The 57,671-nt window shown below is 39.7% G+C and carries 53 protein-coding genes (2 of these 53 running past the window's edge); 31 read left to right on the top strand and 22 right to left on the bottom strand.

Annotation, left to right across the window (positions count from 1 at the left end; all coding sequences use genetic code 11):
• The 15 genes from ACYVM0_RS24460 to ACYVM0_RS24390 all read left to right on the top strand — a co-directional run.
• A protein-coding gene (locus ACYVM0_RS24460; protein WP_460561627.1) for a c-type cytochrome crosses the window boundary here: on the top strand, window positions 1-154 show its end. It extends 1,160 nt beyond the left edge of the window; the window shows 154 of its 1,314 coding nt (coding positions 1,161-1,314); its start codon lies off the left edge, out of view; it ends in the stop codon at window positions 152-154.
• 68 nt (window positions 155-222) lie between these two features.
• Window positions 223-3,402: a Fe-S-cluster-containing hydrogenase gene (locus tag ACYVM0_RS24455; protein ID WP_460561625.1), complete on the top strand. Its 3,180-nt coding sequence runs from the start codon at window positions 223-225 to the stop codon at window positions 3,400-3,402.
• A 149-nt stretch (window positions 3,403-3,551) separates the two neighbouring features.
• Window positions 3,552-5,003: an NrfD/PsrC family molybdoenzyme membrane anchor subunit gene (gene nrfD, locus ACYVM0_RS24450; RefSeq protein WP_430988260.1), complete on the top strand. Its 1,452-nt coding sequence runs from the start codon at window positions 3,552-3,554 to the stop codon at window positions 5,001-5,003.
• A gap of 93 nt (window positions 5,004-5,096) precedes the next feature.
• On the top strand, window positions 5,097-5,687 hold the full coding sequence (locus ACYVM0_RS24445) for a DUF3341 domain-containing protein (RefSeq protein ID WP_460561623.1): 591 nt from the start codon (window positions 5,097-5,099) through the stop codon (window positions 5,685-5,687).
• Window positions 5,688-5,731: 44 nt separating this feature from the next.
• Window positions 5,732-6,397: a c-type cytochrome gene (locus tag ACYVM0_RS24440; RefSeq protein WP_460561620.1), complete on the top strand. Its 666-nt coding sequence runs from the start codon at window positions 5,732-5,734 to the stop codon at window positions 6,395-6,397.
• A gap of 26 nt (window positions 6,398-6,423) precedes the next feature.
• Window positions 6,424-7,701 carry a quinol:cytochrome C oxidoreductase gene (locus ACYVM0_RS24435; protein ID WP_460561618.1) on the top strand — a complete coding sequence of 426 codons (1,278 nt, stop codon included), beginning with the start codon at window positions 6,424-6,426 and terminating at the stop codon, window positions 7,699-7,701.
• Between the two features lie 86 nt (window positions 7,702-7,787).
• On the top strand, window positions 7,788-8,834 hold the full coding sequence (locus ACYVM0_RS24430) for a cytochrome c oxidase subunit II (protein WP_460561616.1): 1,047 nt from the start codon (window positions 7,788-7,790) through the stop codon (window positions 8,832-8,834).
• A 31-nt stretch (window positions 8,835-8,865) separates the two neighbouring features.
• Window positions 8,866-10,668: a cytochrome c oxidase subunit I gene (locus ACYVM0_RS24425; RefSeq protein ID WP_460561614.1), complete on the top strand. Its 1,803-nt coding sequence runs from the start codon at window positions 8,866-8,868 to the stop codon at window positions 10,666-10,668.
• Window positions 10,669-10,798: 130 nt separating this feature from the next.
• Window positions 10,799-11,725: a protoheme IX farnesyltransferase gene (cyoE, locus tag ACYVM0_RS24420; protein WP_460561612.1), complete on the top strand. Its 927-nt coding sequence runs from the start codon at window positions 10,799-10,801 to the stop codon at window positions 11,723-11,725.
• A gap of 36 nt (window positions 11,726-11,761) precedes the next feature.
• Window positions 11,762-12,328 (top strand): cytochrome c oxidase subunit 3, encoded by a 567-nt coding sequence (locus ACYVM0_RS24415; RefSeq protein WP_460561610.1) that lies wholly within the window; start codon window positions 11,762-11,764, stop codon window positions 12,326-12,328.
• 61 nt (window positions 12,329-12,389) lie between these two features.
• Window positions 12,390-13,148, top strand: coding sequence for a cytochrome c oxidase subunit 3 family protein (locus ACYVM0_RS24410; RefSeq protein ID WP_460561608.1), 759 nt, complete (start codon window positions 12,390-12,392; stop codon window positions 13,146-13,148).
• A gap of 103 nt (window positions 13,149-13,251) precedes the next feature.
• The gene (locus ACYVM0_RS24405) at window positions 13,252-13,689 is read left to right on the top strand and encodes a cytochrome C oxidase subunit IV family protein (protein ID WP_460561606.1); all 438 of its coding nucleotides are present in this window, start codon (window positions 13,252-13,254) and stop codon (window positions 13,687-13,689) included.
• Between the two features lie 131 nt (window positions 13,690-13,820).
• A complete protein-coding gene (locus ACYVM0_RS24400; RefSeq protein WP_460561604.1) occupies window positions 13,821-14,606 on the top strand; it encodes an SCO family protein in 786 nt (261 codons plus the stop codon).
• Window position 14,607: 1 nt separating this feature from the next.
• Window positions 14,608-15,192 (top strand): DUF420 domain-containing protein, encoded by a 585-nt coding sequence (locus ACYVM0_RS24395; protein WP_460561602.1) that lies wholly within the window; start codon window positions 14,608-14,610, stop codon window positions 15,190-15,192.
• 4 nt (window positions 15,193-15,196) lie between these two features.
• Window positions 15,197-15,658: a hypothetical protein gene (locus tag ACYVM0_RS24390; protein ID WP_460561600.1), complete on the top strand. Its 462-nt coding sequence runs from the start codon at window positions 15,197-15,199 to the stop codon at window positions 15,656-15,658.
• Here the strand turns inward: ACYVM0_RS24390 and ACYVM0_RS24385 are convergent.
• The 5 genes from ACYVM0_RS24385 to ACYVM0_RS24365 are packed head-to-tail and all read right to left on the bottom strand — an operon-like array spanning window position 15,653 to window position 18,647.
• A complete protein-coding gene (locus ACYVM0_RS24385; protein WP_460561598.1) occupies window positions 15,653-16,390 on the bottom strand; it encodes a hypothetical protein in 738 nt (245 codons plus the stop codon). The two genes, ACYVM0_RS24390 and ACYVM0_RS24385, sit on opposite strands and share 6 nt — an antisense overlap.
• A gap of 2 nt (window positions 16,391-16,392) precedes the next feature.
• A complete protein-coding gene (locus tag ACYVM0_RS24380; RefSeq protein WP_460561596.1) occupies window positions 16,393-16,803 on the bottom strand; it encodes an MGMT family protein in 411 nt (136 codons plus the stop codon).
• Window positions 16,784-16,981 carry a DUF5522 domain-containing protein gene (locus ACYVM0_RS24375; RefSeq protein ID WP_460561594.1) on the bottom strand — a complete coding sequence of 66 codons (198 nt, stop codon included), beginning with the start codon at window positions 16,979-16,981 and terminating at the stop codon, window positions 16,784-16,786. The genes ACYVM0_RS24380 and ACYVM0_RS24375 overlap by 20 nt, the downstream gene beginning before the upstream one ends.
• Window positions 16,965-17,666 (bottom strand): tRNA (guanine(46)-N(7))-methyltransferase TrmB, encoded by a 702-nt coding sequence (trmB, locus tag ACYVM0_RS24370; protein ID WP_460561592.1) that lies wholly within the window; start codon window positions 17,664-17,666, stop codon window positions 16,965-16,967. The genes ACYVM0_RS24375 and trmB overlap by 17 nt, the downstream gene beginning before the upstream one ends.
• Window positions 17,667-17,717: 51 nt before the next feature.
• Entirely contained in the window at window positions 17,718-18,647 is a 930-nt protein-coding gene (locus ACYVM0_RS24365; RefSeq protein ID WP_460561590.1) for a DUF3078 domain-containing protein, read from the bottom strand.
• Window positions 18,648-18,853: 206 nt separating this feature from the next.
• Between ACYVM0_RS24365 and ACYVM0_RS24360 the strand changes: the two genes are divergently transcribed.
• The 3 genes from ACYVM0_RS24360 (at window position 18,854) to ACYVM0_RS24350 (ending at window position 21,493) form a co-directional block, all read left to right on the top strand.
• Window positions 18,854-19,390, top strand: a complete 537-nt coding sequence (locus ACYVM0_RS24360) for an ORF6N domain-containing protein (protein ID WP_460561588.1) — start codon at window positions 18,854-18,856, stop codon at window positions 19,388-19,390.
• Window positions 19,391-20,208: 818 nt separating this feature from the next.
• Window positions 20,209-20,682 (top strand): Lrp/AsnC ligand binding domain-containing protein, encoded by a 474-nt coding sequence (locus ACYVM0_RS24355; RefSeq protein ID WP_430988237.1) that lies wholly within the window; start codon window positions 20,209-20,211, stop codon window positions 20,680-20,682.
• A gap of 70 nt (window positions 20,683-20,752) precedes the next feature.
• Window positions 20,753-21,493, top strand: a complete 741-nt coding sequence (locus tag ACYVM0_RS24350) for a hypothetical protein (protein ID WP_460561586.1) — start codon at window positions 20,753-20,755, stop codon at window positions 21,491-21,493.
• Between the two features lie 37 nt (window positions 21,494-21,530).
• Here ACYVM0_RS24350 and ACYVM0_RS24345 read toward each other — a convergent pair whose 3' ends face one another.
• The 3 genes from ACYVM0_RS24345 to ACYVM0_RS24335 all read right to left on the bottom strand — a co-directional run bounded on the left by ACYVM0_RS24345 (window position 21,531) and on the right by ACYVM0_RS24335 (window position 25,442).
• Window positions 21,531-22,643, bottom strand: a complete 1,113-nt coding sequence (locus ACYVM0_RS24345) for an ABC transporter permease (RefSeq protein WP_460561583.1) — start codon at window positions 22,641-22,643, stop codon at window positions 21,531-21,533.
• A 90-nt stretch (window positions 22,644-22,733) separates the two neighbouring features.
• Entirely contained in the window at window positions 22,734-24,227 is a 1,494-nt protein-coding gene (mqo, locus tag ACYVM0_RS24340) for a malate:quinone oxidoreductase (RefSeq protein WP_460561581.1), read from the bottom strand.
• Between the two features lie 6 nt (window positions 24,228-24,233).
• Window positions 24,234-25,442 carry a glycosyltransferase family protein gene (locus ACYVM0_RS24335; RefSeq protein ID WP_460561579.1) on the bottom strand — a complete coding sequence of 403 codons (1,209 nt, stop codon included), beginning with the start codon at window positions 25,440-25,442 and terminating at the stop codon, window positions 24,234-24,236.
• Between the two features lie 161 nt (window positions 25,443-25,603).
• Between ACYVM0_RS24335 and ACYVM0_RS24330 the strand changes: the two genes are divergently transcribed.
• Entirely contained in the window at window positions 25,604-26,044 is a 441-nt protein-coding gene (locus tag ACYVM0_RS24330) for a MarR family winged helix-turn-helix transcriptional regulator (protein WP_460561577.1), read from the top strand.
• Between the two features lie 138 nt (window positions 26,045-26,182).
• Complete coding sequence (locus ACYVM0_RS24325; protein WP_460561575.1) at window positions 26,183-27,976, top strand: acyl-CoA dehydrogenase family protein; 1,794 nt, start codon at window positions 26,183-26,185, stop codon at window positions 27,974-27,976.
• A gap of 62 nt (window positions 27,977-28,038) precedes the next feature.
• On the opposite strand, the gene ACYVM0_RS24320 is transcribed toward ACYVM0_RS24325, so the two are convergent.
• Window positions 28,039-28,683 (bottom strand): hypothetical protein, encoded by a 645-nt coding sequence (locus ACYVM0_RS24320; protein WP_460561573.1) that lies wholly within the window; start codon window positions 28,681-28,683, stop codon window positions 28,039-28,041.
• Between the two features lie 151 nt (window positions 28,684-28,834).
• On the opposite strand from ACYVM0_RS24320, the gene ACYVM0_RS24315 reads away from it, so the two are divergent.
• Complete coding sequence (locus ACYVM0_RS24315) at window positions 28,835-30,565, top strand: N-acetylmuramoyl-L-alanine amidase (protein ID WP_460561571.1); 1,731 nt, start codon at window positions 28,835-28,837, stop codon at window positions 30,563-30,565.
• 104 nt (window positions 30,566-30,669) lie between these two features.
• Here the strand turns inward: ACYVM0_RS24315 and ACYVM0_RS24310 are convergent, their stop codons facing one another.
• A complete protein-coding gene (locus tag ACYVM0_RS24310) occupies window positions 30,670-33,642 on the bottom strand; it encodes a beta propeller repeat protein (protein WP_460561569.1) in 2,973 nt (990 codons plus the stop codon).
• Window positions 33,643-33,768: 126 nt separating this feature from the next.
• Between ACYVM0_RS24310 and ACYVM0_RS24305 the strand changes: the two genes are divergently transcribed.
• Window positions 33,769-34,119: a carboxymuconolactone decarboxylase family protein gene (locus tag ACYVM0_RS24305; protein WP_460561567.1), complete on the top strand. Its 351-nt coding sequence runs from the start codon at window positions 33,769-33,771 to the stop codon at window positions 34,117-34,119.
• A 187-nt stretch (window positions 34,120-34,306) separates the two neighbouring features.
• Window positions 34,307-35,347: a 2-oxoacid:ferredoxin oxidoreductase subunit beta gene (locus ACYVM0_RS24300; RefSeq protein WP_460561565.1), complete on the top strand. Its 1,041-nt coding sequence runs from the start codon at window positions 34,307-34,309 to the stop codon at window positions 35,345-35,347.
• Window positions 35,348-35,409: 62 nt separating this feature from the next.
• On the opposite strand, the gene ACYVM0_RS24295 is transcribed toward ACYVM0_RS24300, so the two are convergent.
• The gene (locus ACYVM0_RS24295; RefSeq protein WP_460561563.1) at window positions 35,410-36,402 is read right to left on the bottom strand and encodes an aspartate-semialdehyde dehydrogenase; all 993 of its coding nucleotides are present in this window, start codon (window positions 36,400-36,402) and stop codon (window positions 35,410-35,412) included.
• A gap of 321 nt (window positions 36,403-36,723) precedes the next feature.
• Between ACYVM0_RS24295 and ACYVM0_RS24290 the strand changes: the two genes are divergently transcribed.
• The 3 genes from ACYVM0_RS24290 to ACYVM0_RS24280 all read left to right on the top strand — a co-directional run bounded on the left by ACYVM0_RS24290 (window position 36,724) and on the right by ACYVM0_RS24280 (window position 41,422).
• A complete protein-coding gene (locus tag ACYVM0_RS24290) occupies window positions 36,724-38,442 on the top strand; it encodes a lamin tail domain-containing protein (RefSeq protein WP_460561561.1) in 1,719 nt (572 codons plus the stop codon).
• Between the two features lie 124 nt (window positions 38,443-38,566).
• Entirely contained in the window at window positions 38,567-38,989 is a 423-nt protein-coding gene (locus ACYVM0_RS24285; RefSeq protein ID WP_460562320.1) for a transposase, read from the top strand.
• Window positions 38,990-39,259: 270 nt separating this feature from the next.
• The gene (locus tag ACYVM0_RS24280; protein WP_460561559.1) at window positions 39,260-41,422 is read left to right on the top strand and encodes a S9 family peptidase; all 2,163 of its coding nucleotides are present in this window, start codon (window positions 39,260-39,262) and stop codon (window positions 41,420-41,422) included.
• A 77-nt stretch (window positions 41,423-41,499) separates the two neighbouring features.
• On the opposite strand, the gene ACYVM0_RS24275 is transcribed toward ACYVM0_RS24280, so the two are convergent.
• The 3 genes from ACYVM0_RS24275 to ACYVM0_RS24265 all read right to left on the bottom strand — a co-directional run bounded on the left by ACYVM0_RS24275 (window position 41,500) and on the right by ACYVM0_RS24265 (window position 45,309).
• Window positions 41,500-43,905 (bottom strand): hypothetical protein, encoded by a 2,406-nt coding sequence (locus ACYVM0_RS24275; protein ID WP_460561557.1) that lies wholly within the window; start codon window positions 43,903-43,905, stop codon window positions 41,500-41,502.
• Window positions 43,906-44,017: 112 nt separating this feature from the next.
• Window positions 44,018-44,335, bottom strand: coding sequence for a hypothetical protein (locus ACYVM0_RS24270; protein ID WP_460561555.1), 318 nt, complete (start codon window positions 44,333-44,335; stop codon window positions 44,018-44,020).
• A 50-nt stretch (window positions 44,336-44,385) separates the two neighbouring features.
• The gene (locus ACYVM0_RS24265) at window positions 44,386-45,309 is read right to left on the bottom strand and encodes a carbohydrate kinase family protein (RefSeq protein WP_460561553.1); all 924 of its coding nucleotides are present in this window, start codon (window positions 45,307-45,309) and stop codon (window positions 44,386-44,388) included.
• 259 nt (window positions 45,310-45,568) lie between these two features.
• Between ACYVM0_RS24265 and ACYVM0_RS24260 the strand changes: the two genes are divergently transcribed.
• A complete protein-coding gene (locus ACYVM0_RS24260; RefSeq protein ID WP_460561551.1) occupies window positions 45,569-46,174 on the top strand; it encodes an L-threonylcarbamoyladenylate synthase in 606 nt (201 codons plus the stop codon).
• A 64-nt stretch (window positions 46,175-46,238) separates the two neighbouring features.
• Here the strand turns inward: ACYVM0_RS24260 and ACYVM0_RS24255 are convergent, their stop codons facing one another.
• Entirely contained in the window at window positions 46,239-46,547 is a 309-nt protein-coding gene (locus ACYVM0_RS24255) for a hypothetical protein (RefSeq protein ID WP_460561549.1), read from the bottom strand.
• 165 nt (window positions 46,548-46,712) lie between these two features.
• Complete coding sequence (locus ACYVM0_RS24250; RefSeq protein ID WP_460561547.1) at window positions 46,713-47,309, bottom strand: ribonuclease HII; 597 nt, start codon at window positions 47,307-47,309, stop codon at window positions 46,713-46,715.
• An 86-nt stretch (window positions 47,310-47,395) separates the two neighbouring features.
• On the opposite strand from ACYVM0_RS24250, the gene ACYVM0_RS24245 reads away from it, so the two are divergent.
• Both ACYVM0_RS24245 and ACYVM0_RS24240 read left to right on the top strand, forming a co-directional pair.
• Window positions 47,396-48,442 (top strand): COX15/CtaA family protein, encoded by a 1,047-nt coding sequence (locus ACYVM0_RS24245; protein ID WP_460561545.1) that lies wholly within the window; start codon window positions 47,396-47,398, stop codon window positions 48,440-48,442.
• A gap of 107 nt (window positions 48,443-48,549) precedes the next feature.
• Window positions 48,550-50,772 (top strand): hypothetical protein, encoded by a 2,223-nt coding sequence (locus ACYVM0_RS24240; protein ID WP_460561543.1) that lies wholly within the window; start codon window positions 48,550-48,552, stop codon window positions 50,770-50,772.
• Between the two features lie 5 nt (window positions 50,773-50,777).
• Here ACYVM0_RS24240 and ACYVM0_RS24235 read toward each other — a convergent pair whose 3' ends face one another.
• Window positions 50,778-51,680, bottom strand: a complete 903-nt coding sequence (locus tag ACYVM0_RS24235) for a diacylglycerol/lipid kinase family protein (protein WP_460561541.1) — start codon at window positions 51,678-51,680, stop codon at window positions 50,778-50,780.
• Window positions 51,681-51,731: 51 nt separating this feature from the next.
• Here ACYVM0_RS24235 and ACYVM0_RS24230 point away from each other — a divergent pair, with 51 nt between their 5' ends.
• A complete protein-coding gene (locus ACYVM0_RS24230; protein ID WP_460561539.1) occupies window positions 51,732-53,027 on the top strand; it encodes a hypothetical protein in 1,296 nt (431 codons plus the stop codon).
• 28 nt (window positions 53,028-53,055) lie between these two features.
• Here the strand turns inward: ACYVM0_RS24230 and ACYVM0_RS24225 are convergent, their stop codons facing one another.
• The 4 genes from ACYVM0_RS24225 to obgE form a co-directional block, all read right to left on the bottom strand.
• A complete protein-coding gene (locus ACYVM0_RS24225) occupies window positions 53,056-54,105 on the bottom strand; it encodes a 3-oxoacyl-ACP synthase III family protein (protein ID WP_460561537.1) in 1,050 nt (349 codons plus the stop codon).
• Window positions 54,106-54,349: 244 nt separating this feature from the next.
• On the bottom strand, window positions 54,350-54,883 hold the full coding sequence (locus tag ACYVM0_RS24220; RefSeq protein WP_460561535.1) for a hypothetical protein: 534 nt from the start codon (window positions 54,881-54,883) through the stop codon (window positions 54,350-54,352).
• Between the two features lie 219 nt (window positions 54,884-55,102).
• Window positions 55,103-56,032: a CPBP family intramembrane glutamic endopeptidase gene (locus tag ACYVM0_RS24215; protein ID WP_460561533.1), complete on the bottom strand. Its 930-nt coding sequence runs from the start codon at window positions 56,030-56,032 to the stop codon at window positions 55,103-55,105.
• A gap of 112 nt (window positions 56,033-56,144) precedes the next feature.
• Window positions 56,145-57,143: an Obg family GTPase gene (obgE, locus tag ACYVM0_RS24210; protein ID WP_460561531.1), complete on the bottom strand. Its 999-nt coding sequence runs from the start codon at window positions 57,141-57,143 to the stop codon at window positions 56,145-56,147.
• A 105-nt stretch (window positions 57,144-57,248) separates the two neighbouring features.
• Here obgE and ACYVM0_RS24205 point away from each other — a divergent pair, with 105 nt between their 5' ends.
• Window positions 57,249-57,593, top strand: coding sequence for a DUF6970 domain-containing protein (locus tag ACYVM0_RS24205; RefSeq protein ID WP_460561529.1), 345 nt, complete (start codon window positions 57,249-57,251; stop codon window positions 57,591-57,593).
• Window positions 57,594-57,631: 38 nt separating this feature from the next.
• Here ACYVM0_RS24205 and ACYVM0_RS24200 read toward each other — a convergent pair whose 3' ends face one another.
• On the bottom strand, window positions 57,632-57,671 hold the end of the coding sequence (locus ACYVM0_RS24200) for an acyltransferase (protein ID WP_460561527.1). Its footprint extends 551 nt past the window's final position; the window shows 40 of its 591 coding nt (coding positions 552-591); the start codon falls outside the window, past its right edge — the gene reads right to left on this strand; the stop codon is at window positions 57,632-57,634.

Genomic DNA, 57,671 nt, shown 5'->3' with positions numbered 1-57,671 from the left:
ATTCTACAGCATTTACGAAAAATTCCATAACGACTTAAAGCCTGATACCATCAGGGACAAATACAACAACATCAAGGAAATTAAGAAACCTAAGATGGATAGTGTAACCGTAGAAAAAATTGGTGGAACGGAGTGTCAGAAATGTCACTATTAATTGCTGCACCTGTAAAAGACATCAGAGCAGAGGTTTAGAATTATTTATCATTAGCACATTAGCATATTATGAGTAATAAAAAGTACTGGCAAAGTTTTGGAGAACTCAATCAGACTGAAAATTTTCAGCAATCAACTGAAAAGGAATTCAAAGAAGAGTTGCTGCCATTGGCCGATTTAGATGATAAAGGCATTTTGGATGCTAAAACCCCCCGCAGGGACTTCTTAAAATATTTAGGTTTTAGCACTGCTGCCGCTACTATTGCTGCCAGTTGCGAAATGCCGGTACGTAAATCGGTTCCTTATTTACAAAGGCAGGATGATATCATTCCGGGTATAGCCAACTACTATGCTTCTACTTATGTAAATGGCGGAGATGCAATTTCTGTAGTGGTAAAACAAAGAGACGGACGTCCTATCAAAATAGAAGGTAACGAATTATCCGGCATTACCAAAGGGGCAACCAACGCACAATCGCAGGCTTCAGTATTAGATTTATATGATACAACCCGCCTTCGCTACCCGATGCAAAAAGATGGTAAAGACTTTAAAGAAGTAACCACTTTTGATGCTTTTGATAAAATGGTAGGCACTGCCATCACTGGCAAAACAGTGGTATTGTTAACCGCTACTGTAAACTCTCCTTCCACACAACAAATTATAACTGAATTCCTGGCAAAATATCCTGGTAGCCGCCACGTACAATACGATGCTGTAAGCTATTCAGGGATGATCCTTGCTAACGAAGCTACCTATGGCAAAAGGGAAATCCCTTCTTACCATTTTGAAAATGCTAAAGTGATTGTTAGCCTTGGTGCCGACTTTTTAGGTACCTGGTTAAGCCCTACTGAATTCAGCAAACAATACTCAACTAACAGGAAAATAACAGGCGAAAAGCCCGATATCAGCCGTCATATTCATTTTGAAAGTATGATGAGTTTAACGGGTAGTAATGCAGATGACCGCATTATGCACAAGCCTTCTGAAACCGGCGCCGTTGCAGTGGCGATTTTAAATGCTTTAAATGGTACTGCAGCTTCCTTTAAAGACGCTAAACTGAATGAAGGTGTAAAACTGGCTGCAGAAAAATTAAAAGCGGCTGCTGGTAATGCATTAGTAGTTAGCGGCAGCAATGATGTGAATGTACAGATCATTGTAAATGCCATTAACGAAGCTATTGGTGCCAATGGAAAAACGATCAACTGGGCCATCACTTCTAACTACCGCAAAGGTATAGATGCTGATATGGTGAAGCTGGTGGATGATATGAACAGCGGAGCAGTTGGAGCGGTATTAATCCAGGGTGTAAATCCTGCTTACTCTTATAGCGATAGCAAAAAATTTATTGACGGCCTTAATAAAGTAGTGGGTGTTTCTTTCAACGCTACTATGGACGAAACTACAGAGCACTGTAAATTTGTTCTCCCTTCTCACCACTGGTTAGAAAGCTGGGGCGATGCTGAACCTAAAACAGGTTATATCAGCGTTATTCAGCCAACTATCAATCCTTTATTTAAAACCAGGGCCTTCCAGACTTCTTTATTAAAATGGAGCGGCAGCACGGTGGCCGATTACGAAACATATTTTAAAGCTTATTGGTTAGCTAAATGGGCTACGCCTGATAATTACGATAAAGCCCTGCAGGATGGTGTTGTAGAACCAGCTGTGGCAGTAGCTGCTGCGGGTGCAACTTTTTCTGCTGCTAAAGTAGAAGAAGCTAAAACAAAAATTGCTGCAATAAAAGGCGACGAAACTGAAGTTGTTTTATACCAGAAAATATCAATAGGTAATGGTAGCCAGGCAAATAACCCATGGTTACAGGAATTACCTGATCCTATTACTAAAGTAACCTGGGATAACTATGTGATGATGGGCACTGAAATGTACAAAGCATTGTACAAAAAAGATGTGCTGGCAGATAAAGGGGCTTCTGATGCATATGAAGTGCATCCTGAAAAACCAGTAGTAAAAGTTACTGTTAACGGAAAATCTTTAGAACTGCCTGTATTATTAATACCAGGTGTTCAAAAAAATACTATCGCTATTGCGGTTGGATACGGCAGGCAAAGTGCTGATGCCACCAAAACAATGGAAAATATAGGCAGATCTGCCGCAGGTGCCGGCCAGAATGCTTACACTTTAGTAGGTTTTGATGGCAGCACCAATCAATACAGCGCTGTTGCAAAAGTAGAACTGACAGATAAAACGTATCCGTTGGCGCAAACACAGGTACATGGTTCAAATGAAAACCGTCCGGTTATTTATGAAACCAGCCTTGCCAGCTTTGTTGCTAACCCCGAAGCTGTTTTAGAAGAAATTACTAAAGAGCGTTTAACCATTACTGCTAACGACAGCAAGGATTTTGTAAGAGATGCCACCATGTACCCCGACTTTGTAAAGCCAGGTATTAAATGGGGTATGAGTATAGATTTAAGTACCTGTACAGGATGTAGCGCCTGCGTGGTAGCATGTACTGCTGAAAACAATGTGAGCGTGGTAGGTAAGATACAGGTACAAAGGGCACACGAAATGCACTGGTTACGTATCGACCGTTATTTTACCGGTGAGGATATGGAAAATCCGGATGTGGTATTCCAGCCGATGCTTTGCCAGCATTGTGATAACGCACCTTGCGAAAACGTTTGCCCGGTTGCCGCTACCAACCATAGCAGTGAAGGTTTAAACCAGATGACCTATAACCGTTGTATCGGTACAAGATATTGCGCCAACAACTGTCCTTATAAAGTACGTCGTTTTAACTGGTTGGATTATACCGGTGCAGATAGCTTCCCTGATAACCAGAATCCGTTGATTGGTGTGGATATGAATGAATCTGTTTTGCAGATGAATGATGATCTTACAAGAATGGTATTGAATCCGGATGTAACGGTGCGTTCAAGAGGTGTGATCGAGAAATGTTCTTTCTGTGTACAACGCTTGCAGGAAAATAAACTGAACGCTAAAAAAGCAGGTGATCCAACATTGGTTCGTAATGTAAAAGTAGCTTGTATGCAGGCTTGCCCTACAAACGCTATCAGCTTTGGTAATGTGAATGATAAAGAAAGTGATGTGTACAAGATCAGGCACGTAGAGCAAACCCACCGTAATTTTTATGTGATGGAACAACTGCACGTATTGCCTAACGTTAGTTACCTGGCTAAGATCAGGAATACAGACAGGGAAGTTAGTGCAGTGAAAGAAGAAGGGCACAAAGAAGAAGCAAAAAAAGAAGAAAAAGCACACGCTTAAAAAAACATACAATGGCGGATAGCGAATATTGAATCTGTGCTGATTAAAACCACATTCAACAATTCGATATTCATCAGTTCGACATAAAATCAAAATTAAAACTGTTACTTACCAAAACAGGTTACAGTTAAAAGCTTAGAAAAAAGGATATGTCATTATTAAAGTACGAATCGCAACTAAGGGAACCGCTGGTAGATGGTGATAAAGATTACCACCAGATAACGGAAGATATAGTACGCCCCATTGAGATGAAACCAAGCCGCCTCTGGTACATTGGTTTTTATATCAGCGTGGCTTTACTTTTATTTGGTGTGTACAGTATTTATCGTGAGGTTACTTACGGTATTGGTCAGTGGAACCTGAACAAAACCATCGGATGGGGTTGGGATATTACCAACTTCGTATGGTGGGTAGGTATTGGTCACGCCGGAACCCTCATCTCTGCGATCTTATTATTATTCCGCCAGGGATGGAGAACAGGGGTGAACCGTGCTGCAGAAGCGATGACGATTTTTGCGGTAATGTGTGCAGGCCAGTTCCCGATATGGCATATGGGTCGTGTATGGATGGCGTTTTTTGTAATGCCTTACCCTAACTCAAGAGGTCCGTTATGGGTTAACTTTAACTCACCGCTGTTGTGGGACGTATTTGCGATATCAACTTATTTTACCGTATCATTATTATTCTGGTATTCGGGTTTATTGCCCGATCTGGCTACTGTACGTGACAGGGCTAAAACCAAATTCCGCAAAATGTTTTATGGTGTGGCGTCATTTGGCTGGAGCGGTAGTACCAAACACTGGCAACGTCATGAATCTTTATCATTGGTATTGGCAGGTTTAAGCACACCACTGGTACTTTCTGTACACACTATAGTATCTTTTGACTTTGCTACTTCAATCGTTCCGGGATGGCATACCACCATCTTCCCTCCTTACTTTGTGGCGGGTGCGGTATTCAGCGGCTTTGCCATGGTGCAAACACTGATGATAGTGGTACGTAAAGTTTTAAACCTGCAGGATTATATCACATTGGGCCATATTGAGGCGATGAATAAAGTAATTGTACTTACAGGTAGTATTGTAGGTTGTGCTTACTTAACGGAGTTGTTTATTGCCTGGTACGGACAAAATCCATACGAGTGGTATGCGTTCAGCCAGAACAGGGCCAACCTGTTCAGCCCTTATGGATGGAGCTACTGGTTGATGATGTTCTGTAACGTGGTGTCGCCACAGCTATTCTGGAGCCGTAAATTAAGAAGAAATATTACCGTTACTTTCTTTATGAGTGTGATCGTAAACATTGGTATGTGGTTCGAGCGTTTTGTAATTATCGTTACTTCTGTGTACAGGGATTACCTGCCATCAAGCTGGAGTACATACTATAGCCCAAGTATTTATGAGATCGGATTTTACCTGGGTACATTCGGTTTATTCTTCACCTGCTTCTTCCTGTTTGCAAAATACTTCCCGGTTATTGCAATTGCAGAGATCAAGTCGGTATTAAAAACCAGTGGTGAAAATTATAAAGTGAAGATGACGGATATTGAAAAAGAGGATGCTGAGAAATTTTATATTGAAGAAGTGGCACATGCGCACTAATAATATTTGAATAGTAGAGTATAAAAAATTTATAAAACAGGTTTGGATTTATTAACATCATAAATCACAGATCTAAAATCATAAACCGATTTTATGGCTGGAGGAATTAAAAAATTTGTTGTGGGTTGTTTTGATGACGAGGCGGTATTATTCCCTGCGGTGAAAAATGTTCGCAAAGCAGGATATAAAATACACGACGTATTTACACCTTACCCGGTGCATGGCTTAGATCATGCAATGGGATTAAGGGAAACAAGCCTTCATACGGCAGGGTTTATTTATGCAATCACCGGAACCACTACGGCATTAAGCGGTATCAGTTATATACTCGTACACGACTGGCCTTTAAACATTGGTGGTAAACCTCACTTTGCCTTGCCGGCCTGGATACCTATTACTTTTGAGTTAACGGTTTTATTTGCGGCTGTTGGTATGGTGCTTACATTTTGCTATTTGTGTAACCTGGCACCTTTTGTAAAAAAACATCATTTTCATCCAAGAGCCACCGACGATCTTTTTGTAATGGCTATTGAATGTACCGATAAAACCAACGATGTAGAAGTGCAGGATTTTTTAAAAAATGCCGGGGCAAAAGAGGTGAATGTGCAGGTAGCCGAAACCGGTTGGTGGATAGGAAGGTATCACAAAGAACAAAAATTGTATAAAGACGAAAGGGGCTACTAAGCAATACAGCATCTAACAGCATTCAAAGATATTATAAGAACGAAATGAAAAAAATTGCAATTATATCAACACTTATTTTAACAACAGCGGTTGTTTTTATAAGCTGCGACAGTAAGCGTGAACCAGGTAAAGTGTATATGCCCGATATGGCTTACAGCAGGGCATACGAAACCTATGCAGTACGTGACTCTGCCAAATTTTCGATGGAGCAGGCAGATGCAGGCCATAAGATATATTATACCGGCCAGCCGGTAATGGGTACTGTAAAAAGAGGCGAGCTTTTCCCTTTTCCGGTTACGCCCAACAATACAAATGGTGTGATTGACAGCAATGCCCTGATTAACTTAAGCCAGACGGTTAAAAACCCGTTACCACCGTTAACTAAACCAGATAGTTTAGAAGCAGCAAGGTTGTTTAACATTAACTGTGCTGTTTGCCATGGTGCAAAAGCAGAAGCTAACGGACCGGTAGCAGCTAAAATTGGGGGTGTTAAAAGCATTATTGCTGCTTCACCAGGCTATAGCGATGGCAGAATATTTTATGTGATGACTTACGGACAAAACAACATGGGAAGCTATGCATCCCAGTTAGACAGGAAGCAACGTTGGATGATTGTGCAATACATCAGAACATTAGAACCTAAAGCTGCTGCAGCAACGCCGGCAGCTGAAGCGCCTAAAGCTGATACTACTGCAGCAAAGAAAAAATAAAAGTATTAACACAAAATAAAGTTTAGATGAACCATCAATTTGAATTACCGGGAAGTTATAAAAAGTGGACGTATGGTCTGATTGCAGCCGGTATCATAGCATTAGTGTATGGCTTAATAGCATTTCACCCTTTTGCACCTGTATCACATGGCGAAGGCCATGCTACTGCAGACGGCACACGTTTTTGGGCTGTATTACTGCAAAACAGTGTATTCTTTTTATTGGTGGTAAATGCGGCCATGTTCTTTATTTGTGTTACTACCATGGCAATGGCAGGTTGGGTAATTGCTTTCCGCAGGGTATCTGAAGCTGTATCAAGTGTGGTTCCTATACTGGGTATCATCACTTTCTGCATCTTGTTAGCTATTGTAATGGGTGGAAGAACAGATATTTATCACTGGTTAGATCCGAAATTATACGTTAAAGGCACTCCTGAATACGATGCTATTCTTGATGGAAAGAGCGGTTTCTTAAACCCTAAGTTCTTTTTGATATGGTCGGCCATAACCATTTTGTTATGGTGGCTTTTAGGAAAGAAAATGCGCAGCATGACGATCAAGAGTGATAAAGAAGGCGCAATGGATCATGAAACAGGAAAGAAATTTATATGGGACAGCACCGTGTATGCTTCACTTTTCTGTGTGGTGTTTGCTTTAACAGTGGCATCAACAATTCCTTGGATATGGTTAATGAGTATCGACTCTCACTGGTATAGTACCATGTACAGCTGGTATACATTTGCAAGCACATTTGTGTCGGGTATTTCATTGATCGCATTGTTTGTTATCTATTTAAAAAACCGTGGACAACTAACTTATGTTACAGAAGAGCATTTACATGACCTGGGTAAATTTATGTTTGCCTTCTCTATCTTCTGGACATACTTATGGTTCTCTCAGTATATGCTGATCTGGTACAGTAACCAGCCGGAAGAAACCAAATACTTTGTACAAAGAATAGGAACTGCTGAAAAATCCGGTCCGTATCACGTAATGTTCTTTTTTAACCTGATACTGAACTTCCTTTGTCCTTTATTGATATTGATGAGAAAAGGAACCAAGAGAAACTGGACCATGATCACTTTTATGGCAATACTGATCATCTTTGGTCACTGGGTAGATTTCTTTCAAATGGTAATGCCGGGTACAGTGCACGAAAACTGGCACCTGATGCCTTTTGAATTTGGTATTGCCTGCTTATTTATTGGCCTGATCATGTGGGGTGTGGGCAGGTATATCAGCAGTCACTCATTATTAATAAAAAATCATCCTTTCTTAAAAGAGAGTATGATACACCATACATAAGCGGTTTTGTTACGGCTAACTGTAATAAAAACGAAATGTTTTAAACAAGAAACAAGAATAATATTTACTGAAAATAACTTTGAATCATGAAGGAGTTTTTACTGGTTGCATTAGGTGCTTTGGTTTTCGTTGTCGTATTTCAGATTGCGAAGGCAAGTGAATATGTAAGCGTTTTAAAAGGCGAAGAAAAAACCCGGAGGCAAAACAACAGGATCAATGCGTTTTTGCTTTTAGGGATGCTGATATTTGGACTGATAGGAGCCTGGTACTGCAATGAATTGTATTATGGTAAAACCCTGTTTCCTCAAGGTTCATCTTCAGTAGAAGGTGAGGGCTGGGACTGGATGTTTATGCTTACAACAATTGTAACAGGTATTGTATTTGTAATTACACAGGTATTGTTATTCTGGTTCTCTTTTAAATACCAGGAAAAAGATAATACCAAGGCCTATTACTTTGCACACAGCACCAAACTGGAATTAATATGGACCACCATTCCTGCAATTGTACTTTGTGTACTGGTGGCTTTTGGTTTAAAATACTGGTTTAAATTAACAGGCGATGCACCAAAAGACGCTATCGTGGTAGAAGTTACAGGCCACCAGTTTGCCTGGGAATTCAGGTATCCCGGTAAGGACAAGGTGTTAGGCAAAAAGAATTTCAAATTATCCTCACGTACCAATAGCCTGGGCGTTGATTTTGAAGACCAGGCAAGTCTTGATGATATTCATGTTGCAGGAACAATGCATATACCAGTTGGTGTACCGGTGAAAATGGTGATCAATTCACAGGATGTGATACATGATGTTGGTTTACCGCATTTCAGGTTAAAAATGGATGCTGTTCCCGGTATTCCTACCACACAATGGTTTACGCCAAAGTACACCACTGAGCAAATGAAGGAACGCACACACAATCCTAATTTTACTTACGAAATCAGTTGCGACCAGATGTGCGGAAGAGGCCATTTCTCAATGAGAGGTATAATAATTGTAGAAACAATGTCGGAATACCTGCTTTGGCTGGCACAGCAAAAGCCTGAGTATTATACAGTACATCCTGAAAAAGCGCCTGTAGCAGATACTGCTGCAAAAGTGCCACCGGTTGTAACGGCTGTAATTGAAAAAAAATAATTTAAACAGACTCTAGAAAAAATACAAGAATATGAGTAGCGTAGCCACATTACACGGAGCAGATGTTCATGCAGGGCATGATGCACACCACGAACATCATCACCACGAAACGTTTATAAGCAAATACGTTTTTAGCCAGGATCATAAAATGATTGCCAAACAATTTTTGGTAACAGGTATCATCTGGGCTATTATCGGCGGCTTGTTCTCTGTAATATTCCGTTTACAATTGGGCTATCCGGAAAGCACTTTTCCTATCCTGGAAGATTTTTTAGGCCACTGGGCTAAAGGTGGAAGATTGCAACCGGAGTTTTACTATGCTTTGGTTACTATGCACGGTACCATCCTTGTATTCTTTGTATTAACTGCAGGCTTAAGCGGAACTTTTGCCAACTTTTTAATTCCATTGCAGATTGGTGCAAGGGATATGGCTTCTCCTATGCTGAACATGCTGAGCTACTGGTTCTTCTTTACTGCCTCTATCATCATGTTCTCTTCTTTGTTTGTACAAACAGGGCCTGCAAGTGGTGGCTGGACGATCTATCCACCGTTAAGTGCTTTAGGCGAAGCATCTGAAGGTAGTAAGATTGGTATGGATCTCTGGTTGGTGAGTATGGCAATGTTTATTGTAAGTTCATTATTAGGTGGTCTTAACTATATCAGTACCATTCTTAATCTTCGTACAAAAGGCATGAGCATGACCAGGTTGCCATTAACTATCTGGGCGTTGTTCTTTACCGCAGTATTAGGCGTATTGAGTTTCCCTGTTTTATTATCAGGTGCAATCCTGTTGTTATTTGACAGAAACTTAGGCACCAGCTTCTTCCTGAGTGATATTTATATCAATGGAAAAATATTACCTAACGAAGGTGGTAGTGCTATCCTGTTCCAGCACCTGTTCTGGTTTCTGGGTCACCCTGAAGTATATATTATCCTGTTGCCTGCAATGGGTATGAGTTCGGAAATCATAAGTGTGAACAGCCGTAAACCGATCTTCGGCTATATGGCCATGGTGGGTTCGTTATTTGCTATTGCAATCCTGGCCTTCCTGGTTTGGGCGCATCATATGTTTGTAACAGGGCTTAACCCGTTCCTGGGCTCGGTGTTTGTATTATTAACATTATTAATTGCGGTACCATCTGCTATTAAAGTGTTTAACTGGCTTACTACTTTGTGGAGAGGAAGCATCCGCTTTACGCCGGGTATGTTATTTGCCATTGGCTTTGTAAGTTTATTTATCAGTGGTGGTTTAACAGGTATCTTCTTAGGTAACTCTGCTTTAGATCTTCACTTACACGATACTTATTTTGTAATTGCTCACTTCCATATTGTAATGGGTGTGGCTTCATTCTTTGGAATGTTTGCCGGTATCTACCACTGGTTCCCTAAAATGTTCGGCCGTTATTTAAACAATACTATGGCTTATATCCATTTCTGGGTTACTATAGTAGGGGCTTATTTAATCTTCTGGCCTATGCACTACGAGGGCTTGGCAGGTATGCCACGCCGCTACTACGATTACTCCAGCTGGGAATCGTTTAAACAATTTGGTGGTCTTAATGAATTCATCAGCTTTGTGGCCATGATAGTATTTGCAGTACAGTTGTTATTTGTTTTCAACTTCTTCTACAGTATGTACAAGGGAAGAAAAGTTACCACGGCAAATCCATGGGGTTCAAATACATTAGAATGGACAACACCAATTAATCCTGGTCACGGTAACTGGCCTGGTGAAATACCTGAAGTTTATCGTGGCGCTTATGACTATGCAAAAGATGGTCATGAATTTATTCCACAAAATGTACCGGTAGGTGATGATGAAACACATCACTAAACAATGGATAATTTGAATAATGAATAATTAATAATGGGGAACAGGAAATTTGAAGTGCTTTAATTAATAAAAGGGGATTGGATTGCTGGTTACTGTTTTACTATGAACCATTAGCCATGAACCATCAGCCATGGAGGAAAATACAAACATCAACAAATCAGCATCACCTGGTTTGGCCGGTAAAGTGAAAGATTACTTTCAGTTGATCAAGTTCACTTTAAGTTTTATGGTGGTGTTTAGTACAGTCGTAAGTTTTTTAATTGCTCCGAATGAAGAGGTGTATGTTCGGAACAAAATAATATCAGTTCTTTTACTTTTTGTTGCAGGTATGTTGATCACAGGTTCGGCCAACGCTATTAACCAGGTATTGGAAAAAAATTCTGATGCACTGATGAAGCGAACAGCCAAAAGGCCTGTTGCCAGCGGAAGAATGAGCGAAAATGAAGCTACCGCATTTGCCGTAATTGCCGGTTTACTTGGTGTTGCGATGATGTGGTATTTCTTTAATTTTCAAAGTGCCATGGTGAGTTTGTTCAGCCTGTTTTTATATGGCTTTATTTACACACCACTAAAGAAGGTCAATTCAATTTCGGTTTTGGTAGGTGCCATACCGGGTGCTTTACCTTGCTTAATTGGATGGGTTGCTGCAACAGATAGTTTTAGTATGGGAGGATGGATCTTATTCGGCATCCAGTTTTTATGGCAGTTTCCACATTTCTGGGCAATTGCCTGGCTGGCACATAAAGACTACACCACAGCAGGTTTTAAATTATTACCGGCTGATAAAGGGCCCACCAGGTTTACCGCAGTGCAAAGTATTATTTACAGCACCCTGATGGTACCGGTAGGTTTTCTGCCCTATTATACCGGGATGACCGGCCTGGTAAGTATGTGGATATTGCTGGCTTGCAACCTTTGGATGGTGTATGTAAGTGTGTTATTGCTGATAAGAATGGATGCTAAAAGCGCAAGAAGGGTAATGTTCAGTTCTTATTTTTATTTAATGATTGTTTTACTGGCAATGTTTGCCAACAGGGCACATCATTTAATTGGATAGTAACTGGCAGGTTATAATATTGGAAAAATATTTTGAATGAGTACAGTGGCAATGGAACAACGAAAAAAAATACATCCGCATAAATTTACTTTGTGGATAGGTATTGGAAGTATTTTAATGATGTTTGCAGGGTTAACCAGTGCATACATTGTAAAACGCAACCAGGCAAATTGGGTAACATTCAATTTGCCGTTAGCGTTCTGGTACAGTACGGCAGCGATAGTGTTAAGCAGTATAACAATATTCCTTGCCGGAAGATCTTTTAAAGCGAGAGAAATGAAGCAGTATCGCAACCTGATGCTGACAACAATAATACTGGGTGTGGTTTTTATTATACTGCAGGTTGCAGGGTTTAGAGAATTGATTGGCCAGGGACTGGGATTGGGGAAGAAGGTATCGGTAGACTTTTTATGGATCATTGTGTTGCTGCATGCAGCGCATGTGATAGGAGGAATTATAGCGTTGATCGTTCGTTTTATAAAAGCGTTCAGCAGCACCACCAGAAATTATACAACAGTTCCGGTAGATGTTATCAGCACGTACTGGCATTTTGTAGATATACTCTGGTTGTACCTTTTGATTTTTTTAATAATGATAAGGTAAGCAACAGCAGTTTAAAGTACACAATTAAAAATAAAATTAGTAGAACATAAAAGTAATATAGATGTCAACAACAGCAATGCCAACAAATACCAAATGGTGGAACGGGGGAAGAAGCCCGTTCAATGCAAGCTATGGTAAAGTAATGATGTGGTACTTTTTAATGAGTGATGCCTTTACATTTGGTGCATTTTTGATCAGTTATGCCACGCTGCGTTTCAGCTTAAACGATTGGGTTGACCCTAACCATGTTTTTAATTCTTTTCCTTTAATGGGGCATGCAAACCTGCCATTGGCATTTGTAAGTTTAATGACCTTTATCCTCATCTTTAGTTCTGTAACCATGGTATTGGCGGTGCATGAAGGCCACCACATGAACAGGAAAGGCGTGGAGAAATATATGATACTTACCATTATTGGTGGTCTTGCGTTCTTAAGCTGCCAGGCATGGGAATGGACGCATTTATTAACCGGCGAACATGCCGTTTGGGTAAATAATCATGTAGAATACTGGAACACTACGGTATCACACAACCCGTTTGGTAAAGAAATACCTTATCCCGGAACTGATCCGCTTTTTATAGGTAAAGAAATTGCAACACCGGGTCCTATCTCATTTGGTAGTTATTTCTTTGAGATCACCGGCTTCCATGGTTTCCACGTATTTAGCGGAGTAATCATTAATATTGTAATGTACATCAAAACAAAAATGGGGCATTTTGATCAGCGTGGCCATTATGAAATGATTGAAAAAGCAGGTTTGTACTGGCACTTTGTGGACCTGGTTTGGGTATTTGTATTCCTTTGTTTCTATCTGATTTAGTTCAGGTGTTTAGAAGTTTAGTGTTTAGATAAAAAACAACACTGAACTAAACTTCCAAACCACTAAGCCTTAAAACTTTTTATAAAACGATTTAAAAATAATTATGTCAGCACATTCAGCATCACCGGAAATTACTTTTCATGCCGAGCATTCTGGTAGTACCAAAAAAATATGGAGAACCTTCTGGTTATTATCTATTATTACATTAATTGAACTGGGTATTGGTTTAGCTATTTATAATATTCATAAAGGCGACAACCCCAACGCCACTTTAGTATTAATGTTTAAAGGGGTGGTTTGTATTTTAACCCTGGCTAAAGCTTATTATATCGTTTCCATCTTCATGCATTTGGGCGATGAAATAAGGAATATGATCATGACCATTGTTGTGCCTTTATGTTTATTTATCTGGTTTATTATTGCCTTTTTATGGGATGGTACCAGCTGGAAAAATTTAAAGAATACTGATGCCGGCACCAGGGAATACAAGGTAGAAAAGGTTGAAAAACCTGCGGTGCCTGAAAAAGGAGCAAAAGATTAATACGATTCTGTAAGATATTTAAAAGCCATTGTAAAAAGCAATGGCTTTTTTATTTGCAGACAATACTATTACTTTTAAAATCCTTTTTTTGATTCTGCTTGATGTAAATTTGCACACTGATAAAACAGACTATGAATAAAAAAGCGATCCTTTCTTTAATGCTTGCCATACTGATGCCATTAGCCGGCTACTTTATGGTAAAGTATTACAGTAAAGATGCGGTACACATGCCGGGAAAATATTTTGAACCTGATAGTGTGGTTACAAGAGAAAGAAATGGAAAACTGGTTACCGATACCATTTGGCATAAAGTAAAAAATATCAGCTTTATCAACCAGCTGGGTAAAAAAGTAAACCTGTATGACCTGCATGGAAAAATAATTGTACTGGATTTCTTTTTTACCCGCTGCCCTTCTATTTGCCCGGGCCTTGCCAAAAATATGAAACGGCTGCAGGATTCATTTACACAAAACGACAGCATCGTGCAATTCATATCCATAAGCATTGATCCGGAGCATGATTCTGTACCGCAGCTGAGAAGATTTGCGGACCGGTTTAATATCAATCACGATACCTGGTGGATGGTAACCGGCGATAAAAAAGAGATCTATGATTTTGCATTACACGAAGTAAAGGCAAGTATAGCGGATACCAATGTTGATACTGCATTTATTCATACAGAGAATTTCTTTTTGTTAGACACCAACAAAATTGTTCGTGGCTATTACAATGGATTTGATTCGGTAAAGCTGGCAAAACTGGCAGGAGATATTCCCTTGCTGATGCTGGAACGGGACAAAACATCACCATCTGTATTAAGAGATTTTATTCCTATACTGCCAATGATATTTATTGCCATCGGCATTGTTATTCTCATCACCATTCTATTAAACAGAAACAAGAACAAACAGGCATAATATGTTACAACCTTCCCTGCAGAAAAACGATAAAAAAGCAAAGCTGTTAATCTATACCGTTTCAGTTGTGGTATTTGCAGCCGTGGTATTGCTAAGTAAATTTAAATTAACCCTGGACCTTGGTTTTAATGTACACGTATTTGCAATGGCCAATGCCATTATTAATTCTGCAGTTGCGGTGTTGCTGGTAGCGGGGCTGATAACCATCAAACAAAAAAAATATGCACTGCATAAAAAAATAATGCTTTCGGCAATGGTATTATCAGTGTTGTTTTTGGTTTCTTATATCTGCCATCATTTATTGGCCGGGGAAACAAAGTTCGGCGATATTAACCACGACGGTATTTTAAGTGACGAAGAAAAATTAGCTGCTGGAAGTTTAAGAACGGTGTATTATTTTATTTTAGCAACACACATTCCATTAGCGGCAATAATTTTACCTTTTATTTTATTTGCGGCGTACCGGGCTTTAACAGGCGAATACGAACAACATAAAAAACTAACCAGGATTACCTGGCCGGTATGGTTTTATGTAGCAGTTACAGGTGTAATTGTTTACCTGATGATAAGCCCATACTATAATTAATACAATGAACAAAGCAGGGGCTATAAAGGCTTTAACAATTATTCACAAAGCAATGCTTGTGGGGCAAATACTGTTTGCTGCTGTTTGTGTTTACATCGTATATGCAAAAATGGAGGCGTCTCCGTTAAAAGAGCTGGACAGGATATTACAGGTGATTGCAGTAGTATTGGCTGCAGGAGGTTTTTTTGCGGGCACATCATTATTTAAAAAGAAATTGTTGCAGGCAAGAGATCTTCAGGCTGATGCTAAAGAAAAATTTACATTATACCGCACAGCCTGCATTATACAATGGGCGTTAATAGAATTTCCCTGTCTCTTCTCCATTATCTGTTTTTTTCTTACAGGAAATTATGCGTTCATTGCACTGGCAGCAGTATTGATATTATTGTTTGGCATGTTAGCACCATCAAAAGTAAAAATTATCTTTCAGCTTGGAATAAGCGAAGATGAACTGAATGCATTATAGAACGCTCTCTACAATTATTTTTGCCGGGCTTAAATAAGTGATCAACACTTTAATGGTATCTCCCACTTTTATATCTTCTGTAATTGTTGTGGCATTTTTTGCAAGCGGAATTTTAGCCTGTACCTTATCTCCGATTATATTCAGGTAAATACCATGCGGCGATATTTTATAAACTTGCGCATCTACTGGCGTTTTGGTTTTGTGCAACTTTACTGCAGCATAAAATTCGGGGATATAATTATTGTTGAATAATTTTGCTGTAATTTTTTCTTTATTGTCCATATTTTCCAAAGAAAAAGTTACCGCTTCATTCAATTCTTTTTCTGTTGGCACAATTTGCCATGGCGAAGGGGTTACAGGAAAAAACAGGTAACTGTCAATTTCCTTTACATAAATTTTATCATCTGCCATTTTAAGGTAGCCGATAAAATTATTCTCCGTTTTTGCTTTATTGATCAATACATCTAAAGCCGGGTTGTATAAATACTGAATATTGCTGGCTACCATTTTATCTCCTCTTCCCGAAAGGCCTGCATTAAAATTGATTACATCCCCAATATGAAAAACATGTTTCTTCCTGATAACACCAGTCTTGATTAATTGTTCCTGTGTAGCATCATCCACAACACCATTAATGGTTTTCTTTTTACCATTCACCTCATACTCTATCATCACGTATTTTTTTTCGTGATTTACAAAAGAAACCTTGCCTTGTAAAATAGTATTGCTCATGATTATAAACTTAATTCAATTAACGGGTCCCAGAATCTTTTTTTAAAATCCACTACAGTATCATTTTTTACCGCTACGCCATCTTTCTTTAATAACTCTTCCATTAATGTGGGGGTGCCAAAATGGTGCTTGCCGCTAAGCATGCCATTTCTGTTAACCACACGCTGTGCCGGTACTTTTGGTGTAGCTGAACCTGCGCCGTTCATAGCCCAACCCACCATACGGGCCGATAGCCTGGTGCCCAGGTAGGCCGCAATAGCACCGTAAGAAGTAACCCTTCCTTTAGGTATTTGTCTTACCACTTCATATACATCCTGGAAAAAACTATATTCCTTAACAGTACTGCGGGGCTGTTCTGCTGCAGGCTTTTTTGCTGCTTTTTTTACCGGGGGCTTAATTATTTTCTTTGCCATCAGGCACTAAAGATAACAATTCGCTGCGTTTTGGCTCACTTACATTTTCGTACTGGTAAGGGCAGTGCCTGCAACCATTGCCGCAGCAAAATCCCTTTTGTAAGTGATATTTTTCGGTAAGAACAATATAACCTTGTTCGTTGTAGTAGTAATCTTCTCCTTCAGTCAGGTTGTTCATTTCTTAATTGTTCCTGTAGTTGGTCATCAATATTTTTTATAACGGCAGGTAAAATAAATTTAAGGTAATGTATCTTATTACTTTGAGCAATATCGAGGCTCTCGTAATGGGTTTTAATTTTTAACGCATCTTTTACTACCGGTTGTTTGTATACATCACTGCAATCTTCAACAGTGGTAACGCCATAAAGTTCAATTACCTTCTTTGTAAAAAGATACAGGTCAGGCGAATCTGTTTTTAGATGAATTACACCACCTGGTTTTAGTATTTGCTGGTACAATCTTAAAAACCTTGGATGCGTCAGTCTTTTTTTGGCTTTTGAAATGCGTAATTGCGGATCGGGAAAAGTGATCCATATTTCATCCACTTCGCCAGGGCCAAAAAATTCGGTAATTCTTTCAATCTGCGTTCTTAAAAAACCGGCGTTGGCCCTGTTTTCTTCCAGGCATTTTTTGGCACCAATATACATCCGGTTGCCTTTTACATCAACCCCGATAAAGTTTTGTTGCGGAAACAGCCTTGCAAGGCCGATAGTATATTCTCCCCTGCCACAGGCCAGCTCTAATATCACCGGGTTGTCATTCTTAAAAAAGTCATGCCATTTACCCTGCATATTTTCGGGGTATTCCAAAACATTTGCAAAGGTTTTGATATCGGCAAAGCGTTGTAATTTTTTTTGTGCCATCGGGCGCAAAGATAATTATGCAGGCAGGAATTGGATAAATTATTTAGGCCTTTATATCCTGAGTTGAAAACCTGCACCTACGATAGATTTCAGCTGTAAGGCCGGCGCATCTTTATTCTCGCCGAAAATACGGGTATCGTCATCATAAATAACATCAAAACTCCAGTTGAAAGAAAGCAACTTAAAGATCTTTACCGCCAGGATATTGGTCATGTAAATATCTACATTCAGGGGATTTTTTTTGTAGTTGGAAAACATATCCAATCTTGACTTATAGGTAAGGTTTTTCACCAGCTCCTTTTGATAGTTAACGGTTGCAAAAGCACCTAACTGGTTAATCACATTCATCCCTGTATCTACCCCATACGAAGCTTTTGATGCAAGACTATCATTTTTTACAAATACCCAACGGGAAGTAAGCGGCGATAAAAACAGGGACAATTCTTTTTTAGGTTTAAAATCTACCCCCAAACTGGTAAGTACATAACCCGGCGACATAAAACCAGAAGCATATTGTTTACCGGTGGTGGAGTAAGAGTAGCCGTTAAAAAATTGCGTTCTGAAATTAAAAAGAGAACCAACGGTTGTTTTTTTATTGATGGAGTAATTGTATTTGGAAACAAGATCGATACGGTCATCATTTTTTCGTGTACCCAATGTAGTGGTTTTTAAAAAACCAAGAGCAAGGTCTAATGAATTATCCCAGTTAAAATTTTTCTTGCGGTGTGTGGCATATAAGTTTAGCGTAGTATTGATATTGATCGAAAAATCATCACCACCTGCAGCCCAGTTGCTCAGGCTGCCCTGGCCAAGATTCATGCGGTACATACCACCTTTTTTCCAGGCTTTGCGGGACGTATCCGGTGCAGGAACTTTAGGAACCACGGTACCCGATTCTAACTGAAGCGTTCGTATTGCTTTATCCTGTGCAATGCTGGCAAAGGGTAAAAGGCATAACACCATCAAGGTTGCAAATCTCATGCTGAACAATAAGGTTTAAAGTTGATTTGCAAAGAAAGCAATGTATATGCAAATGTTATGCAAAAATGAGGGCAAATGGCGGAATAATCCTTGATACGGCAGCATATTAATAAACGAAAGTTTTCGGATATGAATACCTGATGCAACCTTAAGGTGATATTCCTGCTTCTACTTGTAAACGGCCTTTAAATAACAAGCTTTAAAAAATGAGTTTACAAATAATACATAACAAGATATTTGAGATAAGAGGGCAAAAAGTGATGCTGGATTTTGATTTGGCTGAGCTTTATCAAACTGAAACCAAATACTTAAAAAGAGCGGTAAGACAGAATTTAAAAAAATTTCCTACAGATTTTATGTTTGAGCTTACAAAAAATGAGTTCGAAGCTTTGAGGTGCAATAATAGCACCTCAAAACGTGGTGGTACGAGGTATATGCCATTTGCTTTTACCGAGCATGGAGTAACAATGCTAGCTTCTACACTAAATTCTGATAAAGCCATTGATATGAATATCGCTATTGTAAGAGCTTTTATTGCCATGCGCCATTTTGCCAACAGCCATAAAGATTTGTTTGAACAGATAAATGATCTGCGAAAAGAAATGCAAACCCGTTTAGGAGAACATGATACGCAGTTGGCAGCGATTTATGATGCTTTGGAAAATCTGCTGGATAAAAAAGAAGAAGAGCAGGAAACTAAGGAAAATTGGAAAAAAAGGGAGCGGATTGGGTTTAAAAAATAAAAGCCTCCGTTTTTCAACGAAGGCTTTTTTAGTAAAGTGCTGTAGGGGGAGGGATCGAATCCCGAAAGCATTCGGGACAGTTAGCTGTAGTACAAAGTTCGGTGGTCGCCCCCGGTAGTCCCGCAATAGGCGGGACTACTGTCACGGCGCTATGCTGCGTTTATCCTGTTATCCTCACCCCGAGACAAGGGGGTCACTGTCATTAAGGGGCATAAAAAAGCCTCCGTTTTTCAACGAAGGCTTTTTTAGTAAAGTGCTGTAGGGGGAGGGATCAAATCCCGAAAGCATTCGGGACAGTTAGCTGTAGTACAAAGTTCGGTGGTCGCCCCCGGTCGTCCCGCAATAGGCGGGACTACTATCACGGCGCTATGCTGCGTTTATCCTGTTAACCTCACCCCCGAGACAAGGGGGCCACTGTCATTAGGCCACTGTCATTAAGGGGCATAAAAAAAAGCCTCCGTTTTTCAACGAAGGCTTTTTTAGTAAAGTGCTGTAGGGGGAGGGATCGAACCTCCACGAGGCAGTTAGCTGCAGTACAAAGTTCGGTGGTCGACCCCGGTCGCAACAGTATTGCTACTGTCACGGCTCTATGCTGCGTTTATCCTGTTATCCTCACCCCCGAGACAAGGGGGCATGTCTGCCAAAAATTTCATCACCCCACAATTTCAATAGAACTTACCCGCCCAAAGGCAAGTTTGATAACACAAAAGTAAAAAATAAAAACTAATTTAAAAATAATTCAATAAAAATTTTGAAAATATAGAAATTATTCAAATATTTGCAATGTTGATTGAATTAATACTAATAAAATATCTATAATGGCAGCAAAATTAAATCTGGATAAACTCGATTTGCAGATCATTCACGAAATGATGGAGACCGCTGAAATCTCTTATGCCGACCTGGGTAAGAAGCTTTTTGTAAGCGGTGGTACCATTCATGTGCGTATCAAAAAGCTACAGGAATTTGGCATCGTCAAAGGTACAAGGTTGAATGTGGATTTAAAACAATTGGGCTATGATATTACCGCTTTCGTGGGTATTTATTTAGAGAAAAGTTCTTTATACGACAGTGTTGCCAAAGACCTGATGAAGATACCGGAGATTGTAAGATTGAATTATATTACCGGTAACTACAGCATGTTTATTGAGATTGTAACCAAGGATATTAACCAGCTTCGTTTTGTATTGCATGATGAACTGCAAAAAATAAAAGGCATAGAAAGAACGGAAACTTTTATTTCTTTGGAAGAAGGGTTTAACAGAAATGTGCAGGTAGCGCCAGCGGAATAAAGTTGTACAAATGCACTCAATTATCGCTACGAAATTAAATGAGACATAAGTCTATGGCAAAAAATAGGGAATGATTATACCTGATAATTTCACTGATTTTTTATTTTGGTTTAAGGAAGTTACAGAATCTTCCTGGGCAAAAAAAGAAAAGCAAGAAGAGGGTAATTTTATTTTTCCCAATGCAAAGTGGGTAGGAATGAATGAATCACTAATTGACGAAGTAGAAAATAATTTCCAAATTAAATTTCCACCCGACCATCGGGAATTTTTAAAAATTTTACATACCACAAATTTTCCACCAACACAAAATGGGCAGTTCTTCTTCAATTGGTTAAAAGAGGAAGAAATTATTCTTGAGAAATTAAATTGGCCTTATTATTCAATATCTCAAGATAAAACCAGGCTGAAATTCTGGGGTGATGCATCTGATTCACAAGAAATAATTGACGATAGATTTAATAAATGGTATCAGGAGGCTCCAAAATTAATCCCGGTATTTGGGCATCGATACATAGTTAGCGAACCTTTTAAAAGAGACAATCCTGTTTTATCGGTTATTGGTTTAGATACTATACTTTATGGCTGGAACTTAAAAGATTATTTGCTGTATGAATTTTATAAAGATATGCCCGTTGAATTATTTGAAAAATCTTATAATGATGATGGTAGTTGGGAGTATCAGTATAAAAAAGAAGTACAAGATATTTTTGACTCAAATTGGTTAAATTCTGATTATGATCAGATACCTTTTTGGGGTGACTTAATAAGGCAAAATGAGGGCGGCTGGAAATATGAACCTGGAAAAAAGTAAAAATCAAATAGCCAGCCTGGATGGTTACATAATATACTTACGTTGTCGGCTGCATCTTTACATCCACTGCATCTCTTAAACCATTGCCCAATAAATTAAATGCCAATACCAATAGCATGATGGCAAAACCAGGAATCAATGCCAGCATTGGATTGTGGGTGATGATAAAATTATAATTCTCTTTTATCATTAATCCCCAGCTGGGTTGCGGTGGCTGCACACCAATGCCTAAAAAGCTCAGCCCGGCTTCTACAATTATTGCTGTTGCAAAATTACTGGCTGCAATCACTAATATCGGACCGAGTATATTGGGTAAAATATGTTTTACAATAATTCTGAAATTGGTAAAACCCAATGCTTTTGCAGCTTGTACAAATTCCAGTTCTTTAACTGCCATTACCTGTCCCCGTACCAAACGTGCCACACTAACCCACATGGTTAGCCCAACAGCAATAAATATCTGCCAGAAACCTTTGCCCATTGCCAAGGTAATGGCAAATACTAATAGTAAAGTAGGAATACTCCAGGTAACATTTACCAGCCACATTACTACTTCATCTACCCAGCCTTTGAAATACCCTGCCAAAGCACCAAGGATAATACCAAGTGTTAATGAAATAAGTACTGCAATTAAACCCACGGCTAAACTTACTCTTGTTCCAATGATCAGACGGCTTAAAATATCCCTGCCGAATTTATCGGTACCGAGCCAATATTTTTTGGTGATGATATTTTGAGCAACCAGGTTTTCGGGATGATTTAATGTGAGTTGATCAATAGAATAATATTGTATTACGGAAGTGTCTTCATCAATAAATTTATTAATGAGCAGGCTATCGTTTTTTATTTTGTATCCATTAATAGGAATTAATTTGTAATGATTTTTTTCGCCATTGAAAAGATGGTCTATCCAGGTACCGGCCCAATATTTTCTTTCAGGAATTTTTAAGAATTGTTGCGTATAGCCGGGTTTCTTTGCCTGTATTTCCACCGTTTGCAAATCGGCATTGGGAGAATTGTCAGGAGCAATTACATAACCCAATATTGCCAGTAGCACTGCAATGCTGATAATGAACAATCCCAGTAAAGCGCCTTTGTTTTTTTTAAGCCGCTTCCAGGTTTGTTGTTTAAAAGAAAATGATTGCTGCATATTGTAAAAATAAGCTACAAGTGGCAAGCCGCAAGGGATAACCCAAAACTACGACCAGCCCGCTGGTACTCACGACTGACCACTCACCATTCACGCATTCAATTCCAGCACATCACTCGTCCATTCCCTTATCTCCTGGCAAAGCAATTCATATTCTGCCCAGGGTTTTTCTAAAGTAGGAACGATCTCTTTTAATTTGGCCTGCCATTCATCAGCATTAAAATTGGCGGGAAAACATTTTTTTAAAACATTGATCATCACGGGTACGGCTGTTGATGCACCGGGTGATGCCCCGAGTAAAGCAGCGATAGTACCATCTGCAGCACAAACCAGTTCGGTTCCAAACTCCAATACGCCGCCATCTTTCTCATCTTTTTTTATTACCTGTACCCTTTGCCCTGCAATTACCAATTCCCAGTCCTCCATTTTTGCTTCGGGATAGTATTCTTTCAATGCATTCAAACGGTCTTCCTGCGATTGCGTTACCTGCTGCAGTAAATACCTGGTGAGAGGCAGGTTGTGCCAGCCGGCAGCTAGTATGGGAAACATATTATGCCACTCAATACTTTTGGGCAGATCAAAATATGAACCGTTCTTTAAAAACTTTGTGCTGAAACCTGCAAAGGGACCAAAGAGTAATTCTTTTTTTCCATTGATGATCCTTGTATCCAGGTGGGGCACACTCATAGGCGGCGAACCAACACTTGCTTTACCATATACTTTTACGCCATGTTGCTGAATTATGTTTTCGTTGGTACACCTCAGCCATTGGCCACTTATAGGAAAACCGCCATAACCTTCCGCTTCGTCAATATCCGATTTTTGTAATAGCGGTAAAGAACCACCCCCGGCACCAATGAAAACAAAATCAGCATTTGTTACAATTGAATCCGAAGTCACTAAATTTTTTACAGTTATTTCCCATGTGCCGTCATCTTGTTTTTCCAGGTCTCTTACTTCGTGATTGCAATATATTCTTACACCTTCTGATTTTTCCACATGCGCCATCATTGCATCGGTAAGTGCGCCAAAATTTACATCAGTACCAATATCCATTTTTGTGGCAGCACATTTTTCTATATCACTTCTTCCCTGCATCACCAGCGGCATCCAGTTTTGTAGTTGTTCCTTATCTTCAGAATATTGCATGCTGCTAAAAAGTTTATTGGCAGACATGGCTTCAAAACGTTTTTTTAAGTAGGCTACATTTTTTTCGCCCCAAACAAAACTTAAGTGCGGTACATGAGTGATAAAATCTTTTGGAGAATTTATGTATTGCTGCTGCACCAGGTAAGCCCAAAACTGTTTGGATATTTCAAACTGCGCCGCCACTTTTATGGCTTTGGAGATATCAATACTGCCGTCTTCTTTTTCGGGGCTGTAATTTAATTCGCAAAAGGCAGAGTGGCCGGTGCCGGCGTTGTTCCAGGCATCAGAACTTTCTTCCGCAGGTTTACTCAACCTCTCAAAAATGGTGATGGAAATACCCGGCATCAGCTCTTTTAAAAACACAGCCAGGGTAGCGCTCATTATACCGGCACCAATTAAAACAACTTTTGTATTAGTGTTATCAGTTAAATTCATTTTTTATTATTTTACGTTTCTGCCTTTCCAGTTATATTTTCCAAATTTACCCAACCATCCGGCAATAACCGTGTATACTATATGAAAGGGCTGCATTACAGGAAAAAGCCACAGCAGTTTTCTCTTATTGAAAAATTTTGCAACAGGAAAAAGAAACAATAATTCCACCACTGTTTTTGTGATCAGCAAAAATAACCACCACTGCAAAACGGACAATGTAAATGTGACAGTATAAATGCGAATGCTGAAAATTATATTGTTGAATAATGCAATAGCGGGTAATACCATCAGCAGCAGGTTAAATAAATATACTACCAGCAGTACTGCAAATATTCTTTTATCATCGTACTTATCTGCCTTGCTTGCCCAGCGGATGCGCTGGTTAAAAAATTCTTTCAGTGTTAACACAGGTTGTGTTTGTACAATTACTTCTTTCGATTTTAAAAATAAAACAGCAGCGGGATCTTGCTTATAAATTTTATGCATCAGCAACATATCATCGCCGCTGGCAATGGTATCAATGCCTGCAAAGCCATTAACTGCCGTAAATGCTTTTTTGGTGTAAGCCAGGTTAGCGCCATTGCACATGCTGTGAAACTTTTTGTGTACCGATGCTCCGGTGATTCCCTGTAAAGTCATAAAATCTAACGACTGAAAAATTTGCAGGAACATACTTTGTGGCGTGTTCGGATTTGCTGTAAGGCGAATTGCAACCGGCATTACAATAAACGACGGTTGTTTTTCCTGGTAAAATGCCGCAATGGTTTGTAACCAGTTTTCGGGTGCAATACAGTCAGCGTCTGTAGTTATTATCAAATCGCCGGTTGATTGCTGAATGGCAACTTCAATGGCTTTCTTTTTATACGCATTGATTGAATCTGCCACTATAAAATTCTTGAGAGAAACCAGTTTAATGTTTTGTGATGTATAACCAGAAACAATAGCGGCTGTACTATCAGAAGAAAAGTCATCCACTACCAGCACTTCAAATAAATGTTCAGGATAAGATTGCTTTACAATAGCATCCAGGCAGTTTTTAATATTTTGCTCCTCGTTACGGGCAGGTATGATGATTGAAATATGTACCTGAGCTTTGTAATCTGCAGGCTGCGGTTTGAAGCCCGGGATGGCCAGCCAGCTTTTACAATAATAAAAGATGAGCAGACAATAAAAGATAAATAATACGAATAGAATAATAAGCAGAGCCTGCTGCATAGTTAATTGCCTATCAGAGTGATACCACGAAATATCAACGGGGATTCAGCAGGCTCAAAAATATTATTATACCGTTCTCCTTCTCTCTGATGTTTAACACAAAAATAAATTTTTGTACATCAAAATAAATATTATCTTTGTTTAGTTGCATAAACAACTATATGCCAAACAACCAATTTAAAAAAGGAGAACTTTACAGTTTTATAACCGGCAAGGCCAGCACGGCAATAGGCAGGCGGCTGCAAAAGAATTTTAAGCAGGCCAATATTGAGATCACCATTGAACAATGGAGTGTGCTGTATCATTTATGGAAAGAAGACGGATTGAGTCAGCAGCAGTTGTGCGATGCCACATTCAGGGATAAACCGAGTATTACAAGATTGGTGGACAACCTGGAAAAGATAAAACTGGTAAAACGGAATGCATCAAAGGAAGACCGGCGTATAAACATGATCGTTTTAACCGAAGAAGGAAGAGAGCTGGAAGAAAAATGCATGGCGATTGCTAATACCACATTGAACGAAGCACTGGAAGGTGTAACAAACGGCCAGGTTGAAATTGCCAAGGAAGTGTTGCAGATGGTGTATGATAATCTTAAATAAACGTTACGGGTTAAAAATTTACGGGTTGCTTGATTGTTTGCAAAGAATATACTCTAATTATCAAACCCACAATCAAAAAACAAAATAAACCCGTAACCCGAAATTTTTATAGCGTATCGAAAATAAAAAATCTCAATTATGAATACAACAACATCAACCCAAACATTATTTAAAGGCGGAGAGTGGCTGATTAAGGAAAGCAATGCTTTTGACACCTTCACTCCCGAAGATTTTAATGAAGAGCAACTGATGGTGAAAGATATGTGCCTTCAGTTTCTAGCTGCAGAGGTAATACCCATTATTGACAGGATTGATAAAATGGAAGCCGGCTTAATGCCATCACTGATGGTAAAAGCAGGCGAACAGGGATTGTTGGGCGCCAGTGTACCGGAAGCATTGGGCGGGCTGGGAAAAGATTTTATCACTTCTACCCTGGTAAACGAAGGCTTAGGCGGTGGTTATTCTTTTAGTGTGGCTATTGCAGCACATACCGGTATCGGCACATTACCGATCTTGTATTTCGGTACTGAAGCACAAAAGGAAAAGTACATTCCTAAATTAGCCAGCGGCGAATGGAAGGGCGCTTACGGACTAACGGAGCCGAATAGCGGTAGTGATGCATTAGGTGCAAAAACAACGGCTGTACTTTCTGCCGATGGTAAAAATTATATTTTAAACGGGCAAAAATGCTGGATCACCAACGGCGGCTTTGCTGATGTGTATACGGTGTTTGCAAAAATTGATGGTGATAAATTTTCTGCCTTTATTGTAGAAAAAGGCATGGAAGGTTTTACACAAGGGCCGGAAGAACATAAGATGGGTATTAAAGGATCATCAACAGTGCAATTGTATTTCCAGGATTGTAAAGTACCGGTAGAAAACTTACTGGGCGAAGTGGGTAAGGGACACATCATTGCTTTTAATATTTTAAATATCGGACGTTTAAAATTATGTGCTGCTGCCATAGGCGCTGCAAAAATGTCGGCAGGTAATTCAATTGAATATGCCAAAACAAGAGAGCAGTTTAAAACACCTATTGCCAACTTTGGCGCCATAAAATATAAACTGGCCGAAATGGCCATCCGCATTTTTGCAAGTGAAAGCGCTTTATACCGCACCAGCAAATGGGTGGATGATAAAGAACTGGAATTAGCCGCGGCAGGAAAACCATTTAATGAAGCATTGTTAGGTGCTGCTGAAGAATATGCTGTGGAGTGCGCCATTTTAAAAGTACACGGCAGCGAAGTATTGGATTATGTAGTGGATGAAGGTGTGCAGATACATGGCGGTAATGGTTTTAGCGACGAATACGCCGCCAGCCGTGGTTACAGGGATAGCCGCATTAACAGGATTTATGAAGGTACCAATGAAATTAATCGTTTGCTTACTGTAGATATGATATTGAAAAGAGCCATGAAAGGAAAGTTAGACCTGATGGGCCCTGCAATGGCAGTGAGTAAAGAATTAATGAGCATTCCTGATTTTGGCAATGATGATGATAGTGCTTTTGCAAAAGAACGCAAAGCCATTGTAAATATGAAGAAAGCTATTTTGATGGTGGCAGGTGCAGCGGTACAAAAACTGATGATGAAGATAAGTGACGAGCAGGAAATATTGATGAATATTGCAGATATGGCCATTGAAACTTTTGAAGCAGAAAGCACTTTATTGCGTGTAATGAAACTACAGGACAAGCAAGGTGAGGCAGCAGTGCAATTACAAACAGACCTGATGCGTTGTTACCTGAATGATGCAACAGACAAAGTAAACAAAGCAGGTAAAGAAGCCATTAATGCTTTTGCCACCGGCGACGAACAGCGTATGATGTTACTGGGATTAAAACGTTTTACTAAAACAGAACCATTTAATAGTAAAGACGCCAGGAGAAGAATTGCAGATAAAATGATTGCAGAAAATAAATATCCCTGGTAATTAATTTTTCAATTTATACAACAAGAGGCCTGCTACCGGGCCTCTTGTTGTATAAAAAATTACTAAGACCTGGCATTATAAGGAAATTTTCTTGATGCATTTCTCATTAAAGCATTAACCAGCCTGTCGGTACTGCTGCCTACAGATCCGCTGGCATTATAATCGTATTTCCAGATTAATTCTCCCTTTTTTCCTTCGTGTATGTTTATAGAAGTCTGAACATCATTGGTGTTACCCCAGGAGCCGATCAATAAACCCACTGCAAGCGCAGCACCCTCACTCATAGGTTTTTTCATAGCTGCACGGGATGAGATCACTGCATCTACGCCTAATAAACTGCACAGCTCTTCTTTGGTTTTTGTTGATAGCGTACTATAGGATAAACCAGCCTGGCTTAGCAGTGCATTGGTTTTACTGATATCCTGGAAGGCAACAGTATATTTAAATTTATCACTCCTTTTTAAAAACCAGGAATACATTTTATCCTGTATGTCCCTGCCTGTACTTTCTTCTGACTGGCTGATTTGCTCCGGCGTGGTTTTCTTCATTTCGTTTGGCCTCAGTTGAATAGAAACATCTGCGGGTAATATAGCAACAATTTTATGTGAACTTGTTTTGTCGCTAAAATCTGCAGTTTTGTAAATAGTGGGCCCACAACCACTAATAAGAATAATAAGGGTAGTCAGTACAGTAAATATTTTTTTCATAAAAGGTATTTTGATAAAGATAACAGGAGGTATTTATGAAAAAAAATAATTTTGGCAGCAACGCACCAATTTTAGCATAGTGGTAACTTTTAAATGAAATAATGCTACTTTAAATTGTAATACTTTTAGCTTTGGATTTAATATCAAAAACATGCAAAAATTATTTCTTCTGGTTTCCGTCTTTTTAGTAACTAAAGTAGCAGCACAGGATAAACCATTTATTAAACTGGTAGAGCCGCTGAAAGAAAATAATGCTGTAAAAGCATCCCGTAATTTTTTAATTGGCAGTACCTGTAAAACCTGTAACCTTACTGTGAACGGAACTGCCGTAAAAGTATATCCTACAGGAGCTTTTGCCTACGAGCTGAATTTAAAACCCGGCGATACCGGCTTTAATATAATTGCTTTTGCAGCCCCGGGCCAATCAATCACCAAAAAGGTCTTATATAATTATACTTTACCTGCACCCCCCGATACTGTAAAAATACTGGACATTGCAAGCATTGAAACTTTTCCCGAAGGCAATTTAATGCTTCAGGCAGGGGATAAAATAAAATTTAAAGTAAAAGCCTTAACAGGTTGTACAGTTATTGCAGGAAAAAATATTCCCTTGTACGAAGTGCCCAATGCAATGCCGGGTATTTACCAGGGGGAATATGTGGTAAAAGCAAGTGATAGTTTTTTAGTAAGTAAACTTCCTGTTACCATCACAGATAAAACCGGCAATACCATTACTAAGGAAACCAGCAATACGGTATCTATGTTTTCTCCCTATAACCCCATGATAGCTGTAACAAAGGGAAGGCTGGCCCATTTACTTTTTGGTTTGGGAGAAGACAGGTTAGGCGGTGCCAAAATTGGTTACCTGGATTCGCTTGTACTATTGAATGTGGTGGGAAAAGTGGGCACTAAATACAAAGTGCAATTATCAAAATACCGCACTGCATTTATTGATGACGATGCCGTACAGTTTTTACCCAAAGGAAACTATACGCCGGAATCGCTTACCGGAAATTTAAGAACCTATGGCGATTCGTTATTTGATTATGTAACGGTTGGGTTGTTTGCAAGACTACCTTACCAGTCTTTTCAATTAACAGATCCCTCAAAAATTGTAGTGGATGTTTTTGGTGCCACCAATAACACCAATTGGATAACACAATTGGAAAATGTAAAAGAAATAAAAAATGTTTATTACGAACAAACGGAAGATGAGATTTTCAGGATCACCATTGAACTGAAACATCCGCAGCACTGGGGCCACCAGGTGTATTACAAAGGCAATATGCTGGTAATAAAAATAAAACGCCAGCCGGAAAATTTATCACTGGATCATTTAACTATTGCTGTTGATGCCGGCCATGGCGGCAGCAACACCGGCGCAGGCGGGCCAACAGGCTCATCAGAAAAAGCATTGGCATTAGCAGTATCATTAAAACTGCAGAAAAGTTTAGAGCAACAAGGCGCCAAAGTTATTATGACAAGAACCAAAGAAAAGTTTGTTGATAATAAAGACCGCATTTTATTTTACCGGGACAGTACTCCCGATCTTTTAATCAGCATTCATTTAAATTCTGCTGCAGATCCTATCCGCATTAGTGGCACCAGCACGTATTACCGCTATATTGGTTTCAGAGATTTAAGCCATGATATTTATAAACGTATGCTGGAACTGGGCTTAAAAGAATATGGCAATACCGGCAGTTTTAATTTTATGCTTAATAGCCCAATTGAATATCCTAATGCCTTAGTGGAAACATTATTCATCAGCAATCCCGAAGATGAAATGAAAATTTTAGATGACAATTTTCAACAGCAGATTGCAGATAAAATAATTTTAGGTATAAAGGATTTTTTAGAGCACTGTAAAGATAAAAAATGAATGCTCGTCCTCGTCTCTTACGAGGACGCATTGGTTATGAGACAGAATCTCATAACTGTAAGTCGGCTTACCACCAGCTCATCCTCGTAAGAGACGAGGATGAGTTAATGCAATGTTTTTAAAAATTGTGCCAATGAAAGTTCTGTTTCTTTAGCGGCATTGATCATTGTTGTGGTTGGTGCCCAGTCACTATCCTGCAATACATTCTGAATAGCGGTAAAGCTGCCGATATATTTTGTCAGTGCTTTTGCCTTTTCACTATTGGCGTCCAATCCTTTCAATTCATTGGTACATTTTTTAATGCTGGTGTAACACATCACACTAAGATCGTGTTGCAGTTGCAGATCTTTCGCACTGGTCTTTACTCTGGGGTCCATTTTAACCCGGAAAGCCTGGTAAAATTCTTTGCCGTCAACAGTAAGCTTAGCGATATACACGCCCGGCATTACCCATGGCGATGTAGCATCGGGTGCAGTATTCATATACGTTGCAGCAATAGGAAAAGACGGTGGCACATTCAGTGGCTGGTAATGCATATCCCACATAAAACGGTGACTGCCTTCGGTAGCAGACAGTATTTGCTGTGGCCTTAACCAATAAGGCGGTACATTATTGGCAGGTATTTTATACAGCGTGTCTTTGTTACTGTAAGTTCTTATCAGTGTATTGGTTTGAGAACGAATGGTATTCAAATCTTTTTCTGCTATTGGTTCTTTGATCTTTGTATCAAAAATCTCCAGCTTTACATTCGTTGCCTCCTCGTTTAAAAAATAATTAATGATTGCACCATCCGGCGGATTCTGTCCTGCAGGTTCTTCCTGTGGTAGCGGCGTGTCGGTGTTCATATTCCATCTTACGCGGTAAGTGTTTTGCGGTTGATATAAGATTACCGGCGAAGCACTTAGTCGCTCATCTAAATATCTCAACGGCGTAATATCATCCAGTATCCAGAAACTTCTGCCATGCGTACCCACTACAATATCATCATCTTTAATTACAAGATCTCTTATCGATGTTGCAGGCATATTCAACCGCAACGATTGCCAGTTAGCGCCATCATCAAAAGACACATATACGGCTCTTTCACTTCCGGCAAATAACAACCCCTTTCTTTTCGGATCTTCTTTTACCACATTGATGGGATCATCAGGCAAACCTTTTACAATTTCGGTCCATGTTTTGCCACCATCGGTAGTTTTATAAATATGTGGATGCATGTCATCCAAACGAATTTTATTTACGGCAGCATACGCCGTGTTTTTATCGGTATGGCTGGCGTCCATTAAAGAAACTTTGCTCCAGCTGGTAATTTGCGGAGGCGTAACATTGCTCCATGTTTTGCCGCCATCATGCGTAATATGAATCAATCCATCATCAGTACCGCACCAGATGGTGTTAATGTCAACATAAGAAGGCGCCACAGTATAAATTACACCACGACGTGGCATTTTCTTCATGTCTTCTTTTGTATAAATACCAACATTGGATGGGATGTCCCAGCTTTCTCTCGACAGATCGGGACTGATGGTCTCCCATTTACTGCCACCTGTTGTAGTTTTAAACAAAACATTGCCGGCGTAGTACAAAGTTTTTTTATCAACGGGATTAAACAATACCGGCGCTGTTCTTAAAAAACGGTATTTGCCGCTGCGTACAGCTTCGGGAGCAATATTCTGTGCCTGCCCGGTTCTTTTATCGTAACGACTTATTTTACCACCGTACACAATATTATTATCCATTGGATCTGCCACCACATAACCATACTCTTCCGCACCAACGGGGTGCCAGTCACGAAATGTAATGCTGCCATCATTGCCCCTTGATGTAATGCCTACGCTGCCACTTTCCTGCTGGCCGCTGTATACATTGTAAGGAAAAGAATTATCGGTGCTTACATGATAAAACTGTGCGGTGGGCTGGTTGTACCAGCTTGAAAAAGTTTCGCCACCATTTACAGTAATAATAGCGCCCTGGTCGCTGGCAATTAAAATAATTTTATTGTCATTGGGATTGATCCATATCCTGTGGTAATCGTCGCCACCGGGGGCACCACGAAAGGCATTCCATGTTTTGGCTCCATCCGTACTTTTCCATACCACCACATCGGCAGTATACACTATATCAGCATTAATGGGATCAACTTTTACTTCTGCAAAATCACTGCCTCTCCCCCAAAGCCTTTCATCAGCATTACTATTGGTCCAGCTTTCGCCTGCATCATCGCTACGGTAAATGCCGCCGTATTTGCCTGCATCAACGGTAGCGTATAAACGATTACTGTTAGAAGGCGCAATACAAAAGCCAATTCTCCCCAAACCTTGTTCTGTCGTGGGTAAACCAGTAGTTAATTTTTTCCAGGTAGTACCGCCATCGGTTGATTTGAACAAACCGCTTGCTGCACCGTTCCAGGCGCCGTTTTCCCAGGGCCCCTGCCTGCCTGCCCACATATCGGCATAAATAATGTTAGAATTATTGGGATCGATAGTTACCTGTACGGCCCCGGTATTTTCATCTTTGTATAAAACTCTTTCCCATGTTTTACCTCCATCGGTTGTTCTGTATACACCGCGTTCTTCGTTGGCACCATAAGGATGGCCGAGCGCAGCTACAAACAAACGGTTTTCATTTTTCGGGTCAATAGCCAGCCCGCCAATCTGCTGGGCATTTCTTAAACCAATATTGGCCCATGTTTTTCCTCCGTCAACAGATTTATAAATACCATCACCCACAGAAAGATCGGGCCTTTGCAAACCCTCACCACTACCAACATATAACACATTGGGATTTGAGGGTGATACCACCACATCTCCCACACTGCCCGTAGGCTGTTCATCAAAAACGGGCTTCCACGTTCTTCCAAAATCAGTTGTTTTCCATACGCCGCCATTGTTTACGCCAATATAAAATACATTGGGTTGAGAAGGTACGCCTACAGCACCAACGGTTCTGCCACCGCGGTGTGGGCCAATGCAGCGCCATTGCATAGCGTTGAAATAGGTGCTGTCGAAGGGCTGGGCGTTGGAGTAAAAAGCGGAGAAAAATAACAACGTAAAAGCAATCAGGATTTTTACTTTCATGGTAAATGGTTTGGTTTTCAAATGTAGTTTTTTGTTGCCAGCTTTATATCATTATTTGATTTGAGTTTATCCCAACAATTTCTGAATACATTTGTATTTTAATGTATCAACTTTAAACTTTTCAATATGTCAGATCTTGTACAGGAATTCAACGACTACCGCACCAAAATGAACGAGGTTATTTTAAGCAAGGATAACCTTGTAATAAAACGCCTCTGGAATTTAGACACCAACACTTATGCCGAAGGCGCACTGGATGTAAAGACCAAGGAACTTTTAGGGCTTGTGGCCAGTATGGTATTGCGCTGCGATGATTGCATTAAATATCACCTCGGCAAAGCACATGAGCTGGGTATTTCCACCGAGCAGATGTACGAGGTTTTTGCAGTAGCCAATATTGTAGGCGGCACTATTGTAATACCCCATACCCGGCGGGCAGCTGAATACTGGGAAGAATTAAATGCAAATGTTCAATAATCAACCTGTCTGCCTGAAGGCAGGCGTTCAATATTCAGGGCTCAATTGAAGCCAGCTGTATGCTAAGCCAGATTGGTTTGATAAAGAATATACCGTGTAAAAAATTGTATTTAATTTGAATATTGAGCGTTAGGCATTGATTATTGAACATTTTTTTAAGTAACTTTATGGTCCAATAAATTGATCTATGTCTGATACAACAACGATAGCTCCAGCTACCCCTTTAACCTCAAAAGATTTTGTAACCGACCAGGAAGTGCGCTGGTGCCCCGGGTGTGGCGATTATTCCATTTTAGCACAAGTGCAGAAGGTGATGCCGACACTGGGTATCCCTAAAGAAAATATTGTAATTATAAGTGGTATTGGCTGCAGCAGCCGTTTCCCGTATTATATGAACACTTATGGTATGCACAGTATTCACGGCCGTGCAACAGCAGTGGCCAGCGGTTTAAAAGCAGCCCGGCCCGAGCTGAGTGTGTGGGTGGTAACCGGTGATGGTGATAGCTTAAGCATCGGTGGTAATCACACCATTCATTTATTAAGAAGGAATTTTGACATCAATATTTTATTGTTCAACAACCAGATCTATGGTTTAACCAAGGGACAATATTCTCCTACTTCAGAAGAAAATAAGATCACCAAATCAACACCATTCGGCAGTATCGATCATCCTTTTAATCCATTGGCTTTGGCCATGGGTGCCGATGCAAGTTTTATTGCTCGTACAATGGACAGAGACCCCAAACATTTACAAGCGATGTTGTTGCGCTCGCAGGCACATAAAGGCGCTTCGTTTTTGGAGATCTATCAAAACTGCAACATTTTTAATGACGGTGCTTTTGAGATTTTTACAGAAAAGAGCAGCAAGGCTGATGAAGTATTATTTTTAGAACAAGGAAAACCATTGGTATTTGGTGCCACACAGAATAAGGGTATTAAGTTAGACGGTTTTAAACCGGTGATCGTTGACCTTGCAGCAGGAGCCAGCACTGATGATCTTTGGATACATGATGAAAAAGATTTTTACAAAGCACAGATATTGATCCGCATGTTTGATGACCCTAAATTACAAGGGCATTTACCAAGGCCATTCGGTGTGTTTTACGAAACTGAAAGAGCCTGTTATGAAGACAGCCTGCAACTACAATTAGATGATGTGATTGCTAAAAAAGGCAAAGGCGATCTGGATAAATTACTGAGAGGCAGTGAGACCTGGGTGATAAGTTAAAAAATATTATTGCATAACAAAGCCCCACTTTTGAAGCGGGGCTTTTTATTTATACAACGATCTTACAACAAACCATTTGCCACCAGATACTCCGCAATCTGTACCGCATTGGTAGCAGCACCTTTACGTAAATTATCACTTACGATCCAGCAGTTTAAAGTATTGGCTTGTGTTTCATCCCTTCTGATCCGGCCTACAAAAGTGTCGTCTTTTTCATGAGCAGTTAAAGGCATCGGGTAAACATTATTAGCAATATCATCCTGTACAATTACTCCCGGCGCTTTGCTTAGCAGATCTTTTACTTCCTGCAGGTCAAAATCATTTTCAAATTCAATATTCACGCTTTCGCTATGGCCACCCATTACAGGTATACGAACTGTGGTAGCCGTTACTTTAATATTAGCGTCGCCAATAATTTTAATGGTTTCATTGGTCATCTTCATTTCTTCCTTGGTGTAACCATTATCTAAAAACACATCAATCTGCGGAATCGCATTCAGGTCGATAGGGTATTTGTAAGCCATTGGCCCGTCGGTAATGCCTTTTCTTTCATTCATTAATTGTTCTACAGCTTTTACACCTGTACCGGTAACACTTTGGTAAGTGCTTACCACCACTCTCTTAATTTTATATTTCTCATGCAATGGTTTTAATACCACCACCATTTGAATAGTTGAACAGTTAGGATTTGCAATGATCTTATCTTCCTTAGTTAATACGTTAGCATTTACTTCAGGTACCACTAATTTTTTTGTAGGGTCCATACGCCATGCGCTGGAATTGTCAATTACAGTAATGCCGGCGGCTGCAAATTGCGGCGCCAGTTCTAAAGAAGTACCACCACCGGCAGAAAAAATAGCTACATCAGGTTTGGCAGCAATTGCATCTGCAAAGCCCACCACCTTATATTTTTTTCCTTTAAAATCAACTTCTTTACCAATTGATTTTTCAGATGCCACCGGTAAAAGTTCATCTACCGGAAAATTTCTTTCCGCTAAAACCTGTAACATTTTGGTGCCTACTAATCCTGTAGCGCCTACTACTGCAACTTTCATATTTTGTTCCCCCCGATTCTCTTTTTAAAGAGATTTTTTTGGTTAAAAAAAAGCCTTCCCGTTTTAGGAAGGCCTGTACTTATTTTAAACATAAAACAATCACACCTTCTCTGTTAAAAAAGATTTCTTAGAATGTTTTATGTGTTTTATTGTTGTCATTTGTGGCACAAAGTAAATACAAACTGCAATTCTATCCAAATTATTTATATTTATGTTGTGCAAACGTTGCCGGGCCATAACCCGCTGCCCGCCTCACCTTGCAGTACATGCCTTACTTCCTTTTGATGACCGTTATTTTTTATCATTATTAAAAAGGAATGTATGCGTAACAAACTCTGCCTTATTATTGTTTTTATTTTCGCCGGCTTTTATACCAGGGCTCAAACAGCCAACCGTTTTGATATAGTTATCGACGAGATAATGGCCGACCCTGCACCACAAATTAATTTGCCTAATAACGAATGGATCGAATTAAGAAATACTTCTACTACCACGTTTAATTTACTGGGCTGGAAAATAGGCGATGCCACCGGGCAAAGTGGCGCCATGCCTGCCTACAATTTAAAACCCGATAGTGTTGTTATTATCTGCACATCGGGTGCCGTTACAGCAATGAGTATTTACGGACCAGCCATTGCAGTAACCGGTTTTCCTTCTTTAGATAATACCGGCGACCTGGTTTATCTGCGCAGCCCTCAAAACAAAATTATACATGCCGTAAATTATACGGATGCCTGGTACAGGAATGAATTAAAAAAAGACGGCGGCTGGTCATTAGAAATGATAGACACAAAGAATCCCTGCGGCGGATTCGCCAACTGGAAGGCAAGTACTGATATCAATGGCGGCACACCAGGTAAAAAAAATGCGGCGGATGCTATTAATGCAGATGTAACTGCACCGCAATTATTAAGAGCTTATGCAGCAGACAGCGTAAATATTGTACTGGTTTTTGATGAACCATTAGATAGTGTAAAAGCAGCTACCATAAACAATTACTCAATCAGTGATGGTATTGGTGCGCCGCAATCGGCTGTTACAGTTGCCCCGACTTTTGATAAAGTAAACTTAAAATTAAGTACGGCATTGCTGCGCAAAAAAGTATATACCATTACGGCAACCGCCGTTAGTGATTGTGCAGGCAATATTGTTGCCGGTAAGAACACAGCAAGAGTAGGTTTAAGTGAAATAGCCGATACGCTTGATATTGTTATCAACGAAATTTTATTCAATCCAAAAACTAATGGTACCGATTATGTGGAAATTTATAACCGCAGTAACAGCATCATCGATTTAAAGCAAACTTATATTGCCAACCGCAACAGCACTAATGTTATCAGCAGCATTAAACAACTGAGTGCCGATAATTATCTTTTGTTTCCGCAGGATTTTATGGTGATCACCGAAGATCCTGCAATTGTGAAAAGAGACTTCATCACTAAAAATATGGATGCTCTTTTATCAGTTGCTCCCATGCCTTCTTACAACGATGATAAGGGCGATGTGGTTATTTTAAATGCACATGGAAATATTACCGACGAATTGAAGTATGACGAAAAGTGGCATTTTAAATTAATTGATAATAATGAAGGCGTGGCATTGGAAAGAATTGATTACAACGCACCCACCCAGCAGCAGGATAACTGGCATAGTGCAGCCACTTCTGTTGGATATGGAACACCTACCTATAAAAACTCTCAATACAAGATCAATGATGGCGTACAGGGAACCATAACGGTAACACCCGACATTGTTTCGCCTGATAATGATGGCATGGATGATTTTGCTACTATCAGTTATTCATTTCCTGCGCAGGGTTATGTGGCTACTATTATCATTTTTGATGCGGCCGGAAGAGCGGTGCGCTACCTGCAGCGAAATGCATTATGTGGTACTGCCGGTAATTTTCGGTGGGATGGATTGGGAGAAAAGAATCAGCAACTACCAGTTGGTATTTATATTTTTTATACAGAAGTGTTTAACCTGCAAGGGAAGCGGAAGCAGTTTAAAAATACGATAGTGTTGGCGAGGCGGCACTAATTCGTCCTCATCTCTGACGAGGATGTTTTGGTTGCAAGTTTCTGACTTGCAACTTTGAGACAAAGTCTCCAACCCGGCTCACCCTCATCAGACACGAGAACAAAGACAATAAAAATTAAATTTCATACCAGGAGACCGATACTATATTACTGATCAGAATGCCTGTTATTTTTTAACCTTTACCGCTGTAGATTGGGTAGATGTTTTTATTCGCCGTGTGTACAAACAAAGTATTGTCGACGTTTTGAACTTTTGTATTAAAAAGAAAGAGTTGATGGTATATGGCTGGTGTTTAATGACCAATCATTTGCATTTGATTGCAAAGGCAAAGGAAGGTTGCAAATTATCACATATAATAAGAGATTTTAAAAAATTTACTGCCCGGTCAATTTTTAAAGCCATAGCAGAAGAGCCCGAAAGCAAAAAGGACCGGATGTTGTATCGTTTTGAGTTTGCCGGAAAATTTATTCAGCGTATTGAAAATATCATTCCTGGCAGGATGGCAATCATGCTGTTTATCCTGATTCCCATAAACCGGAGTTGTTAAAAAAACGATTAAATTACACTCATGAAAATCCGGTGAGGGCAGGCATAGTAGAAAACGCAGGGGATTATTTGTATAGCTCTGCAAGAGATTATTGCGGAAAGAAGAGATTGGTGAAGGTGGTGCTCGTTTAACTCGCCCTCGTTAGAGACGAGGGAGCAATGATTGCAAGTCTTTGACTTGCAATTTTGAGACAAAGTCTCAAAACCAACTCATCCTCGTCAGAGACGAGGACGAAAAAAGTAACCTTTCACTCACCATAAACTTTATCTGATGCAACCCCAACACCTGCTAGTTACAGCAATTACTGTTGTAATGATCTCTTCCTGCAATAACCAAACTGATATGAAAAGAACAACCTACCAATGGCCGGACAGTATTGCTGCCCCGGTTTGTGAAAAGAAGCCCAAAGAATTAATAGCATTTGGCGATACCCGGATAGATAATTACTACTGGCTGAACGATTATTTTAAAAAGGGTCCTGACAGTACTAAAGTGGTGGATTACCTGGTGGCTGAAAATAAATATTACGACACGATGATGTCGGGCTCCAAAGGATTACAGGAAAAATTGTATACAGAGATGAAAGCAAGAGTGAAGGAAAAAGACGAAAGCGTACCGGTTTTAAAAAATGGCTACTATTATTACAGCAGGGTGGAAGAAGGTAAAGACTATTTTGTGTATTGCAGAAAGATGGGATCATTAGAAGCAAAGGAAGAAGTATTACTGGATGTAAATGCAATGGCTGAAGGGCATAATTATTTTAGTGCTACCGGTTTTAGCATCAGCATGGATAACAAACTGATGGCTTATGGGATAGATATGTTATCAAGAAGGCAGTATAATATCTATATAAAAAATCTTGAAACAGGCGAAGTGTTTAAAGATGTGATCCCTAATACGGAGGGCAACCCGGTTTGGGCCAATGACAACCAGACTATTTTTTATACTTCAAAAAACCTGGTGACATTATTGTCTGAAAAAATAAAAAAACATAAACTGGGTACAGACGTGGCTGCAGATAAAACAGTGTACGAAGAAAAAGACCCCAGCAATTATATCGGTGTGGATAAAACCAAATCAGATCAATATATTTTAATAGGGTCCAGCGCTACACTATCCTCCGAATACCGGTATATCAATGCAGCAAAACCAGATGATGCATTTAAAGTTTTTCAGCCAAGGATGAAGGAAGTACTGTATAGTGTAGACCATGCCAATGGTAAATTCTATATCCGCACTAATTTAAATGCCAAAAACTTTAAAATAGTAACCTGTACCGAAGAAAATACAGGTAGCAGCAACTGGAAGGAAATGATTGCACACAACGATAGCATTTTGATACAGGGTATTGATGTGTTCAAAAATTTTGTAGCCGTATCAGAAAGAAAGAACGGACTGACACAGGTGCATATCATCAATACACAAACCAATGCCAGCCACTACCTGGCCTTTGATGAACCGGCTTATGCCGCAGGGCTTGCTTATACACCCGATTATAATTCGGATGTGGTAAGGTTTACTTATACTTCTTTAACCACACCGGCATCAGTATATGATTACAATATGAGCACCAAAGAAAAAAAACTGATGAAGCAACAGGAAGTAGTAGGCGGTTATACAGCAAGCGACTATGTTACAGAAAGGCTATTTGCTACTGCAAAAGACGGCACAAAAATTCCCATCTCCATAGTATATAAAAAAGGATTTAAAAAAGATGGTACCGCACCATTGCATTTATATGGCTATGGTAGTTATGGTGCCAGTATGGATGCCAGCTTTAACAGCGCAAGACTGAGTTTACTTAACCGGGGTTTTGCCTTTGCCATTGCACATATACGTGGCGGACAGGAAATGGGCAGGTATTGGTACGAAGATGGCAAGATGATGAAGAAGAAAAACACTTTTACCGATTTTATTGATTGTGCTGAATTTTTACTGGCAAATCAATACAGCAGCAAGGAACATTTGTATACCAGTGGTGGCAGTGCCGGCGGTTTGTTAATGGGTGCGGTGGTAAACATGCGGCCCGATCTTTGGCATGGTGTAATAGCAGGCGTACCTTTTGTAGATGTGCTTACAACAATGAGCGACCCAACCATACCGCTAACTACTAACGAGTATGATGAGTGGGGCAACCCGGCCGATAAAGACAGTTACTTTTATATGAAATCATATTCGCCATATGATAATGTAGAAAAAAAAGCCTATCCCAATATGCTGGTAACAACCGGACTGCATGATAGCCAGGTACAATATTTTGAACCTGCAAAGTGGGTGGCTAAATTGAGAGCGTTAAAAACTGATAACAATAAACTTTTATTGTACACCAATATGGACGCAGGGCATGGCGGCGCCAGCGGCAGGTTTAAAGCTTTAAAGGACAGGGCCAGGGAGTTTGCTTTTTTTCTAACATTAGAAGGTATAACGGAATAGAATAAAAAAACCGGGGTAATTTACCCCGGTTTTTTATTTCGTCTATATAAATGCGGCACTTATTTAACAGGCAACAATTATTCAAATATCTTTTCTTCTCTTGTAAACTGGCCCAGCTTATTAATGCCTTCAATAACCACACGTATTTTTTTACAGTTGTCTGTATTGTAAAAAGGAATTTTTATACGCCTTGTTTTTCTGTCCAGTATTAAAAATGGATTCCAGTAAATAGTGCTGCGGTAATCGGGTACATCAGGGGTGTTTGGCTTTTCATAGTCGGGCATGTAAAATTCTTTAATGGCTGAATAGCCATAAATATTGGTAAAGTCCAAACCTTTTACAGCAGAATTATCGCCGCCCCCTTTTTTAGTATAGATGGCAATAGCACCGCCTGCGCCACCACCGGAAGCACCAAAAAATGGCGGACGAAAAACTTTTATCAGTGCCACATCCGTCATGTTGATCGTTTGTAACTGGCTGATATCGGAATTGGTTTCATTTAAAAAAATACTGGTAGCACTACCACGCCAGCTTACGCTTTGCCCATCGGCCGAAACCTGCATACCGGCCACCTTACCTCTCAGGTATTCTAATACGCTGGTGGCAGATTGTGCAAACGGATCATCCTGTGTGGTAAATGTATACCCGTCACCACCGCTAAAAAATCCGGAAGTGTATTGCTCTTCTAATTTTTCTTTTAAGCTTTTTACTTTACCCACTACTTTTACCACTTCCAGTGTTTTGGCTTTGCTTTCAAATAAAGAACGTTGCAATGCCGCCTGCTTGATATTTTTTAAAAATGATGAACTATCGGGTTTGATATTTAAAAACACTGTAGAAAGTAAGCCGGCAGATGGGGCAGGAGCATTGGCTATTTCATTCTTAAAATTAAAACTGGCAATACCTGTCAGTCGTTTATCCTTATCATTATTGATCTGGTAGTACAATCTTGCAGTATCAAAAAAGTACATGCCCGTAAGCCTGAACTGTCCGTCGGTACTGAGAGGTATGGTTATAAAATTACTGGTGTTGCTTTTGGTTTTGATATAACCGATAAGATCTTTATTGGTTAATTGTGTTTTTGATAAACCATAAATACTGCCTTTTACCGAAAGGTAATTATCAATGGGAAACACTAATTTGGGCCATTGCCTGGCCAGTAAACTCTCCCATTTAAACCTTCTCCATCCATTGGTCATCATCACCAGGTCCAGGTGTTGTTTTACCGAATCTTCATCGCTTGAAAAATAATAAGCCGGGTTGTATACATATCCTTTTAAATCGCTGGTGAGCAGCAGGTTTGAAAAAATACTTTCTTCATTATTGCCCACCGGGTTAATGCCGGCATCGGTAACAGCAATAGAAAGGTTACTAAATATGGTATCTCCCACATCCACCTGCAAGGTATTGTGCCCACGTTTTGTAAGGTTAGACTCTACTGCATGCAGGTCGGTAGCAAAATAATAGTTATTGTGATTGATAAAAGCCAGTCTTTCTGCAACGGGTACCTGGTCGGCATTAAAAATAGTTAACTGTAAAACGCCATCAGGAAAATTAGTGGTAATGATGGGTGCACTAACTTCTTTTTTTACAGCCATGTTTATTTTGGCAGAGTACACCATCTGGTGTTGCATTTGTGCCACTACAGTAAATGCAGTAAATTCGCCATCAGCACTATCGGGCCTTTTTAAAGTATATCTTAATGTGTCGGCAGAATTTTTTATACTCAGTGCAACACTTTGGTTTTTGGCAATGGGTAACGGTGTTTCATGTACTATTCCTTTTTTATCTTTCCATACAGCTTTATATTTTTCGCCGGGTAATGGTGTAATTGTAAAATAACCCATGCCATCGTGCACGGCAGTAAATGTGGTTATTTTTTTGCCGGAAGCATCTGTAATATTACCGCTTACATTAACCGGTATCCCATCCTGGTCATTAGCCTTAAATGCCACACGGCTGCTGATGGTTTCTACCATATCTCCACCCTCGGGAAAAAACGTGAGGCTATAAGTAGCAACTACAGGCGTTGATTTTTTTGTAACTGTGGCAGGTATGATCTGCAGCGGCTTCAGGTATATGAGTGAAGAATCAAAATTCAACATCCACGAAGTATAAGCCCTTACAAACAAACGGGTATTGGTTAAAGTGTCGGGCAGATCGAAATTGGAAGCTGCCCCTGACTCATACACCGGCATTATCTTTTTTTGAAGTATGCTGCCTTTATCATCAATTAATTCTGCATAAACGGTTTTGCTAAGCGTGGTGGCCAGGTTATCGGTGATCATGTAGGCTTTAAACCAGATGGTTTCGCCGGCGTTGTAATAGGTCTTGTCAAAATGCAGGTAAATTTTTTCCTGCGGATATTTTTCTCCCAGCTGGGTTATTAAAGAATCGATCCGGCCTTGCGCCAACAAACTATTACAAGCAGATAAAAAAAGGACCAGGGATACAATTGTTTTACAAAAACTTTTTATGCTCATTATGTAACGATTACTGATTCTTTAAAGTGTGATAAAAATAACACGGGGGCAGTATCAAAATTCGCCAATAATAAATGCCTTTTGCCTTTATATGGTTTCTTTAACAATTCCTTTAACTTTTCTTTCTGTCAGGGTAAAGATCATTCACACCAATCCTGTTAATATCATCGTCATCATGTGTATCAGGTTTATTCTGCAGAATTTTAAGTATAAAAAAATACCCTAAAACAGCACTTGCAATGGCTAACAAATAGGCGAAAATTATATTTTCGGAGCCAAAAAGGAGAATACCCATTACAGCTCCTGCCACTTCAAACCCTATCCAGCTTAGAACAGTATACAAAATCCATGTGCCTGCTTTTAAGCCTTTTGTTTCAGCCAGGGCACCGTTTTTCTTTGATAGTAATATAATCGCAATTATTTCCAGCATGCCCTTTTAATTTATACGGATAAAATTATTAATTCTTCTAACTACAACAGTTATACCAAATCAATATCAAAGTTTACCAGCTGTACAAATTCACTCAGCCTGGCATCAATATCGTCTTTGGTAATTTCTTTTAATCTTTCAGGGCCAAACTTTTCTACACAAAAACTTGCCATTGCACTACCGATGATAATAGCGGTTTTCATATTTTCAAAACTGATATCTTTTGTTTTGGCAAGATGGCCGATAAATCCTCCTGCAAAAGTATCGCCTGCACCCGTTGGGTCAAACACTTCTTCTAACGGTAATGCAGGAGCGAAGAATACATGGTTTTCATGAAACAATAAAGCACCATGTTCACCTTTCTTAATAATTAAAAACTTAGGCCCCATTTTCATGATCTCACGGGCTGCTTTTACCAATGATAACTCGCCACTCAATTGCCTGGCTTCGCCATCATTTACCAATAGTACATCTACTTTTTTCAATACTTCTTTCAAATCATCCATCGCAATATCCATCCAGAAGTTCATGGTATCCATTACAATCAGTTTAGGACGTACTTTCAACTGGTTGATAACACTCAACTGTAATTTCGGCATCAGGTTGCCCAGCATTAAAAACTCTGCGCCCTGGAAAGCATCCGGAACAACAGGATTAAAATCGGCCAGTACATTTAAATCAGTTACCAATGTATCACGGGTGTTCATATCAATATGATATTTACCACTCCAGAAAAATGATTTTTTATCGGGCACAATTTCCACGCCATCCAGTTCTATGCCGCGGCTTTTCATTTCATCCATTTCTTCCTGCGGAAAATCGTATCCTACAATAGATATTTGTTGTACAGGAGTAATAAAATTGCTTGCAGCATATGCCACATAGGTGGCCGAACCGCCCACAATTTTATCAGTTTTTCCAAAAGGGGTTTCAATTGCATCAAAAGCCATAGTGCCAACTGTAATAAGTGCCATAAATTAATTTTAGAGTTGTGATTTTAGGTTGAAGATTTTTTTATGCACAAAAAGCAAAAGTAATAGATTAATGTAAGATGAATAGCGGTAATTTTATAAAATATTACAGTAATTCAAGCTATGCTCACATAAAAATTCAACAAAAGGCAGGGCTTGAACGATGTTTAAACAAGACGGGGAGTAAAAACACAGTAATGTTAGTGCCGGAGCAAAGTTTGTAACAATTCAAATTCACGTAAACCTGTGTGGATAGCCTATTATGCTGATACAGATACATCCGCAAGATCCTCAGCCACGCCTGGTAAAACAGGTGGTGGAATGCCTGAAAGATGGTGGGGTAATTATTTATCCTACCGATACCATTTATGGCCTGGGTTGCGATATCATGCAACACAAAGCAGTAGAGCGTATTTGTAAAATAAAAAATATTGATCCCCAGAAAGCTCAGTTGAGTTTTATCTGTAAAGACCTTAGTCACCTGAGCGACTACACCAAAAGCATTGATACGCCGCTATACAGGATGCTGAAGAATTACCTGCCGGGGCCTTATACTTTTATTTTGCCTGCCAGTAAACAGGTGCCTAAAATATTACAAAGCAAGAAGAGCACTGTTGGGTTAAGGGTACCCGATAATAATATTTGCCGGCATATTTTAGATGCTTTGGGTAATCCTATTTTAAGTGCCTCGCTGCCCGGAGATATGGTGGAAGAATACACCGACCCAGAAGTAATTGAAGAAAAATTCGGCCACCTGGTTGATTTTGTTGTTGATGGTGGCATTGGTGGTATGGTACCTTCTACCATTGTAGATTGTACTACCGATAACTGGACCATTATTCGGCAGGGCCTCGGCGAATGGGAGTAACAAAAACCCCGGGAATTATCCGGGGCCTTGTAAATCTATTAATCTATTACCTGATGAGGCTATTTTAGTTCCTGTCTCTGTTATTGTGTTTTTTACGATAAATTTTGCGGCTTGCCTGTCTCTGATCCTGCTTAATTTCTTTTCTTTCGTCTTTGGTTACCACACCATCAGATTTGGCATCTTTTACTTCATTCCTGATCTCTTTCTGGTCTTTGGCCAGGTTTACGGTTTCTTTTTTGGTCAATTCACCACTTTTTACGCCTTGTTTAATACGGTGGTGCTGGTTTTGAGCCCGTTGTTTAATTGCCTGTGCATCGGCATTGTTAAAAATAGCGCCTAATACAATTGCTGCGGTTAATACTGTTGCTTTCATAAATACTTGTGTTTTAAATTAAATAAAGGTGAATAAATACGTTTAATGTATACATAGACCGGGGATGATAACCGGGGTTTAATTGACCCGTACCATTTTTTTTCTGCCGGCAAAATAAATAACGTCGCTGAAATTGATTTAGTGTTTAAATAAAGCAGAAAACGGTCAGAAAATTTTTATCTGTGCAGGCAGAATATTAAAGCTTTTACGGTGGTACTGACATAAGCCATACACTTCGATAGCTTTACGGTGTTGTGCTGTGCCGTAGCCTTTATTTTTATCCCAGCCATAACAGGGAAATGCAGCGTGTGCTTTTTGCATATACTCATCCCTGTATGTTTTGGCTAAAATACTTGCGGCGGCAATAGACGCATATTTCCCATCGCCTTTAATGATACAATGGTGAGCAATTTTTTTATACGGTTTAAAACGGTTGCCATCAATCAATAAAAGTTCGGGTGTGTTGGTCAACCGATCTAAAGAAAGATGCATGGCTTTAAAACTTGCCTGCAGAATATTGATGCTGTCAATCTCATCATTATCAACAGCAGCAACAGCAAATGCAATACTTTCTTTTTCTATTATGGGCCGTAGTATATCTCTTTCTTTTTCTTTTACCTGTTTACTGTCGTTTAATAAGGGATGAAAAAAATCTGCAGGTAAAATAACGGCGGCCGCAAACACGGGCCCTGCATAGCAGCCACGTCCGGCTTCGTCAAGGCCGGCTTCGGTAACCGTAGTTTGATAATGTGATAAAAGCATCTTTGTTCAACAAATATCTGCCAAAAGAATAAAAAAAATGTTTCTTTATTAATAACAGATATTGCTGTAGTAAATTTGCAGCTGATATGGATACAACAATAACACAGCGCAATAACCGCCAGGTAGCCATTTGGCTCCTGGCAGGTGTTGGTATGATCATCATACAGGTTTTATTAGGTGGTATTACACGCCTTACCGAATCAGGTTTGTCTATTACGGAATGGAAACCTATTACCGGCGCATTGCCCCCTTTGAATGATGTGGCCTGGCAGGCAGAATTTGACCGCTACAAAGTAACCGACCAGTTTAAATATGTACACCAGAATTTTTCATTAAGCGATTTTAAATTTATTTTTTTCTGGGAATGGTTTCACCGCCTGTGGGCACGATTGATGGGTATGGTTTTTTTAATTGGCTTTGTATATTTTTTGGTAAGAAAAAAATTCAATACTAAAATGATATTACCTATGGTGATATTGTTTGTATTGGGTGGTATACAAGGCGCCATTGGCTGGATAATGGTAGCAAGCGGGTTGGTACCCGAAAAATATTTTGTGGGCCATGTGGAATTAGCCACACATTTTATTGCTGCATTAGGGTTGCTGAGTTATACGTTATGGTTTGCATTAAGCCTTTTAATTAAACCGGAACAACGAATTGTAAATCCGGCGTCACAAAAATTAATGGCTGCAATTGTGGTTGTTTTAATTTTTCAGCTGATCTATGGTGCATTTATGGCCGGATTAAAAGCAGCTGTATCGGCACCTACCTGGCCCGATATTAATGGCAGCATGATGCCGGCATCTATGAATGAATTATCGCCATGGGCAAAAAATCTAGTGAACAATAATATTATGGTTCACTTTATTCATCGTGGTTTAGCCTATTTACTTTTTGTACTGGTTGTTAGCTGGTGGTATAAAGCAGGAGCTATTAACAACAATAAATTATTCAGCAGTTTACGAACGGGTGCACTGGTGCTGGTTTTGTTACAGGTTGTATTGGGTATTCTTACGGTATTAAATGCCACCTATACCAACCGCCTGGTAATTTTTGGAGTATTGCACCAGGCCACTGCAATGTTGCTGCTGATGTGTGTGGTTACTGTATTGTATGTGTTGCGAAAAAAATAATTGAACCGGATGATCGTTACAGCATCATTTATTGCCATGCCTGCTGCCGGCGTTTTGTGCCATGTTGTTTTTTGTAGTACATTTAGGCAACAACAGCATAGGCTTATATGAAACGTTTGTTGAACGACATTTTTTACTCCTTTCCTATCCAGCTTTTTATCCTTCATTTTAGAAAGTACCAGGTATTACTGGTGTTTTGGTTAGTATTGGTAAGTACCATCAACAGCGGTTTTATGAAAAACTTTGGTGCCGATGCATTGTTTTTTGCACCGGAATACCTGGGTAATGTAAATGCATTGGGCGCTGCAATAGTAGGTGTTGCAATGGGTGTTTTTATGATGAGCTGGAATGTAACCACTTTTATACTGCATAGTAAACGCAGCAAATTTTTAGCTACCACCTCCAAGCCGTTTTTAAAATACTGTATCAATAATGCAGTAATGCCCATACTGTTTATTATTTTCTACTCTATAAAGCTGGTGATTTTTGACGACTATAAAGAACTGATGACAGCGGGGGAAATTCTTGTAGTGTTAGGTGGAATACTGGGCGGTTTTGTTTTTTTACTCGCTATTTCCTTTGCTTATTTTTTTGGTGCCGAAAAAACGATCACCCGTAGCGTGGCGCCGGTGGTGGGCAATCCCAAACAGTTTAAGCAAACTTACGATCCCGCTGTAAAAGCACAACAGGAAGGTTTTGGAATGAAAGTAGGGTATTATTTCAGCACCCGCTTTCGCCTGGTAAAAGCAAGAAATGTATCGCATTACAGCCAGGAGTTTTTAGATATGATATTTAAGCGGCACCACATCTCTGCCATTATAAGTATTGCGCTGGCCTTTGTTTTTTTAGCAGGCGTTGGTTTTTTTATGGATAATAAAGCTTTCCAGGTGCCTGCGGCAGCAAGTATTTTTATTTTTTTTGCCGTGATGACCTCTGTTATCGGCGCACTCACTTATTTTTTGCAAAGCTGGAGCCTGCCTTTTATCATCGTATTAATTTTCATTCTCAATATTTTATATACCCACGATATTATTGACCCCCGTAACAAAGCTTATGGTTTAAATTATACTAATAAAGAGGACCGTCCGGGGTATAACAAGCAATCTTTATTGCAATTATGTACACCGGCTCAAATGGCGGCCGATAAAGCCAATATGCAGGCTGTTTTAGAAAACTGGAAAAAGAAACAAACTACAGCAAAACCGGTAATGGTGTTCATTAATGTAAGTGGCGGCGGTTTACGCAGCGGTACTTTTGTGATGAATACGCTGCAGCAGTTAGACAGCATAACCAACGGAAAATTGATGCAGCATACCATGATGATGAGCGGAGCCAGTGGCGGTATGTTAGCGGCTACTTATTACCGTGAGTTGTACCGGGCTAATTTAACCAGCGATGTTAAAACAAACTTACACCATCCCCACTTAACAGATAATATTGCCGAAGATCTGTTGAATCCTGTTTTCTCCTCTATGATTGCCAGGGATATTTTTTCGCCGGCGCAAAAATTTACAGTGGGTAATAATAAATATGTAAAAGACCGGGGCTATGCTTTTGAACAAAAACTAAACGACAACAGCCATGGTTTATTCAATACACAGATAAAGGATTTTGCGGCGGACGAAAAAGCTGCCAATGTGCCGCTGATTATTTTTAATAATACTATTTCAAGAGATGGCAGAAAGATGATGATCACATCACAGCCGGTAAGCTTTATGATGAAACCGCTGCTATATGCAAACGACACTACAGCCAGCCCCGATGCAGTTGACTTTAATGCTTTATTTGCGAAGCAAAATCCGCTGGATATACGACTGCTTACGGTGTTGCGTATGAATGCCACATTCCCTTATGTGTTGCCCAATGTCTGGCTGCCCAGCAATCCTGTTATTGATGTAATGGACGCCGGCCTCAGGGATAATTTTGGTTTGGAGACCACCCTGCGTTTTATAGAAAATTTTAAAGACTGGATAAAAGAAAATACCGGTGGTGTTATTATACTGCAATTGCGAGACCGCATGAAGGATAACTGGCAGCAACCTTTTGAAAGCGGCGATATCACCGATGTATTAATTAAGCCCGGCACTATGTTGCAACACAACTGGTATAAGCTACAGGACTATGCGGAAACGGATCAATACAGTTATATTCAGGATGGCATGGATTCTATGTTGCACCGCATTACTTTTATGTATGTACCCGAAAAAGAAGAACAAGGAGCGGCACTTAATTTTCATTTAACGGCAAGAGAAAAACGTGATGTGATCGCTTCGTTTAATAACAGCTATAACCAGGGCGAAGTAAAAAAAATACTGCAGCTGCTGAAATAATTTATTTATTCCGCCATCAATAACCTGAATGCTTTCTCAATAATCTCAATTTCAAATACGGCGGCAGTTGTGGCCGGGTCGCCATCAATATGCAATGGCGCCTGCCGGGGGTTTTGAATGGTTAATTTTTTGGTTTGAAAATAGCCAATATCTGTACGGTGGTATTTTTTGTCTTCGTAAGGCCTTACTTCTCCCTTGCGTATTTGCTTCAGTACATTCCATAACATACGCAGCTTACTCATTTTATTTACTATTACAATATCCAGCAAACCATCATGCAAACTGGCTTGCGGTGCAATGGTAAAATTATTGCCAAACTGGTTGCTGTTGGCAATGCTGATAAAAAATGCTTCGGTTGTAAATGCATCGCCATTTACTGATAAACCAAAGGGATATGCTTTTGCCGAAATAAAATTTTTGGTTGATTGTTTTACGTAGGTGGCCAATCCACGTTTTCTTTGTTTTGCAAAATCATGAGCCACCTGTGCATCAAAACCTACGCCGCACAACATGCAACTGAATTTTTTATTGATGTAAAAACTATCAATGTAAACGGCATTGCCTTTAAAAATGATGTCCAAAGCTTTATTCACCTGCTTCGGGATCTTAGCGGCAAAAGCCAGGCCGTTACCGCTGCCCATAGGAATGATGCCAATGTTTACATCTGCACCCAGCAATGCATAGGCAACCTGGTTTACAGTACCATCACCACCACAGATAATGATATCCGTAATTTTTTCTGTTACAATTTTCTGCTGCAGGTAGTGGTAATCTCCTGCGGCATTGGTATGTAAAATTTCGAAAGGGATGTTTTTTTCAAAAGTGATTTTTTTTATGGTCTCTAACAATAAAATTTTTCCTTTGGTGCCCGAAATAGGGTTGATAAAGTAGATAAAGCGACGTTGCATGATTGCAAAGTTCAGGGAAAGCATTTATATTTAGCCTACTAAAATTAACTTATGCAAATAGCAACAGTACCGGCGATTGAATGGACCGGCTTTAAAAGAATACTTTTTCGCTTCTGCTTTCTCTATTTTGCCATTTATATTTTTTTTACCCCCAATAATGAATTACCACTAATTAATAATTTGTATGAATGGCTGAATAACCAGCTGCACCGGTTTATTCCCTGGTTTGCCAAAACGTTTTTTGGCTATAAGAATGATATCACCATTTTTACCAATGGCAGTGGCGATACTACCTATGATTATATGTTGTGGTTTTTCGGTATTGTGCTTACTGTAATTGGTACAATAGCCTGGACTTTGCTGGACAGGAAACGTATCAGCTATAACACACTTTACTACTGGATACGGGTACTGGTAAGGTACTACCTCTTTTATACCATGATCAGTTATGGGTTGTTTAAAGTGATCAAATTACAATTTCCGTTTCCTTACCTGGGCCGGCTGGTACAGCCTTATGGAGATTCGTCGCCGATGGGCCTGGCATGGACTTATATGGGCTATTCCACCAGCTATAATTATTTTACCGGATATGCAGAGTTACTGGCAGGCGTGCTATTGCTCTTCAGAAGAACAACTACCATCGGCGCATTGGTTTGTCTTGGTGTAATGACGAATGTATTTATGATCAATATCGGGTACGATGTGCCGGTAAAACTACTTTCCTTTAATACGATATTAATGAGTATATTTTTATTATGGAAAGATTTAAAAAGACTGGTGAACTTTTTTATTTTAAACAGGGTAACCTTGGCTGCAGATATTACTTTGCCTTATAGCAACAAAAAACTTCGCTATAGCTTGCTTGCATTAAAGTGGGTACTGGTACTGTTTTATTTATGGATCAATTTTACTGGTGCCTTAGACGCACAAAAGTTATATGGTGAAAAAGCACCGAAGCCGCCGCTGTACGGCATTTATTATACTGAAATGTTTATAAGGAATAATGATACAATACCTCCTTTAGATACCGATACTACACGCTGGGAAAGAATAATTATACAAAGAGAAAATTATGCCGCCATCCGTTTAAATAATGATACCAGCAGGAATTATAATTTTCAAATTGATACGATCAATAAAACGGCTACCGTATTTCCTAACTGGGATACGATGAACAAAATGCACCTGAACTATTTAAGGGATTCTGTTTATTTAACCCTGAGTGGCCCGACAGGCACAATGACAAATGACTCCGTGTATATCAGGCTCAAGCGTTTTGATGAAAATAAATTCAGGTTGGTGAACAGGGGATTTCATTGGGTAAATGAGTTTCCTTTTAATAGATAGCCGCATCCTCGCCTCCAATGAGGATGAGTTACCATCGCAGCAATGCGCTTGCCCAGGTAAAGCCGCTGCCAAAAGCTGCCAGGCAAACCAGGTCGCCTTCTTTTACTTTACCCAATTCCCATGCTTCGCATAGGGCAATGGGTACAGAAGCGGCCGTAGTGTTGCCATACTTTTGAATGTTATTATACACCTGGTCGTCAGACAATTTTAATTTCTGCTGTACAAATTGTGCAATGCGTAAATTAGCCTGGTGCGGTATCAGTAAATTAATATCACTGGTTTGCAAATTATTTGCTGCCAAAGCCTCCATAATTACTTCGGGAAATTTTACAATAGCTTTTTTAAAAACAGCCGGCCCATCCATATTGGGAAAGTTCTGTGCATGATCAATCATATCGTGGCTCATAAACATTTCGCCCATTTCAGCATCATCAAAGTCGGCTACTTTGTTAGCAGTCCAGTGATTGGCATGGGTGCCGGGATTGTACATGGCTAATATCTCTGCACTATCGCCATCGCTATGTAAATGCGTACTTAAAATGCCTTGGCCTTCTTTTGTGGTGGGTTGTAAAACCACTGCACCGGCACCATCACCAAATATTACCGAAATGTTTCTGCCTCTGGTGCTAAAGTCTAAACCAAAGGAATGTTTTTCGCTGCCCACTACCAAAATGTTTTTATACATGCCTGTTTTGATGAATTGATCGGCAACAGAAAGCGCATATACAAAACCACTGCATTGATTGCGGACATCCAATGCGCCAATTTCTTTCATCTTCATGGCACGTTGTAATAATACGCCGCAACCCGGGAAATAATAATCCGGGCTTAAGGTTGCAAAAACAATAAAGTCGATATCCTGTGGCGTAATGCCTGCTCTTTCAATAGCAATGGCAGCGGCGGCCACGCCCATGGTAGTAGTGGTTTCTTCGGTGCGGTGTGCGTAGCGGCGTTCCTGAATACCGGTACGTTCCTGTATCCATTCGTCGCTGGTGTCCATAAATTTAGTGAGGTCATTATTGGTAAAAACGTTTTTGGGAACATAATATCCAATACCGGCAATCTTACTTAGTGGCATACAATCGTTGGTTTAGTGAAGCAATTTACAAAATCGGGGACATTTGCAACTATTTCAATTGCAACCATTAGCTGGTCTTCCCCATGGTCTGACGTCTTCGTCTGACCATGAGGCGCTGAGCTTAAAAAACATTTAGTGAATAGAGAAATGCAGTTGCCCGCCACAGCGGATGCCAATGAAGATCAATAGCAGTATAAAAGTTCGTCATCAAATTAACATGGTCAGACGAGGCCGTCAGTCCATGTTAATTCACCTTCACCATATCCCTTAAACAAAATTCATCATCATACATGGCATGTACACGGGTTCTGTAATGAAACTCCACGCAGTTTCTTAAATCTGTATTATTCTGTATCATCTTGCCGGTAAAATGTTCCACCAATGGTAATAAGGAGAGTGTACCATCTTTTAATTTTAATTCGGCAATATAATTGGAGCCTTTAATGGTAATGTTCAAAAACTGTCTGCCGGCAGCAGTACTCATAAAAGCAGTACCGCTGATAGAATCTTTGGCTACTAACTTAAAAGGCCGCAGCTCATCTATTTTTCCGGTGAAAGCGATATTATATTCGGTATCATTTTTTTTACTCAGGATAAGTTTTACCGGTTCTTCTTTACCGGTCACTGGTTTTTTTACAAAAGTAGCCCAGCTGCCGAGTAAATCATCCTCTACATAAATGTTGGGGTTTTCGTCTAACTTATATTGAGAGCTGTAGGGACAGGAGCAGAGGAGGGTGGTTAAAAGAAAGAATAACGATATGGTGAAAATTGTTTTCATCCAATTATTACAAATATACTGCTGAAATGCTGTATCAGCAAGAGTAAAACCACGTTTAGGCCAGTGCGTTTCTGCATTGTTTTTTAAGTAAGAATCCCTTTTTTACAGTAGGGCAGCTTTGATAATACCTGAAAGATAGATTTAGTTTTTTAATTCTGCAGCAGGTTTCATTTACTGCACTGATTAAATTTATAGTGCAGCAAAATATCTGGCAGATAATTATTTTTTAAACAAAGCGCCCAGCCAACCCCCGATTTCCATAAACCAGGCAATACCTAAGTGTACTATCAGGCCGCCCCACACGCTACCGGTATTATAACTCACAATGCCTAAGAGTAAGCCACCCCAAAAACTGCTGATGGCTTCACCCATGGGCTTGCCCAGGTGAATGGTGCAATAAAAACAAGCTACGGGAATTATGGAATGGGTGCCACAAATTTTTAATAGTGATAAAATTAAAAACCCACGAAAGAAAAATTCTATACTCACAAAATCAAAACCATAACATAACTCGTACACTACATAACGCCATTTTTGATGACCTGTTTGTAACCCGGTTAAAAATTTAGCTTTGGGGTACATACTTAAAAAATCTTTTTGTGTACTGGCCAATGCTAATAATGGAATCATGATGAGCAGCATGATAAGATACGGCTTAATATCATCTAACGCTTTTGTACCGTAAAAGGGTTGGTTATTTCTATCCTTTATAAACCAGATGATAAAAATGGGAATTAATAATACCAACACACGAACCACCCAGTTGATACAACGCAACCAGAATTGCAATTCATTACCTGTCCATATGTTGTTGATGATAACTTCGTGAAAATCGAAATTTACACGGAAAGAGAAAAATGCGGGTGCCAGTATAAGAATGATCCAGAACCAGGGTTGATGATAATAACTACAATCTTTAAAAAATAATAACTGCAAAAAAAATGCTGTGGCAAAAGGAATAAAATATAACAGGTAATAGCCTGCAAAGCCCGCCCATTTGGTTTTGGCATTGGCAGCATAGCGACGCTCTAAAAAATGCCAGTAGTTTAAATAGATAAGAGTGGCCAATAATAAAAGGATCAATAAAAAATACCAGGGGTTAAATTCTTTTTGATAAAACTCCCTGATGTATTTAAAAACCTGGTTCAAGATGCAATAGTATTTATAAAAAACCCCTGCCGATAATTTCAACAGAGGATATAATACAATGAAGTTAAACTTTATTTACAAGCGTACCAAGTGTATACTATAGCCAGCTACTTTACTTTGCTGTATTTAGTGTTTTCCAGAGTAAGTCTTTCAATTCCTGTAATCCCGACCTGGTTACTGACGAGATAAAAACGTGTGGAATTTTTTTAGGTAATTCTTTTGCAATAGCTGTTTTTAATTCATCATCCAGCATATCACTTTTGCTTATAGCAATTACAAAATCCTTCTGCAACATTTCGGGATTGTATTCTTCCAGTTCGTTAAGCAGGATCTCGAATTCTTTTTTATGGTCTGCACTATCGGCAGGAATTAAAAATAACAAAATGGAGTTGCGTTCTATATGTCGTAAAAAGCGATGACCTAAACCTTTTCCTTCGGCAGCACCTTCAATAATACCCGGTAAATCGGCAATGCAAAAACTTTTACCATCACGATATTCCACCATGCCTAATTGCGGCACCAGGGTTGTAAAAGCATAATCAGCAATTTTTGGTTTGGCAGCGGTAATACTGCTTAATAAAGTAGATTTACCGGCATTTGGAAAACCTACCAGGCCAACATCGGCCAATACTTTTAACTCTAACACTTTCCAGCCTTCTTCTCCTACCTCTCCCGGTTGTGCATATTCAGGCGACTGGTTAGTAGCGGTTTTAAAATTACTGTTGCCCAATCCGCCACGGCCACCTTTGGCTAAAATAATTTCCTGGCCATCTTCTAAAATTTCGGCTACTACAGCGTTCGTTTCCTCATCCCTGGCAACTGTACCTAAGGGTACTTCTATAATGATATCTTTGCCAAAAGCCCCGGTACTGTTGTTTTTGCTGCCATTTTCCCCGTCTTCTGCCAATACATTCTTAAAATAACGTAAGTGCAATAAGGTCCATAACTGGCTGTTGCCTTTTAAAATAATATGGGCGCCACGGCCGCCATCGCCACCATCAGGGCCACCCATAGCAGTAAGTTTATTACGCATAAAATGCTTACTGCCAGCGCCGCCATGCCCGCTGCGGCAGAATATCCTTATCTGGTCTACAAAATTTGATTTTTCCATTCTGACGCAAAGGTCAGTAAAATTTAAAGATTTAAGCAATTAACAGGCGGATATTATAAAACAGCAGTTTGGTATTACATTTGCAAATACACTATAAACACCAGCATGAAAAAAATATTTGCCTTACTGATCGTTATTGTTATCTGTTCTTCATTTCAGAAAAAGAAAGTAAAAGATACGCTGCCCTCCTGCATAAAGAAAAAGATAGAGGCCTATAAAAAAATGGCTAAGCATGAGCAGCCGCAAAATGTAATTGAGTATGAGTACAAAGGCAAAAAAGTGTATTATGTAACCATGCCTTGTTGCGATTTTTTTAATGAAGTGTACGACAGCAACTGTAATTTATTAGGCCATCCCGATGGCGGCTTTACCGGTAAAGGCGATGGCAAACTGCCTGATTTTACTACAGAAAAAAAGAAAGAAAAAATGGTGTGGCAGGCGCCGAAATAGTTCAACATGGTCTGACGTCCTCGTCTGAACATGTAAAACTACTTGCTCTGGTTCCAGGTTTTATAATCTGCAGTTTGT

The organism is Ferruginibacter profundus (assembly GCF_054783275.1).
Note: the sequence above shows the minus strand (reverse complement) of the source record. Positions and strands in the feature narration are given on the sequence as shown.

Excerpts from the sequence above, each read along its gene's own strand:
- ACYVM0_RS24455 (WP_460561625.1), top strand. The coding sequence starts at position 223 with ATGAGTAATAAAAAGTACTGGCAAAGTTTTGGAGAACTCAATCAGACT.
- nrfD (WP_430988260.1), top strand. The coding sequence starts at position 3,552 with ATGTCATTATTAAAGTACGAATCGCAACTAAGGGAACCGCTGGTAGAT.
- ACYVM0_RS24445 (WP_460561623.1), top strand. The coding sequence starts at position 5,097 with ATGGCTGGAGGAATTAAAAAATTTGTTGTGGGTTGTTTTGATGACGAG.
- ACYVM0_RS24440 (WP_460561620.1), top strand. The coding sequence starts at position 5,732 with ATGAAAAAAATTGCAATTATATCAACACTTATTTTAACAACAGCGGTT.
- ACYVM0_RS24435 (WP_460561618.1), top strand. The coding sequence starts at position 6,424 with ATGAACCATCAATTTGAATTACCGGGAAGTTATAAAAAGTGGACGTAT.
- ACYVM0_RS24430 (WP_460561616.1), top strand. The coding sequence starts at position 7,788 with ATGAAGGAGTTTTTACTGGTTGCATTAGGTGCTTTGGTTTTCGTTGTC.
- ACYVM0_RS24425 (WP_460561614.1), top strand. The coding sequence starts at position 8,866 with ATGAGTAGCGTAGCCACATTACACGGAGCAGATGTTCATGCAGGGCAT.
- cyoE (WP_460561612.1), top strand. The coding sequence starts at position 10,799 with ATGGAGGAAAATACAAACATCAACAAATCAGCATCACCTGGTTTGGCC.
- ACYVM0_RS24415 (WP_460561610.1), top strand. The coding sequence starts at position 11,762 with ATGAGTACAGTGGCAATGGAACAACGAAAAAAAATACATCCGCATAAA.
- ACYVM0_RS24410 (WP_460561608.1), top strand. The coding sequence starts at position 12,390 with ATGTCAACAACAGCAATGCCAACAAATACCAAATGGTGGAACGGGGGA.
- ACYVM0_RS24405 (WP_460561606.1), top strand. The coding sequence starts at position 13,252 with ATGTCAGCACATTCAGCATCACCGGAAATTACTTTTCATGCCGAGCAT.
- ACYVM0_RS24400 (WP_460561604.1), top strand. The coding sequence starts at position 13,821 with ATGAATAAAAAAGCGATCCTTTCTTTAATGCTTGCCATACTGATGCCA.
- ACYVM0_RS24395 (WP_460561602.1), top strand. The coding sequence starts at position 14,608 with ATGTTACAACCTTCCCTGCAGAAAAACGATAAAAAAGCAAAGCTGTTA.
- ACYVM0_RS24390 (WP_460561600.1), top strand. The coding sequence starts at position 15,197 with ATGAACAAAGCAGGGGCTATAAAGGCTTTAACAATTATTCACAAAGCA.
- ACYVM0_RS24385 (WP_460561598.1), bottom strand. The coding sequence starts at position 16,390 with ATGAGCAATACTATTTTACAAGGCAAGGTTTCTTTTGTAAATCACGAA.
- ACYVM0_RS24380 (WP_460561596.1), bottom strand. The coding sequence starts at position 16,803 with ATGGCAAAGAAAATAATTAAGCCCCCGGTAAAAAAAGCAGCAAAAAAG.
- ACYVM0_RS24375 (WP_460561594.1), bottom strand. The coding sequence starts at position 16,981 with ATGAACAACCTGACTGAAGGAGAAGATTACTACTACAACGAACAAGGT.
- trmB (WP_460561592.1), bottom strand. The coding sequence starts at position 17,666 with ATGGCACAAAAAAAATTACAACGCTTTGCCGATATCAAAACCTTTGCA.
- ACYVM0_RS24365 (WP_460561590.1), bottom strand. The coding sequence starts at position 18,647 with ATGAGATTTGCAACCTTGATGGTGTTATGCCTTTTACCCTTTGCCAGC.
- ACYVM0_RS24360 (WP_460561588.1), top strand. The coding sequence starts at position 18,854 with ATGAGTTTACAAATAATACATAACAAGATATTTGAGATAAGAGGGCAA.
- ACYVM0_RS24355 (WP_430988237.1), top strand. The coding sequence starts at position 20,209 with ATGGCAGCAAAATTAAATCTGGATAAACTCGATTTGCAGATCATTCAC.
- ACYVM0_RS24350 (WP_460561586.1), top strand. The coding sequence starts at position 20,753 with ATGATTATACCTGATAATTTCACTGATTTTTTATTTTGGTTTAAGGAA.
- ACYVM0_RS24345 (WP_460561583.1), bottom strand. The coding sequence starts at position 22,643 with ATGCAGCAATCATTTTCTTTTAAACAACAAACCTGGAAGCGGCTTAAA.
- mqo (WP_460561581.1), bottom strand. The coding sequence starts at position 24,227 with ATGAATTTAACTGATAACACTAATACAAAAGTTGTTTTAATTGGTGCC.
- ACYVM0_RS24335 (WP_460561579.1), bottom strand. The coding sequence starts at position 25,442 with ATGCAGCAGGCTCTGCTTATTATTCTATTCGTATTATTTATCTTTTAT.
- ACYVM0_RS24330 (WP_460561577.1), top strand. The coding sequence starts at position 25,604 with ATGCCAAACAACCAATTTAAAAAAGGAGAACTTTACAGTTTTATAACC.
- ACYVM0_RS24325 (WP_460561575.1), top strand. The coding sequence starts at position 26,183 with ATGAATACAACAACATCAACCCAAACATTATTTAAAGGCGGAGAGTGG.
- ACYVM0_RS24320 (WP_460561573.1), bottom strand. The coding sequence starts at position 28,683 with ATGAAAAAAATATTTACTGTACTGACTACCCTTATTATTCTTATTAGT.
- ACYVM0_RS24315 (WP_460561571.1), top strand. The coding sequence starts at position 28,835 with ATGCAAAAATTATTTCTTCTGGTTTCCGTCTTTTTAGTAACTAAAGTA.
- ACYVM0_RS24310 (WP_460561569.1), bottom strand. The coding sequence starts at position 33,642 with ATGAAAGTAAAAATCCTGATTGCTTTTACGTTGTTATTTTTCTCCGCT.
- ACYVM0_RS24305 (WP_460561567.1), top strand. The coding sequence starts at position 33,769 with ATGTCAGATCTTGTACAGGAATTCAACGACTACCGCACCAAAATGAAC.
- ACYVM0_RS24300 (WP_460561565.1), top strand. The coding sequence starts at position 34,307 with ATGTCTGATACAACAACGATAGCTCCAGCTACCCCTTTAACCTCAAAA.
- ACYVM0_RS24295 (WP_460561563.1), bottom strand. The coding sequence starts at position 36,402 with ATGAAAGTTGCAGTAGTAGGCGCTACAGGATTAGTAGGCACCAAAATG.
- ACYVM0_RS24290 (WP_460561561.1), top strand. The coding sequence starts at position 36,724 with ATGCGTAACAAACTCTGCCTTATTATTGTTTTTATTTTCGCCGGCTTT.
- ACYVM0_RS24280 (WP_460561559.1), top strand. The coding sequence starts at position 39,260 with ATGCAACCCCAACACCTGCTAGTTACAGCAATTACTGTTGTAATGATC.
- ACYVM0_RS24275 (WP_460561557.1), bottom strand. The coding sequence starts at position 43,905 with ATGAGCATAAAAAGTTTTTGTAAAACAATTGTATCCCTGGTCCTTTTT.
- ACYVM0_RS24270 (WP_460561555.1), bottom strand. The coding sequence starts at position 44,335 with ATGCTGGAAATAATTGCGATTATATTACTATCAAAGAAAAACGGTGCC.
- ACYVM0_RS24265 (WP_460561553.1), bottom strand. The coding sequence starts at position 45,309 with ATGGCACTTATTACAGTTGGCACTATGGCTTTTGATGCAATTGAAACC.
- ACYVM0_RS24260 (WP_460561551.1), top strand. The coding sequence starts at position 45,569 with ATGCTGATACAGATACATCCGCAAGATCCTCAGCCACGCCTGGTAAAA.
- ACYVM0_RS24255 (WP_460561549.1), bottom strand. The coding sequence starts at position 46,547 with ATGAAAGCAACAGTATTAACCGCAGCAATTGTATTAGGCGCTATTTTT.
- ACYVM0_RS24250 (WP_460561547.1), bottom strand. The coding sequence starts at position 47,309 with ATGCTTTTATCACATTATCAAACTACGGTTACCGAAGCCGGCCTTGAC.
- ACYVM0_RS24245 (WP_460561545.1), top strand. The coding sequence starts at position 47,396 with ATGGATACAACAATAACACAGCGCAATAACCGCCAGGTAGCCATTTGG.
- ACYVM0_RS24240 (WP_460561543.1), top strand. The coding sequence starts at position 48,550 with ATGAAACGTTTGTTGAACGACATTTTTTACTCCTTTCCTATCCAGCTT.
- ACYVM0_RS24235 (WP_460561541.1), bottom strand. The coding sequence starts at position 51,680 with ATGCAACGTCGCTTTATCTACTTTATCAACCCTATTTCGGGCACCAAA.
- ACYVM0_RS24230 (WP_460561539.1), top strand. The coding sequence starts at position 51,732 with ATGCAAATAGCAACAGTACCGGCGATTGAATGGACCGGCTTTAAAAGA.
- ACYVM0_RS24225 (WP_460561537.1), bottom strand. The coding sequence starts at position 54,105 with ATGCCACTAAGTAAGATTGCCGGTATTGGATATTATGTTCCCAAAAAC.
- ACYVM0_RS24220 (WP_460561535.1), bottom strand. The coding sequence starts at position 54,883 with ATGAAAACAATTTTCACCATATCGTTATTCTTTCTTTTAACCACCCTC.
- obgE (WP_460561531.1), bottom strand. The coding sequence starts at position 57,143 with ATGGAAAAATCAAATTTTGTAGACCAGATAAGGATATTCTGCCGCAGC.
- ACYVM0_RS24205 (WP_460561529.1), top strand. The coding sequence starts at position 57,249 with ATGAAAAAAATATTTGCCTTACTGATCGTTATTGTTATCTGTTCTTCA.